We start from the raw sequence: 57671 nt of genomic DNA, 5'->3' as shown, positions 1-57671 counted from the left end.
AGGGGATGCGCGCCTTCGGGCTGCAGGTGCATCCACAGCGCCGCCGCCGCGGTGGCGTTGCTGAAATCGACCATGGCGTCGGCATCGCCATGCAGCAGCAACAGCGGCGGCGGGCGCCGGCCGGCAAGGCCCAGGCGCAGCGCGCGGACGGCCTGCGCATCAGGCCCGCGCTGGCCGCGCATCGCGCGTGTTGCCTGGGCCGCGTTGGTGGCGCTCCACGGCACTGCACCGGAATGCGAGCCGACCGCCGCGAAGCGCGCGGGATAGCGCAGGCCGAGCGTCAATGCCATCGCCCCACCCGCTGACAGGCCGAGCACACTGACGCGATTCGCCGCCACCGGATGCATGCGGCATGCCTGCTCGATCATCGCCATCAGCAGGCCGGCTTCCACTGCGCCCTGCCCGGCGGGCTTGAACCAGTTCCAGCAGCGCTGCGCATTCGCCTGCGAACTCTGCTCGGGCAGCAGCACCACCCAGCCGGCTTCGCGCGCCACGGCGGCGGCACGCGTGACCGCGGCGAAGCTGGCGGTGTCCTGCCCGCAGCCATGCAGCAACACCAGCATCGGTGCGCGGCGCCTGCCATTGGCGCCTGCCGGCACGAAGATGCGATAGCGCCGCGGCGCGAGCGGCCCGGCGCCCCAGCTGCCCTCCTCCCAGCGCCCGCTGCCGCGGCTGCGCGGCGGCTCGGCCGGCGATACCACGCCGGACAGCGCGCGTTGCGTGGCCGCGGTGACTGCAGCGGATTGCTTCACCGCGTTGCGCACGATGGCCTCGGTCATCGGCCTGGTGATGTTGCGGTTGAGCTCGCGCTGCATGCGGCGGGCATTGCGCGTGGCGGCCTTGTTCAGCGTGGACCAGAGCTTTGCACCGGAAGAGCGGGGCATGCGGTGTCCTGTCGGCGTGGGTAACCCGTGCATCATATGCCGAGTCGCGTGCATGGCATGGCGCACAGCGTCCGCATTGCATGCAACGCGATCGCGATCACTGCCTACAATGCAAGGGTCGTGTCGCGCCGAGGCACGGACAGGAGGCGAGCATGATCGATGCAACGAGCCAGTTCAGGCCTTTGGATCCGGGCCGCGTTAACCTGATGGATCCGCTTGAAGTGCAGTACTGGTGCCGCGAGCTTCACTGCAGCGAGCAGGATCTCGAAGCGGCCGTCGATGCCGCCGGCGACCATATCGCCGCGGTGCGGGACCAGCTGGAGTCAGGCCAGCCGGGCACCCCGCCACACTGAAGCCAGGCACGGCCGGATCATGCCGGCCGTGCCTGTCATGATGTCTGCCATGTACCAGCAATAAGCGCAGTGCAGACCGGAATTCAGTAATGCTGTGTTCGCGTGGGGCGAGTTTTGCTGCATGATTTCGGGCCCGGGTCAGGCCTGGCATCAGACCGTGCCAACCCGGGAGATCCGGGTACAAGGGGGTCACCTACACGAGGACGCACCGATATGACCATCAAGCTGCCGGCCATCACCATTTGCGCAGCTCTGCTCGCCCCTGCCGCCTGGGCAGGCAACGACACCCACTGGAGCTACGCCGGACCGACCGGCGCCGGCCATTGGGGCGAGCTCGACGCCGGCTACAAGACCTGCACGCTGGGCAAGCACCAGTCGCCCATCGATATCCGTACCGACAAGGCCGTGAGCGCCGACCTGAAGCCGATCGGCTTTGGCTACACCGCGACGCAGGCAACCGTGGTCAACAACGGCCATACCATCCAGGTCAACTTGCCTGCGGGCGGGCAAGCCGAGTTCGACGGCACGGCGTACAAGCTGGTGCAGTTCCACTTCCATACGCCGAGCGAGGAGAAGATCAACGGCAAGGCGTACCCGCTGGTGGCGCACCTGGTGCACCAGAACGCAGAAGGCAAGCTGGCGGTGGTGGCGGTGCTGTTCAAGACCGGGCGCGAGAATGCGGCGTTGCAGCCGGTCTTTGCCAGGCTGCCGGCCAGGGCCGGTGAATCGCGCGAGCTGGGTGCGCCGATTGACGTGGCGGCGCTGCTGCCCGCGCAGCAATCCTACTGGGCGTTCACCGGCTCGCTGACCACGCCGCCTTGCAGCGAGGATGTGAAGTGGCAGGTGTTGAAAACGCCGGTGGAGATTTCGGCGGCGCAATTGGCGGCGTTCCGCAAGCTTTACCGGATGAATGCGCGGCCGGTGCAGCCGTTGAATGGGCGGGTCGTGCAGGCGGGGCGTTGAGGGCCGTGCGCGTACCCATGCCCCTTGCCTGACGCTTGTGTGCTCCCTCTCCCGCTTGCGGGAGAGGGTCGGGGTGAGGGCGGGGACGTCGACGAAGTCATGCATCGGCATAGCGACCGCCTGCCCTCACCCCTGCCCCTCTCCCGCAAGTGGGAGAGGGGAGCAAACCGGCGGTATAGCATCGACCTGCGGTCAGGAGAGACCGCGCATCGCCAGCTCGCCGCCCAGCACCAGCAGCCCGCAGAAAAACAGCTTGCGAAATCGCTCCGCACTGATGCGATGCCGCAGCCATTGCCCGATGAACATGCCGCCGAGCGCGGGCACCAGCGCCAGCAGTGAAGCCCCCAGCACCGGTGTGTGCAGCAGCGATCCGCCCAGCGCCAGGCTGACCGCCAGCGCAATGGTCGATATCGTGAAGGACAGACCCAGCGCCTGCACCAGGCTTTCCTTTTCGAGTCCCAACCCTTGCAGGTAAGGCACGGCGGGAATCACGAACACGCCGGTCACCGCAGTGATCGCGCCAGTCACCAGGCCGACCAATGGCCCGAGCCAGGCCTCCGCCGCCGGCTTGACGTGCAACTTTACCGCCGCCAGTCCAACCACCGCGTACAGCACCAACGCCACGCCCAGCGCCGAGGTGGCATGCGTCGTCAACCCTGTCGGCACCAGCGCGGTGCACAGCCACGTGCCGGCGCAGATCGCCGCGAGCATCGGCCACAGCCGAAGTACCAGTTGCCCGAAGCGGGGACCGCTGAACAGCTGCACCACGTTGGTCACCATCGACGGCGCCACCAGCAGCGCCGCGGCCTGCGCCGGCGGCATCAACAGCCCGAGCAGCCCCACCGCGACGGTGGGAAGGCCCAGGCCGACCACGCCTTTGACAAAGCCGGCCAGCAGGAAGGTCAGGCCGATAAAGGCGGCTTGCGTGCCGATGGCTTCCATCGTCATCGCTGGCTCCTTCAGCCGGGCTTGCGGTCGTGCACCGCGCGGCTGTCGGCGGGGGCTTCGTCGCGCGCGTGCATGCCGTAGTCGCGCAGCACCTGTGCCACACGCAGGCGGTAGTCGGCGAACACGCCGCCGCGGCCGGCGGCCTGCGCCTCGCGGTGCGCCACGGTATTGCGCCAGGCGATCACCGCGGCCTCGTCACGGAAGAACGATAGCGACAGGACCTTGCCCGGGTTGGTCAGGCTCTGGAAGCGTTCGACCGAGATAAAGCCGTCGATGGTCTCCAGCTCGCTGCGCAGCCTTGCGGCGATATCGAGGTAGGCATCGCGGCGGCCCGCTGCGGGCTCGACTTCAAAGATGACGGCGATCATGAGGGCTCCGTGCTTTTAGTAGGGGTCTCAGCAGAAATGCGGGATGCGTGCGTTCAACGAAGGACGATACCGGAACGCGCGCGCCAGTGCGGCCGGATCGGCGCCGCGCGCCAGCAACGCGCGGACCGTGGCGCCGGCGAGCGCCTGCGCCAGCCTGTCGCCGGGACACGCGTGGCGGCCGTGGCCGAAGGTCCATGGGCGTTTGCCATCCGCCATGCCAATGCAGGAAGCCGCGGCCAGCAGCACCAGCACCGCGTCGCCGGCCTTGATGTCGTGGCCGCACAGGCGAGCATCGGCGGCGAGGAATCGCCGCGTGTTCTGCACCGGCGGATCCAGCACCGCCACTTGCGCGGCCAGTACTTCCGGCGCGGTACCGGCCCGCACCGTGCCACGGCCGAGATGCAGCAGTGTATTGCCTGCCAGCGCGGCGGTGGCTTCGCAGGCCTGCACCAGCAAGCCGATGGTGTTGGCCGACACCGCTTGGGCATCGATGCCCGCAGCGCGCGCGGCCTGGTGCAACGACGGCAACGGGCCTGCTGCCGGTACGGCATCGGCGAGCCAGCTGCCGAGCCATTGCGCGGCGTCGGCGCCGGCTTGCACGGCGTTCGCATCGGCGAGCGGCGACTGTGCGGCGGCAAAGGCTGCCACATGGCCGGCCGCTGCCGCGGCGGTAGCGCGATCCACGGCGACCGGCAAGCCGAGCAGGTCGGCCAGCGTCACCACCGGCAGCGTGAACAGGAAGCCATTGATGCGCCCGGCGGACAATGCCGTGTCGGCGTCCAGCAGTTCAGCCAGCGCAGCCGCGCGATGGGCGGCGACGGACGCGTCGATGGTGGCCAGCATCGGCATCAGCAATCCCTTCAACGGCGCGTGCGCCGCGCCGTCGTTCATGCGGATCAGCCGGCCGAAGAGATCGCCGGCGGGCGAGCCGGCCAGTACGGGCGGCACCGGCTGCGCGGGCGGGCGCACGCGGCACTCGGGATGGGACAGCACCTCCGCCACTTCGCGCGCGCCGGCGGCCACCCACAAGCCGAGCCGCTGGTCGCGGAAGAACGGCCGGTGCGTCGCCAGTTCGCGGTAGTACGGGTAGGGATCGGGGTGCGTGACGGCGCTAAGCGGGTCGATGGCGGCGTCGGTATCGGACACGGCGGCAGGCAGCATGGCGGCACATGAGGACTGAATGTGCCGCCAGTTTGCCGCGTGCGCCGGGGAAACGCTTCACGGCGACGTGAAAGATGGATTGCTCGCGTGGCGGTTCGCAGCCACCGGGTCATCATCCCTGTGCGCCAGCCGGTACAACACCGGCAACACCAGCAACGTCAGCGCCGTCGACGACAGGATGCCGCCAATCACCACCGTGGCCAGCGGACGCTGCACTTCTGCGCCCGTGCCGGTGGCCAGCGCCATCGGCACGAAGCCCAGCGAAGCCACCAGCGCGGTCATCAGCACCGGCCGCAGCCGCGTCAGCGCACCGTCGCGGATGGCCTGGTCCAGCCCCAGGCCCTCTTCGCGCAGCGAGCGGATGAACGACAGCATCACCAGCCCGTTCAGCACCGCCACGCCGCACAGCGCGATAAAGCCCACCGCGGCCGAGATCGACAGCGGAATGCCACGCAGCCACAGCGCGAGGATGCCGCCGGTCAGCGCGAACGGGATGCCGGTGAAGACCAGCAGCCCGTCCTTGACGTTGCCGAACATCGCGAACAGCAGCACGAACACCAATCCCAATGCCAGCGGAACCACCACGCGCAGCCTTGCGGTAGCGGACTGGAGCTGCTCGAAGGTGCCGCCCCAGCTGGTCCAGTAGCCGGCAGGGATGCGCACGCGCTCGCGAATGGCGGCCTCCGCCTCGGGCACGAAGCTGCCGATATCGCGCCCGCGCACGTTCGCGCTGACCACTATTCGGCGCTTCCCGTTCTCGCGCGAGACCTGGTTAGGGCCAGGCGCGATCTCCACGGTGGCGACTTCGCTGAGCGGGATATAGCTGGTGCGCGCGCCGGCCACGGCGTCCTTCGGCAGCGCCACCGGCAGGCGCCGCAGCGCTTCCACGTCTTCGCGCACGGCATCGGGCAGGCGCACGACGATGTCGAAGCGCCGGTCGCCGCTGAAGAACGTGCCCGACACCTTGCCGCCGATGCCGATCGCCACGGCCTCCTGGATGTCGCTCAGGTTGAGCCCATAGCGCGCGGCCTTGTCGCGGTCGATATTGACGCTGAGCATCGGCAGCCCGGTGGTCTGCTCGACCTTGACCTCGGCCGCGCCCGCAATGCCCTGCAGCACCGCGGCGATGCGGTTGGCGGTGTCCTCCAGCACGGCGTTGTCGTCACCGAACACCTTGACCGCCACGTCCGAGCGCACGCCCGAGATCAGCTCGTTGAAGCGCAGCTGGATCGGCTGCGAGAACTCGTAGTTGTTGCCGGGGAGCTTGCCGACCTCTTCGCGGATCGCGGCGATCAGCTCGTCGCGCGTGCGGCGCGGCGCGGGCCATTCGGACTGCGGCTTGAGCATGATGTAGCCGTCCGAGATATTCGGCGGCATCGGGTCGGAGGCGATCTCGGCGGTGCCGGTGCGCGCGAACACGCGTTCGATCTCCGGGAATTTCGCCTTCAGCGTGGTCTCGACCTGCTGCTGCATCGCCACCGACTGCGTCAGGCTGGTGCCGGGAATGCGCAGCGCCTGGATGGCGAGGTCGCCCTCGTTGAGGCTGGGCACGAACTCGCTGCCCAGGCGCGTGGCGATCGCCAGGGACAGCGCCACCGCCACGCCGGCCAGCGCCAGCACCACCGGCGTCGCCGACAGCGTTCGGTCCAGCAGCACCGCGTAGCGCCGCCGCGCCCATGCCATCAGCCGGTTCTCGCGCTCGGCCACGCGATTGCCGATGGCCAGCGCCACCGCCGCGGGAACGAAGGTGACAGACAGCACCATCGCGCCCAGCAGCGCCAGCACCACGGTGATCGCCATCGGGTGGAACATCTTGCCCTCGACGCCGGTCAGCGCAAAGATCGGCAGGTACACCACCATGATGATGAGCTGGCCGTACAGCAACGGCCGGCGCGCCTCGCGCGCGGCGGCGAAGACCTCGTGCAGGCGTTCGGTGCGCGTCAGCGCGCGGCCATGGCGCTGCTGCGCATGCGCCAGGCGCCGCACGCAGTTCTCGACGATCACCACTGCGCCGTCGACGATGATGCCGAAGTCCAGCGCGCCCAGGCTCATCAGGTTGGCGCTGGTGCGGGTGTGGACCATGCCGGTGAAGGTGAACAGCATCGACAGCGGGATCACCAGCGCGGTGATCAGTGCCGCGCGCAGGTTGCCGAGGAACAGGAACAGGATGGCGATCACCAGCACCGCGCCTTCCAGCAGGTTCTTCTTCACCGTGGCGATGGCCTTGTCGACCAGCGTGGTGCGGTCGTACACGGTGATCGCCTTCACGCCGGCCGGCAGCGTGCGGTTGATCTCCGCCATCTTGCGGTCGACGGCCTGCGACACCGTGCGGCTGTTCTCGCCGATCAGCATGAAGACCGTGCCCAGCACCACCTCGCGGCCATCCTCGGTGGCGGCGCCGGTGCGCAGCTCGCCGCCGGTCTGCACGCTGGCCAGGTCGCGCACGCGGATCGGCTGGCCTTGCGCGGTGCCGACGATGACGTCGCGGATATCGTCGAGCGAGCGCACCTGGCCCGGCACGCGCACCAGGTATTGCTCGCCGCGCCGCTCGATATAGCCGGCGCCGACGTTGTCGTTGTTCTTCTCCAGCGCGGTCACCACGTCGGCGAGCGACAGGCCATACGATGCCATCCGTTCAAGGCTGGGCGCCACCATATAGGCGCGCGCATGGCCGCCGATGGCATTGACCTCGGTCACCCCCGGCACGTTGCGCAGCTGCGGGCGAATCACCCAGTCCTGGATTTCGCGCAGGTCGGACAGCGTGTACGGCGTGCCGTCCGGCTTGCGCGCGTTGGGCTCGGCTTCCACGGTCCACAGGTAGATCTCGCCAAGGCCGGTCGAGATCGGCCCCATCGCAGGCGTAATGCCGGTGGGAAGCTTGTCGCGCGCTTCCTGGATGCGCTGGTTGACCAGCTGCCGCGCGAAATGGATATCGGTGCCTTCGCGGAAGATCACCGTGACCTGCGACAGCCCGTAGCGGGACAGCGAGCGGGTCTGCTCCAGCCCAGGCAGGCCCGCCATCACGGTCTCGACCGGATAGGTGATGCGCTGCTCGGTCTCCAGCGGCGAATAGCCGGGCGCGGCGGTGTTGACCTGCACCTGGACATTGGTGATGTCAGGCACGGCGTCGATCGGCAGCCGGGTGTAGTTGTACAGTCCCAGCGCGGCCATGCCGAGCACGGCCAGCAGCACCAGCCAGCGCTGCTCGATGGCAAAGCGGATCAGGCGTTCGAACATGGCGCCTCCCGCTCAATGCTCATGCCCGGCGCTGGCCTTACCCAGCTCGGACTTGAGGATGAAGCTGTTGGCCGCGGCGTAGCGCGCACCGGCCTGCAGGCCTTCGGTGATCTCGACCAGCTTGCCGCCGCTGCGGCCGGTCTTGACCGGCTGCACGGCAAACCCGCCCGGCACCGCGACGAACACGGCGCTGCGCCCGTCGACCTGCTGCACGGCATCGGCTTCCACCGTCACCGGCACCTGCGTCGCGGCGCCGAGGACGCTGACGGTGACGAACAGGCCGGGCCGCCACGCCATGCCGGGATTGGCCAGCGTCACGCGTGCCTTGGCGGTGCGGGTCTGCTCGCCGAGCAGCGCGCCGACGTAGGAGACCTTGCCCTCCGCCTGCGTCTCGGAGGCGGTGGAGCGGATCCTGACGGTCTCGCCCACGCGCACCTGGTCGAGGTCGCGCGCCGACACCACGAACTCGGCCCATACCGAACTCAGGTCCGAGATGGTGAAGACGCTGGCGTCTTCCTTGACGGCCTCGCCCAGCGACAGGTGCTTCTCCACGATGATGCCGTCGAACGGGGCGCGCAGCGCGAACTGGTTCAGGCTGCCTCCCTTGCCATCCTTAGCGGCGCTCTCCGACGCGCCGATCGCAACCAGCTTCTGCCTAGCGTTCTGCACCGCGATCTGCGCCTCTTCCAGCGCGGTGCGGGCCTGCTGGTAGTCCTGCTCGGCGGAGATCTTTTCCTGCCACAGCGTCTTCTCGCGCGCGTAGGTGGCGCGCGCCAGCGCCTCGCGCCGCTGCGCCGCGAGCAGTTCGCTGCGTTGCTCGGCCAGTGCCGTGCTGGCGATCACGGCCAGCACCTGGCCTTTGGCGACCTGCTCGCCCAGGTTGGCCGGCACCGCCTGGGCCACGCCCGCGACGCGCGGCACCACGTGCGCGGTGCGGTCGTCGTTGAAGCGGATCTCGCCGGGGAAATCGACACTGCCGCGCAGCGGCGCGGGGCCTGCCGTGGCGATGCCGATGCCGGCCTGCTGCACCTGCTCCGGCGTCAGCCTGATGACGTGGGGCTGGTCGGCGGCCTGCGCGGGCGCAGCGGCGGCAGCGGGGGCGCTGGCCGGCGAACTTGCCGGCTGGTCGTGCGCGTGGCCGTCGCCATGGTCGGCATGCTCGCCTTGTTCAGCGTGTTCGCCATGCTCATGCCCGGCCTCGCCTGAACTACCGCCCTTGCCCGTGAACAGGATCGCCGCGCCGCCCAGCAGCCCCGCGACCAGGATGGCCACCACCGCGGCCCGTTGTTGCTTGCTTATTGCCATGCTTGGAGCCTTCCGTATCAGTGTCCGAGGATGCGGTCGATGCTGGCGGCCGCGTCATAGGTGCGGGCCAGCACGTCCAGGTAGCGGATGCGCGCCTGGAACAGGGTGCGCTGGGCATCCAGCACATCGAGGAAATTGAACTTGCCGGCCTCGAACCCGCGCGAAGCGGCGGCATACGCCTGCTCCGCCGCGGGCAGCACCGAGCCCTGCAGCGTCTGCGCCGCGGCGCGCGACACCGACAGCTGCGTCGACGCCTGCTGCAGTTCATTGGCCAGCCGGATGCGGTTGGCGGCATGCACATCCTGCGCGCGGTCGGCGCGGCGCAGCGCCGCGTACAGGTTGCCCTGGTTGCGGTCGAACAGCGGCAGCGGGATCGCCACGCCCAGCACGGCCATGTTGCGGTTGGCCTCGTTGTCGCGCTTGGCGCCGAGGCTGACGGTGACGTCGGGGTACTGGCGGCTGCGCGCCACCGCCACTTCGGCGCGGCTGCGTTCGGCGGAGAGCCGGCTGGCGGCCAGCAGCGGCGAATCTTCCAGCGCGGTCTCCAGCGCGGCGGGCGCGGGGCGCGACGGCAGCGCGTCGAGGTCGCCCTGTGCCTGCGCGAAGCGCGGCGCGGCATTGCCCCACAGCGCGGCCAGCGACTGCCGTGCCGACTGCAGCGCGCCAGTGGCCTCGGCCAGCTCCAGCTCGGCGTTGGCCTGCTCGACCTGCGCGCGCGTTGCTTCCAGCGGCGCGACCTTGCCGGCGGCGACACGGCGCGAGGCGGCCTGCGCCGCACGGCTGGCGATGCCGACCGAGCCCTCGGCCAGCTTGACGCGCTCCTGCGCGACCAGCACGCCGAAGAAGCGCGCGATCACCGCCGCGCGCAGTTCGGCGCGCACGCCGCCCAGCTCGGCCTGCGCCAGTTCGCGGCCACGCTCGGCCACGCCGATGCGGGCAGCGCGCTTGCCGCCCAGCTCGATTGGCACGTTGAACTGCCCGGTGGTCGAGCGCGTGGCGCGGCGCGTGTCTTCCATCGACACCGCCAGCTCGGGGTTGGGAATCACGCGCGCCTGCGTCAGGTCGCCCTCGGTGGCGTCGAGCTCCTTGCCGGCGGCGGACAGCGCGAAGCTGCCGGCTTCGGCCAGCGCCAGCGCGGCGTCCAGCGTCAGCGTGCCGGATGGCTCGGATACGCCCGCAGCGCCCGCACCGGTGGCGTACGGCGAGGGTTGGATGGCGGATGGTGGCGTCTGGGCGACGCCGGCAAGCGGGCTGGTCAGGACGGCCGCCAGCCCCAGCGGCAGCAAAAGTCTTCGCATCGAATTGCACCAGGAAAGAAACCGGGAATTCGGCGAGACGCCTGAGTTCAGCGAATCAGGAAGAAGTCAGGGAAGCGGGTAGCGTCGTCTCGCCGGCTAAGCGAGACGGGGCCACTGCGGGCGGTCGGGGGCCCTGGCGCTGTGGGAGGAGAAACCGGACTGCGGCGGGGCCTGCGCCAGTGCAACGCGCTGGCTGGCCTGCACGCGTGGCCCGTCGGCGCGTGCGAACGGCACCGAGGCGATATGGCAGACGCCGCAGTCGGGATCGGCAACGCCCAGCTTGTCGACATCGGCGCCGGCCTTGGTTGCATGCTGGCCGGCATCGGCCTTGTGCTGGTGCTCGTGATGCCCCAGGTGCGCCTTGGCCGCCGTTGCCACCTCATGCCGGCAATACGCGGCCGCTCCCGCCCAGGCGAACTGGAGCGGCAGGATCAGCGCGAGGACGATGAGGAGCAGGCGTTGCATGTCGGGAATGGCGGCGAGCCGCAAGTTTAACCGAGGCTGGCCGGGGTTCACGCGATGAGCCGATTACATTTGCGTCATGCCATAACGGGTGAAGGATGGTAAATCTTATTTCAAATTTTTTGAATAACCTATCCACACCGATCCCCGTTTTCGCTCGGCAAAGGCTCCTATAGTTCGTTACATGAACGGCACGTACTCAATGCCAAACGTTCTGCCAGATTCAACGAACAATACTGGAGAAATCTCATGACCAAGACCGCCCGCTTCGCTTCCGCCCTGTTCCTGTCGCTGGCCGCCCTCGGCGCCGCGCACGCCGCTACTGCCGCCGAACGGCTGCCCGGCGACAAGTATGGCTACGAGTTCCGCTCGCACGATGCCTTCACCGATGGCGCCCGCGCCGGCAAGCCCGATCCGTATGTGGACGGCGCCCGCACGGTGGCCGGACTGGACCGTCGCGGCGTGTCGGCGGCCCCGGCGCGCAGCTTCGACCCGTACAGCGAAGGCAGCCGCGTGGGTGGTTTCGACCCCTACGGCGAGGGTGCGCGTGCGTAATTGCCGTGGGTTTGCTCCCCTCTCCCGCCTGCGGGAGAGGGGAGCCTTTGCCAGTGCCGTCAGCTTACGTTCAGCGCATCCAGGCGCGACCCCTGGCTACGGACAGCGGCCTCAATCCTCCCGCCCCATTCGCCGCATCGCCTCCCGCATGGTCCGCATCTGCGCGCTGAACACGGTGCAGGCTTCGCAGATCGCCAGGTGGCCGCGCACGCGCAGCCGTTCCACCCACGACAAAGGCTGGTCCAGCCCCTTCATGGTCAGGTGGTGGACTTCTTTGCAGTCCGGCAGCAGGCGGCGGGCGGGGCGGTCGGGCATGGTCGTTGCCGAGGGTTAAGTGGACGAGATCGTTCGCAAGGGCCGATCAGCCCTCGCCGGCAGCGCCACGCTGCCCGAACCAGCGCAGTTCCAGGCACTCGCGCAGCCGCATGCGGGCCCGGTACAGCATGGCCCATGCATTGGTCGCGCTGATCTGCAAGACCTGACAGATTTCTTCGGTATCGAGCTCCAGCCATTCGCGCATCATGAAGAGCCGGCCCAGCCGCGGCGGCAGCCGGTCGACGCATAGCTGCAGGATTTCAAAGAACTCGCGGCGCTCGAAGGCGCGCTCGGGATCGCCCCAGTCGGAAGGCGGATCCTGGTAGTGGCCGTTGCGCGTGAACAGCGCATCCAGCGCCTCCTGCTCCGACGGGGCCTCGCCGTCCTCCGGCGCCACCAGCGCCAGCCGCACCTCGCGCCGGCCGCTGCGCAGGCTGTCGATCAGCTTGTGCTTGAGGATGCCGACCAGGTAGGTGCGCAGCGACGAGTGGCCGGCAAAGCGCTCCGGGTGCTCCAGCGCGGCCAGCAGCGTTTCCGAGACCGCGTCTTCCGCCAGCACCTCATCGCGCAGTTGCAGGCGCGCAAAGCGCAGCAGGTAGGGCCGTACAGCCTGCAGTTCGGCAGGATCGAGGCTCATGGAGGCGCGTCAGCGGCGTTGGGAGATGCGCCATGATACCGCTGGCGCACGCTTCAGGGCGCGCTTCAGTTCAGTCCCCGGAATTGCCCGCACAGCCTGAACACGTCTTCAGTCAGCGGCACCTCCCGCGCGCGGGCATAGCGCGTGGCCCGCTTGAGCAGCTCCTTGATATCGCGTCCGCTGGCCTTGGGGTAGGCCCGCAGCAGCGCCTCGACCAGCCCGTCGCCCAGCTCGGCGCCCAGCTCGGCGCCGGACTGCGCCGCCTGCAGCCGCCACAGGCGCCGCGCATCGTCCTTGCCCGGCGTCTCGTAGTGGATGGTGGCGATGCAGCGCGACAGGATGGCATCGTCGACATCGCCGATGCGGTTGGTGGTCATGAACAGCAGGCCGTTGAAGTACTCCAGCGTGCGCAGGAACTCGGCGACGATGGCGCGAGGACTTCGGCATAGACCTCGGCGGTCAGCGTCTTGCCCAGCCCCGGCGCGCCCTGGCACAGGATGGTGGTGCCGCCCGACTTGCCGGGCACGAAGTCCTGCACCAGCACGTCCATGTGCGAGGTCAGGATATCGATCAGGTCGCGGTGGTGGTCCGGCAGCACCAGCTTGTCGCGCAGCTCGGGCTGGTAGCGGTACTCGGTCAGGTGCTGCACATGCACCCAGAGATTGCGGTGCCACTCCAGGTGGAAGAGATGCACATAGCCGTGCAGCGGCACCGACTCGAAGCCCGCTTCCACGCCGGCCTCGCGCCAGTGTTGTCGGGCGCCAGCATCTGGAACATCAGCGCGCGCTGGTTCTGGCTCTTGCTCAGCGTGTAGAGCGAATTCCGCCATCACCCATGACAGCATGCCTGAAGCAGCACTTGATCATCCGCATCACGCCGGGCGTTGTTATCCCGACTGCCGCCGTTCATGGCTGGGGGCATGCCCAAACTGCGCGCGGTACGCCTTGCTGAAATGACATGGCGACTGGAACCCGCAGGCCGTCGTCACACTGGCAATCGAGGCGTTGCTGGTGCGCAGCATCTCGCGCGCGCGCTTCAGGCGCAGGGTGAGGTAGTAGTGGGTCGGCGACACGTTCAGATAGAACTTGAACATTCGCTGCAGATGCCGCTGCGACAGCCGCACCAGCCGCGCGAGTTCGTCAAGCGACAGCGGCTCCTCGATATTCGCCTCCATCAGCCGGACCACCTCGATCAACTCCGCCCGCGACAGGCCAACGCGCGCATAGACCGGAATCGGCTGGGAATCGGTCGCACTACGTATGCGTTCGAGGATGAACTGCTCGGATACCTGCGTGGCAAGCTTCTGGCCGAAGCGCAGCCCGACCAGATAGAGCATCATGTCGATCGGCGCCGTGCCACCCGTGCAGGTAAGCCGGTCGCCATCGACGACAAACAGTTCGTCCGCGAACTGCACCAGCGGAAACTCTTCGTGGAGCGTGGACCGGTTTTCCCAATGCACGGCGCAGCGGTAGCCGTCCAGCAGCTTGCTGGACATCAAGGCATAGGCGCCTGTGCAGATCCCGCCGAGCGGCATGCCCCGCCCGGCGAGTCCGGCAAGCATCGTGCGCGTGCCGTCGTCGACGGCGTCGCGGATGTCAATGCCTCCGCAGACGATCATCACGTCCGGCAAAGCCGAGGCATCGAGGGCGCGGGTCGGACGCACTGCGATGCCGTTGCTGGCATACGCCGGCGCGCCGTTGGTTGAATAGATCGACCAGCTGTAGTGGTCGGCGCGCCCGAGATAGTTTGCCATGCGCAGCACCTCGACCGCGCTCGAGAACGCAATCATCGAGAAGTCCGGCAAGGTCAGAAAGCCGAAATGTGCGAGCGCCGACATCGGAGGTGAAGCGCTACCAGCTGGCACGGCCGCAACAGTTACCTCATCGATCTCGTCGTGCATGGCTGGTCGGGATCAGGCTTGCGCCGTGCTTGCCTTGGTGCTGAACAATTGCCTGAGTCCCGAGAACAGTGGTGCCTTCACGGACCCCGGCGCGCGGCCAAAGCTTTCGGTGATGCGGTCCAGGATGATTGCCAGCAGCACGACCGACAGGCCGCTTTCAAAGCCCAGGCCGATATCCAGGCGCTGGATGCTCGCCAGCACCTCGTTGCCCAGGCCGCCGGCGCCCACCATCGACGCGATGATCACCATCGACAGCGCCATCATGATCGTCTGGTTCACCCCCTGCATGATCGAGGGCAGCGCATTCGGGAACTGCACCTTGTACAACAGTTGCCACGGCGTACAGCCGAAGGCGTGGCCGGCTTCGACGATCTCCATGTTCACCTGGCGGATGCCAAGGCAGGTCAGCCGGACCGCTGGCGGCATGGCGAAGATCACCGTGGCAAGGATGCCCGGCACGCGGCCCAGGCCGAAGAGCATCGCCGCGGGTATCAGGTAGACGAACGCGGGCATGGTCTGCATCAGGTCGAGCACCGGACGGACGGTGGCCGCCACCACCCTGCTCCTTGCCGCCCAGATGCCGAGCGGAACGCCGAGCAGCAGGCTGATGACGGTCGAGGACAGCGTAAGGCCCAGCGTGAGGATGGTCTGGTCCCAGAAGCCGGTTGCGAAGATCACGAACAGCGACGCGGCGGTGAAGACCGCGAAGCGCCAGCCTACGCGCCACAGCCCGATGCCGATGAAGATCGCCATCATCAGCCACATCGGCACGGCTTGCAGCCCGCGCTCGATCAGTTCAGCGAGGCCCCCGATGGCGCGGCCGATGGCGTCGAACGTCGCCGCGTCGTGATCGAGGAGGTAATGGACGGATTGGTCGACCCAGCGGCCGAGGGGCAGGAGTTCAGACATGGTTACCTCGCGAGCGCGTGATGGCTTTCAGGATGACGGCGCGGCTGACCGAGCCGCAATAGCAGCCGTCGTCGTCGACGACCGGCAGCGCATTCGGGTTCGCGACCACGCGCTCGACGACATGGTCGAGCGAAGCGTTGCGCCGGATGCTTTCCACCGGCCGCACGCCCTGCGTGGCGTCGCGCGTGACGAAGCCGCGGAGCTTGCGCTGCGCATCGAGCACGAAGGCATAGTCTTCGCCGCCGTTCAGCGTCGCGGCGACGTTGGCCGCGTCGAGTTTCGACAGCGTCGGCACGGCGTTGGTCTGCATCAGGTCGCCGGCGGTCAGGTAGCGGCTCGTATCGATGCCGTCGAAGAACGTACGCACGTAGTTGTCGGCAGGGTTGGCAATGATCTCCTGCGGCGTGCCGACCTGGACGAGCCGGCCGCCCTCCATGATCGCGATCCGGCTGCCGATGCGCAGCGCCTCCTCCAGGTCATGCGATACGAACATGATGGTGCGGCGGTGCTCCTTCTGCAGCTGCAGCAGCACATTCTGCATCTCCTTGCGCTTGAGCGGATCGAGGGCCGAGAACGCCTCGTCCATGATCATCAGCGACGGATTGACCGCCAGCGCGCGCGCCAGGCCCACGCGCTGCTGCATGCCGCCCGACAGCTCGCGCGGCAGCTTCTGCGCGAACGTGGCCAGGCCGACCTGCTCCAGCACTTCCATGGCGCGGCGCTCGCGCTCCTTCCTGCCGACCCCAGCCACCTCCAGGCCGAATGCGGCATTGGACAGCACGGTGCGCTGCGGCATCAGCGCGAACGACTGGAACACCATGCTCATGTCCTTGCGGCGCAGCGCGATCAGCTCGCCGCGGCTCACGGCTGCCACATCGCGCCCGCCGATCAGCACCTTGCCGGCGGTCGGTTCGACCAGCCGGTTCACGAGGCGGATCAGCGTCGACTTGCCGGATCCCGACAGGCCCATCAGCACGAATATTTCGCCTTCCCTGACGTCGAACGACACGTTGTGCACACCGACCACGTGGCCGGTGCGCCGGAATACCTCATCCTTCGTCGAACCGGCGGCGAGCATGTCGAGTGCCTGCTTGGGATTGCTGCCAAATACCTTGCACAGACCTTCGACCACGACCTTTGGACTATCCATCGAAACCTCTCCTGGCCCTGCGGGGACTCACTCGTCATATGGCATGCCAACGCTTTCTCCACTCGTCCGGGAAGCGCTGGCGGCGCGTTACTACCTTCCTCCCTGGAATGCCTGAGCAAACCTTGTCGTCGCTTTGCAACCTGCGTTGCGCGATTCCCTACATGGTTGCCAAGAAACGCCCTCCCCTGCCGACTAATTCCGACAAGTGCTTGCGCAAATGCGACAACGGCAATCCGGCAAGGCGAATTTGACGGCGACTGTCCACAAACGGCGCCAACCATCCGACATGGGCGGGACGGCGCTACGTGCGGCGTGGCGCGTCGATACCAGCCACGCGGCGCTTCGGTTCTATCCGGTGCCCGCATGGCCTGATCTACTTGGCGCATGGCATGTGCGCGCACGAGGCGTCCGCGGCCAGTCAACCCAGAGAGGAATCGCATGAACGCGCAGTCTCCTTCACAACAGCACATCCTGACGCTGTCGTGCCCGAGCGCCCCCGGCCAGGTCGCCGCCACCGTCGGGCTGCTCGAGCGCCATCGCTGCTACATCGACGAACTGACCGTCTTCGACGACGACCTGAGCAACCGCTTCTTCCTGCGTTGCGTGTTCCACCCGACGGACGCGCGGGCGCTGGATGTCGGCCGGCTGCGGCAGGAATTCACGCCGATCGCGCAGGGCTACGGCATGCAGTGGGCCATCCACGATGCGCACGCCCGTCCCCGGGTGCTGATCATGGTGTCGAAGCTCGAGCATTGCCTGGCGGACCTGCTGTTCCGCTGGCGCATGGGCGAGCTGAAGATGGATATCGTGGGGGTCGCCTCGAACCATGCCGACCTGGAGCCGCTGGCGCGCCAGCATGACCTGCCGTTCCGGCACTTCCCGATCACGCCCGAGACCAAGGGCGAGCAGGAAGCGCGCTGGCTGGACCTGCTCGAGTCGAGCGGCGCGGAGCTGGTGATCCTCGCCCGCTACATGCAGGTTCTCTCGGCCGCGACCAGCGCGAAACTGGCCAACCGCGCGATCAACATCCACCATTCATTCCTGCCTGGCTTCAAGGGTGCCAGGCCCTATCACCAGGCGCATGCGCGCGGCGTCAAGCTGATCGGCGCGACCGCCCACTTCGTCACCGACGACCTCGACGAAGGCCCGATCATCGAGCAGGCCGTCGAGCGCGTCGATCATTCGTACCGGCCGGAGCAGCTGCTTGCGGTCGGCCGCGACGTGGAATGCATCACGCTGGCGCGCGCGGTGAAGGCGTTCATCGAGCGGCGGGTGTTCCTGAACGGGGACCGGACGGTGGTATTCCAGTAAGCGCAAGAAAGCGGGCCACGATCGCAAAACGATCGTGGCCCGCGTTGTTGCGAGTGTCGTGGCTTGACGGATTTACTGCGTGTTCTCGAGCCACGCACTGACGCGGTCCCCATGCGCGGCAATCCAGGCGTCGGCGGCTGCATCCGGCTTAGTGCCGTTCTGGATCGCCAGCATCACGCTATCGATCTCGCCCGGCTTCCACTGGAACTTCTTCAGGAAGGCCACGACCGGCTTCGCCTTGTTCTCCAGGCCCGGGTTCACGACGTTGTCGACGTGCTCGGACTCCCCGAACACCTTCTTGGGATCGTCGAGGAAGCGCAGCTTCCACTTGGCGAACATCCAGTGAGGCGCCCAGCCGGTCACGACCACCGGCTTGTTCGCGCTCATCGAGCGCGCCAGCTCGACCGTCATCGCGCTGCCCGAGCTGGGCATCAGCGAATAGCTCAGGCCATAGCTCTTGATCGCCTCGGACGCCTTGCGCATCACGCCGGCGCCGGCATCGATGCCGACGATGCGGCCCTCGAACGAGGCCTTCCGCGCGTTGAGCTCGTCGATGCTTTTCGCGCTGACGGAAGCCGGAACGATCAGGCCGATCCGCGCTTCGGTAAAGTTGGGCCCGAGGTTGACCACCTTGGTCTTGAACTGCTCCCAGTAGGCGCCCTGCGTGACCGGCAGCCATGCCGACAGCGTCGCGTCGAGGTCGCCGCGCGCGACGCCCTGCCACATCACGCCCGCCGCCACCGGCACGAGCTGCACCGGATACCCCAGCTTCTTCTCGATGATGCGCGCGGCCACGTTGGTGGTGGCAACGCTGTCATCCCAACCCTCGACGTAGCCGATCTTCAACGTTGGCTTGGTGTCCCCGAGCGCGAGCGCGCTCCATGTCAGCATGACCGATGCAGCGCCAGTGCAGAATAGTTTTCCGAGAAGTTTCATGTCTACCCTCCTTTAATCGGCGCCGAGGCGCTCACCTTCTGAATACGAACCGTCGGCCGCTGTGCGTGCCAGGCCTCACTTGTCGATCACGAGGTCCGACAGCGGCTTGCTGCAGCACAGCAGCACCATGCCCTGGTCGATCTCGCGCTGGCGGATGCCGCCGTTGTGCTTCATGTCGACCTGCCCGCTGACCAGCTTGACCTTGCACGTCCCGCACATGCCCTGCGTGCATGACGCAGGCAGCCGCACGCCCGACTGGCGCGCCGCGTCCAGCACGTTCTGCCCCGCGCCGCAGGCAATGTCCCGTGCGCTTCTGGCGAAGCTGATGTTGAACCGCGCCATGTCGGCATGGCCGTTGGCTGCTGGTGTGCCCCCCTTGCCCTCCCCGGCAGCCTCGGCCGCTTCGCCGGGGGCGGGCTCAGCGTTCAAGGTCTCGAAGGAGAAGCTCTCCTCGTGGTAGCGCCTGCGATCGAAGCCGGCTTCGTCAAGCAGCTCGCGCACCGCCTTCATGTAGGGGGCCGGGCCGCACGTGAAGATCTCGCGCTCCATGAAATCCGGCGCGATCAGCTTCAGCAGCGGCAGCGACAGGAATCCGGTGACGCCCGGCCAGTTGGTCCGCGCGCCGACACGCTCGCAAACGAACGCGGTGCGGAAGTTCGCCTGGTTTGCCGCGATCAGGTCCAGCTCGCGGGCAAAGATGATGTCGTCCGGCGTGCGCGCGCTGTGCAGGAAGACGATGTCGCGGTCCTCGGCGAGATCGTGGTGCGCACGGCTCATCGACATCAGCGGCGTGATGCCCGAGCCCGCGGACAGGAACAGGTACTTGTGCGCCGGGTGCCGCGCGCAGGTGAACTCGCCGCCAGGCCCGAGCATGCGGATCGGCATGCCCGGCGTCACCGTGTCGTGCAGCCAGTTCGACACCTTGCCACCCGGCACCCGCTTGACCGTGATCGAGACCGTGTGCGGCTGCGCCGGCGAAGACGAGATCGTGTAGCAGCGATTGATCGTCTCGCCGTCGATGTCGAGTTCCAGCGTGATGAACTGCCCCGGCTCGAACACAAAGGCGCGCCCCTGGGGCGAACGGAAGAAGAAGCTCTTCACGTCGTGCGTTTCCTGCCGCACGTGGCAGCACACCAGCGTTTCCTCCACGTCGCTCGTCCAGCGCTCGGGAAGCGCGTTCCAGAACGCCGGGCGCGTCACCCGGCTGTCCGCTGATTCGAAATGCACCGCATCGCGCATCATGTCAACCTCCGCTCCTTGCGCTCAGGCGCCGATCTGCTCGGCGAGCCGGCGGACATACCATGCCGAGAATTTCTCGACCAGGCCTTCGGTGAACGGCGAGTACGGGCCGGGCTCGTACGCGCTGCTCGCCGCGCCGCGCTGCGAGTACTCGACCAGCGCGCGGTCCTGGTCATTGGTCGCGTTCCAGACCGCGGTCAGGTTCTTCACGTCGTAGTCGACGCCCTCGCGCGCATCCTTGTGTACCAGCCATTTGGTGCGGACCAGGGTCTCGCCGGCCGACAGCGGGATCACCGAGAACGTCACGATGTGGTCGCTCATGAAGTGATGCCACGAGTTAGGCTGGGTCCAGAAGGAAAGCCCGCCGAGGTCTGCCTGCTCGAAGTTCCCAAGCAGTTTCTTCGAGGCCACCTTCGCGTCCAGCGTCTGCGATTCGCCGCTGCGGTCCAGCGGCAGGCGCTGCGTGCGGAAACCCGTGGTCTCCAGCAGCCGCTCGATTTCCGCCGATGGCAGCTTCATCGCTTCCCATTGCGCGGCGCGCGTGTCGCAGGTGCGCTCGAACGCTTCCATGCCCTCCGCGTTGGCCGGCGAGCGCTGGTAGCCGAAGCCGTACTCGTACAGCGAAATGGTCAGCTCCGGATGGTTGGCCACGCAGTGGTAGCACTCGCGGTTGTTCTCCATCGTGAGCTTCCAGTTGCCCTGTTCGATGATGTCGACCTGCGCGGCGACCTTGGTGTTCGGCAGGTCGTGCGGCAGCAGGTACGGTTCCATCGCAGTGCGCATCGGCGCGAAGTCCGGCGGCTCCTTGGCCAGGCAGACAAAGATCAGCCCGGCAAGGTTCTCCACGTGTACCGACTTCAGGCTGTGCTTGCAGCGGTCGAACTTCTCGCCCATGTGCTCGGCGAACATCAGCTCGCCACTCAGGTTGTAGGTCCAGCTGTGGTATGGGCACACGATGTTGCCAACCGTGCCCTTGTCCTCGTTGCACAGCCGTGCGCCGCGATGGCGGCACACGTTGTGGTATGCGCGGACCTGCATGTCGTCGTCGCGCACGATCAGGATCGAGTCCTGGCCAAGCTCGACGGTCACGTAGTCTCCCGGCTCCGGCACGTCGGGCTCGACCGCCACCTGGATCCAGTGCTGGCGGAAGATTGCCTCCATGTCGAGCGCGAAGATTTCCTCGCTCAGGTAAAAAGGCGCCTCGAGGCTGTGGCCCGCCTTGCGCCGCTCCACCAGCGCGCGAATGTCTGCCGATACGTTCATCGTTTGCTCCGGATTCCCTGCGTCCCTGGTTGTTTGCCGACAGACCGGCAATGTCAGTAGTCGATGAGTTGATGCTCGCGTAAATACGCGAGGATGACTTGTGCTTTTTCGACCGAAGTCCCACCGTTTACGACGTTCCCGCCGCGGCTCTCGGTGGTCGTCGCCGACAGCATGCGGGCGTGGCCCGAGCGCTTTTCGGCGGCCGCCAGCTTGACCGGCTTGCGCTCGACGGCGCCGAGCGACCACGCCGCCGCATCGCTGTCCGCGCAGCGTGCGGCCGGCGCGGTGCGGATGGCGCCGCCGCGCAGGCGCGCATGGGCATAGCGCGGCTGCGCGTTGGCGAGCGGGTGCACCGCGACCACCGCGGGCAGCGCCGCATCGACGCGCCGGCGCAGGCCCTTGGGCAGGAACTGCCGCACGGCAACGCGCCCGCCCTCGATGTCGACGTCCACGGCGGCGCCAACCAGCGGCCGGCCAAGCACCGCGGCGAGGCGGTACGGCAGCATGCCGGTGTCGTAAGCGCCCTCCGCGCGGGTGCCTGTCAACACCAGGTCGCAGTGCTCCAGTTGCGCGGCCAGCACGCGCGCCCCGTCGTCGCCAGCCCCGCACGGCAGTACCTCAACCTCGCTTGCGCCGAGCGCCAGGTAGTCAGCGAGTGCCGGATCGGCGGCATCGCCCGCGTGCAGCACGGCGAGCTGCGCGCCGTGCTTGCCGGCCAGGCCGCGCCCGAGCTCCAGCGCGGCGGCGTCGTTGCGGCTGTAGCGCGGTGCGCCGCTGACCGGATGACGGCCAACGGATACCAGCACCGCGATGCGCTTCACTTGTCGGGGGGCGTTCATGCTGCGACTCCTGCGAGTTCCCTTGGCCCTGCCGGAGCCGGTTTTCCACGCGCCGGGCGTGCGGCCTGCACCAGCGCCATCAGCGCGGCAATGGTCTCGTGCGCGTCGCCGACAATGGTCAGGTTCGCGCGCTTGGCGATCGGCGCGCTGCCGTCGACATTGACGGCGATCACGTGGCGGCAGTCCTTGATGCCTTGCAGGTGCTGCACCGCGCCGGAGATGCCGAACGCGATGTAGACGCTCGCCTCGACCGTCTTGCCAGTGGCGCCGACCTGCTTGTCGCGGGTGAAATGCCCGTTGTCCACGGCGACCCGGCTGGCGGCGATGGCCGCGCCGAACGCGCCCGCCAGACGCTCGAACGCGCCGATGTCGGTCACCCCGTTGCCGGCCGCGACGATGAAGTCCGCCTCCTCGAGCGCCACCCGGGCGGCATCGATCTCCTCGATGCCTAGATCGCGGTACGGGTGCGTGCTGCTCCCCTTCGCGCACAGGAAGTCGGGCGAAAGCCGCTCGCCTGCGCCGGTGAACGGCAGCTTCGCGTCGACCGCGCCCGGCGCCAGCAGGATCACGTCGGGCAGCGCGCGGGTCGCGAACGATCGCCTGGCGTGCGCATACGTGCCGACGTGGCGTGCATCGATCTCGACCACATGCGTCGCGACGCTCGCTCCGGCCTCGGCCGCCGCTGCCGCATAGCGCCGGCCGAGATCGCCGTCGCCCGCGGCGTTGTCCGGAATGAAGACATGCCTGGCCGAAAGGGCGGTGGCGCATGCCTGTAGCGCCCGCAGTTCCGCCTCGGGGGCGAACGTGCGGCGGTCGAACTCCGGCAGGGCGATCAGCTTGTCCGCGCCCAGTTCCGCCGCATCGTCCTTCATCTCGCCGAACACCAGCAGCACTACCTCGGTCTGCGCGTCGGCCAGCAGCGCCGCCGCGGCTAGCGCCTGGCGCGCATGGTCGTCGAGCGCGCCACGCTCGCTGTGCGCGGCAACCAGCATCACATAGCGCGGGTCGCCAACCGCCCGCCGCGGCTTTGCCGCCGCGCCGTGCCCGTGCGCGGGCCAGTGCGCCGCGCCAGCGTCCGCGCTGCCGGCCTCGCCCAGCGTGATGCGCCTGAGGCCCGCCGCCGTGATGATGAACGGCCGGCGCGGATCGATTCGTTTGATCGTGTCCATCAGTTCACTCCAGCGAAGCGGCAACCAGTTCAGCCACGTCGAGCACGTCCGGCCGCGGGCCGACGACGCCCTCGAGCATCGCGGTGCAGTTGGGACATCCGACCGCGACCACTTCCGCGCCCACCGCGCGCGCATCGGCGATGCGGATATCTGGGATGCGCTGCTTGCCGGGGATGTCGGTCAGCGGTGCGCCGCCGCCACCTCCGCAGCACCGGCCGCGCATGCCGTGGCGTTCCATTTCGATCACCTGGATGCCGATGGTCTTGAGCAGCTTGCGCGGCGCCTCGGTTTCGCCGTTGTAGCGGCCGAGGTAGCACGGGTCGTGGTAGGTGGTGCGCTTCTCGCGCAGCGCCTCCACCGCCTTGGGCGCGATCAGTCCGGTCGACGCAAGTTCGGCAAGATACGTGGTGTGGTGCTTCACCGTCACGCGCAGGCCCAGCGCGCGGTATTCGTTGCGCAGGCTGTGCATCACGTGCGGGTCGGCCGTCACGATCTGCTTGAACGAGAGCGCGTCCAGCGTGCCGATCAGGTGCCTGGCCAACTGCTGGAAGGTGGCCTCGTCGCCGAGGCGGCGCGCGACGTCGCCCGTGTCGGTTTCGGCCTCGCCCAGCACCGCATAGTCGACGCCGGCCTTGTTCAGCACCTTGACCAGCGCGCGCAGCGTGCGCTGGTACCGCATGTCGAAGCCCCCTTCTCCAGCCACGACCAGCACGTCGACCGCCTTGTCCGGCCGCGCAATGGGTGCGTTCAGGTCCACCGACCAGTCGTAGCGCGCCGCCTTGTCGAAGCCGCCCATGGTGCCGGTCTCGCGCAGGTTCGCCAGCACTTCGGCGCCCTTGCCGGGCACGGTGCCATGCACCAGCGTCTGGTTGCGGCGCATGTCGACGATCGCATCGACGTGCTCGATCAGCATCGGGCATTCCTGCACGCAGGCGCGGCAGGTGGTGCACGACCACAGCGTCTGCGCCTCGATCAGGCCGGACACGATCGGCCCGTTGGGTTCGCCCCGATGCCGGCCGACGGGAATCCCCGGCGTGGGGCTGCCGGCGTAGGCGGCATCGCTGCCGCCCGCCATGCCGACGACCAGGTCCTGGATCAGCTTTTTCGGGTTGAGCGGCTGGCCGGAGGCGAACGCCGGACACGCCGCCTCGCACTTGCCGCATTGCACGCAGGCGTCGAAGCTCAGCAACTGGTTCCAGCGGAACTCGACCGGTTTCGCGACACCGTATTCCCTTTGCTCAATGTCGGGCATCTTGAGCGCCGTCGGCGGCGTGGCGGTGCCGCTGCCGGTGTACGACTCGGGTGTCGCCGCGAAGCGCTCCTGGCGCGGGTGGAAGGCCAGGTGCAGCAGGCCAGCCATCGCATGCTTCATCGGTCCGCCGGTGGCGGCGCCGACTGTCATCGCGAATGCGCCGACGCCGATCAGCACCGCGCACAGCACGGCGAATGCGCCCGACATCACCTCGGCCGGCACCACGGTGTACAGCGCCAGGCCCAGCGCGAACGAGCCGAGCAGCCAGGGCAGCGTATTCCACGGGCCCTTCGACAGGCGCGCCGGCACATCCTTCGCCTTGCGGCGGCGCCACACGAACACCGCGCCGACCAGCATCGCGAGCGCAGCGACCAGGATGAGCTTGTCGAGCCACGGCGAGTAGATCGCGAGGCCGTAGTTGACGAACACCAGCGCCAGCGCGGCGATCGCGCCGCCCGCCGTGGCCACGTGCGTCTTCGCGATGTACGGATCGCGCGCCACCACGTGGTGCAGGTCGACGAAATAGCGCTTGGGGATTGCGAACAGGTTGGCGATGCCGAACGAGCCGGGCGCGGCGGCCCGGCCGAGCCGCCAGTACGACGCGCGCCGCAGCACCGCGAAGGCAAGGCCGGCCACCGACAGCCACAGCAGGGCGGTAATCAGCAAGGACGGATTCATGGTCAGAAATCCTTGACGAGCCGCAGCGCGTCGTAGATCGCGCCGTGGATGTTATGCATCGAGATGCAGTCGCCAACGCGGAACAGCAGGAAGCGGCCGTTGCCGAGCGTCTCCGACAGGCACGGCTGCGGCTCGGCGGCAAACAGCTTGTGCACGTCGACCTGGCCGCGGTTGACCGATTCCGGCTTGAGCTTCCAGTAGAGCGCGTCGTTCGGCGTCGAACCGTTCTCGATCACGACCTGGTCGACCGCGCGCTCCTCGAGTTCTTCCGTGTACTCGTTGCGCAGCACCGCGATCTTCTTGCCGTCTTCCTCGTAGACACGGTCGAGCCAGTAGTTGGGCGTATGGATCACGCCCTGCGCATACAGGCGGCGATAGAAGATCGGGAAGGTCGTGCCGCCGCAGTCGTCGGCGACCTTCACGTCGGGCGTGACGATCTCGACTTTTGCGCCGCGGCTTGCCAGGTAGTCGGCGACTCCCGCTCCTGCATGCGTGCTGACGCCGTCATAGACCAGTACGTTCTGCTTCGCTTCGACACGCCCGGACAGCACCTCCCACGAACTGACGGCCAGCCCTTCGGCAACGCCCCACGCGGGGATCTGGTCGGAGAAGGCGCGGCCACCCGTGGCCAGCACGATGATGTCCGGCTTCTCGGCCATGATCATCCTTGCGTCGGCCTCCACGCCGAGCCGGCGGTCAACGCCGAGGCGCTTGGTCTCCATGTCGAACCAGCGCACGATGCCGGCCATCTGCTCGCGTTGCGGTGCCTTCGAGGCCAGCATGATCTGCCCCCCGACTTCGGCATTCTTCTCGAACAGCACCACGTCATGGCCGCGTGACCGCGCAACGCGCGCCGCCTCCAGGCCCGCCGGGCCCGCGCCGACCACCACGATCTTGCGCTTCGGTCCACGCGATTTCTCGATCACGTGGGGCATCGTCGCTTCGCGCGACGTGGCCGCATTCTGCACGCACAGCACGTCGAGGCCGTTGTACTGGCGGTCGATGCAGTAGTTCGCGCCAACGCATTGCTTGATCTCGTCCTCGCGGCCGTCGCGGATCTTGATGACCATGTGCGGGTCGGCCATCTGCGCGCGCGTCATGCCGACCAGGTCGACCATGCCGCTTGCCAGCAGCCGTTCGGCCTGCCCGGCGTCGCGGATGCTCTGCGCGTGCATCACCGGGATCCTGACCACCGACTTGATCCCCGCCGCCAGGTGCACGAAGGGCTCGGGCGGCAGCGCCATCGGCGGCATGCAGTTGGCCAGCGTGTTGTGCGTATCCGCGCCCGATCCGATCACGCCGAGGTAGTCGATCAGCCCCGACTCGGACATGGCCTGCGCGATCTCCTTGAGCTGCTGCTGATCGAGCCCATCCTCGTGGAACTCGTCGCCGCACATGCGCAGGCCGACGCAGAAGTCCTTGCCGACCGCCTCGCGCACCGCCTGCAGCACCTCCACGCCGAAGCGCAGGCGGTTCTGCAGGCTGCCGCCCCACTCGTCGGTGCGGAAGTTGGTGCGCGGGCTCCAGAACTGGTCGATCAGGTGCTGGTGCGCGGCCGAGATCTCGATGCCGTCCATCCCGGCGTCCTTGACGCGCTTTGCCGCGGTGGCGAAGTCGGCGATGATCCGGCGGATTTCCTCTACCTCGATGATCTTGGCGTTGCCGCGGTGCACCGGCTCGCGCACGCCCGACGGCGACATCAGGTGCGGCCAGTGCTCGCCGTGGAACGCCGAGCGGCGGCCCATATGGGTGGCCTGGATCATGATCTTCGCGCCGTGGCGATGCATCGTCTCCGCCAGCCGGGAGAGGGGCTCGACGATCCTGTCCGTGGCAAGATTCACCGACTTCCACCAGCCCTGGGGGCTGTCGATCGATACCGGGCTGGAGCCGCCGCAGATCGCCAGGCCGACACCGCCCTTCGCCTTTTCTTCGTAATAGCGGATGTAGCGGTCGCCCGGCAGGCCGTCCGGTTCGGCATACACCTCGGCGTGCGCGGTGCTGACGATCCGGTTGCGCAGCGTCAGCTGGTTGAGCTGCAAGGGTTTAAACAGGTGGGGATAGCGCATCGCAGGCGACCTCTGGCGTTCGTATGTCTTTCGTGTTGCGGATGAAATCTGGCTCGGGGGACGCTCAGTGGCCGATTGCCGACACCTCGAACACGCAATGCTCGTGGCCTTCGGCCGCGCACTGCGCTTCCTTCGATTGCGCGCGCGGCCCGCCCGTGCCAGCCGGCGCCGTGTCGTTGACCCAGTCCATCGCGCCGGCGAACCAGCCGGCGAACATGTAGCAGAGCTTGCCTTCCTTGCCCGGCTGCGCGAGCACGAACGACGAGTGGTGCAGCGCGATACGCGCATGCGCCGTGGCCGGATCGGCCTCGAGCAGGGAGAAGAGACCCCAGCCGCGCTGCGACAGCCGCTTCAGGTAGTGCTCATAGACGGCCATGCCGGTGAGCCCGTGCAGCTGGGCCTCCTTGTCGCACCAGTGGTACGCGGACTTGTACCCCGCCTTGTAGAGGATCTCGGCGTATGCATCGGCGCCGAGCGTCTCTTCGACCGCGACGTGGTTGTTCGTGAAGAAATGGCGCGGGACATACAGCATCGGCAGCGCATCGGTAGTCCAGACGCCGGTGTCGGGATTGACGTCGATCGGCAGTTGCGGTTGCATCGTGGTGGCTCCGTGAGGATGATTTCGCCGCTTGCGTCGTGGCGCAGGCGCGGCATTGCCCGCGTGCCCGCGCGGCGCGAGGGCACGTCCCGTTTTGTAGTAAATCGCTGAAGGGTTCTACGACCGGCGCTGGCGCCGGCTCAGGCGCCCCAGACTTCCTTGAACACCCGTACCCAGTTCTCGCCCATGATCTTGCGGATGCGCGAGGGCTTCCAGCCCGCGCGCTCCATCGCCGCGGTCAGGTTCGGGAACTCCCCGATGGTGCGGATGCCCTCGGGATTGATCACCTTGCCGAAGTTGGTCAGGCGGCGATAGCGGCCTTTGTCGTGCGTCAGCATGTCGAAGAATTCCGTGCTGTAGCCCTGCGTGAAGTCCGTGCCGATGCCGACTGCATCCTCGCCGACCAGGTTCACGACGTAATCGATCGCTTCGATGTAGTCGTCAACCGTCGCCTCGATCCCGCGCTTCAGGAACGGCGCAAACATGGTCACGCCAACGAAGCCGCCGGCGTCGGCGATTTCCTTGAGCTGCTCATCGCTCTTGTTGCGCGGATGCTCCTTCAGGCCGGACGGCAGGCAGTGCGAGTAGCAGACCGGCTTCTTCGAGAAGGCAATCGCTTCGGACGAGGTCTTGCCGCCGACATGCGACAGGTCGACCATGATCCCGACACGGTTCATCTCGGTGATCACTTCACGGCCGAAGTCGGACAGCCCGCCGTCACGCTCGTAGCAGCCGGTGCCGACCAGGTTCTGCGTGTTGTAGCACAGCTGCACGACGCGCACGCCCATGTCGGCGAACGCTTCGATGTAGCCGAGGTTGTCCTCGAACGCATGCGCGTTCTGGAAGCCGAGTATCACGCCGGTCTTGCCATCCCGCTTCGCGCGGCGGATGTCGTCGGTGGTGCGCACCAGTGTCAGCAGTTCGCCGTGCTCGCGGATCTGCTGCTTCATCAGCGCGATGTTGTCGACGGTCTTGGTGAAGTTTTCCCAGACCGAAACGGTGCAGTTCGCGGCGGTGACGCCGCCCTTGCGCATGTCTTCGAACACGGACCGCTCGAACTTCGAGATGTTCAGGCCGTCGATGATGATGCTGTCTTCGTGCAGCGGGCTCATGGGTTGCTCCACTCCTTGGCTCGGGTCATGTCGGTGTTCAGTAGATCGGGAAGCGGTCGCACAGCGCGAAGATCTCGCTCCGCACGCGCTGCTCCGTGGCCGGGTCCCCTTCCGGGTTCGCGCGCAGCGCCTCGAACACCTCCAGGATCAACCGGCCGATCTCGCGGAACTCCGCGACGCCGAAGCCGCGCGTCGTGGCAGCCGGGGCGCCAAGGCGGATGCCCGATGTGATCGTCGGCTTCTCGGTGTCGAAGGGAATACCGTTCTTGTTGCAGGTGATGCCGGCGCGCTCGAGCGCCTGTTCGACCTGCGTGCCCTTGAGTCCCTTCGGGCGCAGGTCGACCAGCAGCAGGTGGTTGTCGGTGCCGCCTGTCACCAGGTCGACGCCGCCCTCCTTCAGGACTTCGCCGAGCGCCTGCGCGTTCGCCAGCACGTTGTCGATGTAGGTCTTGAACTCCGGCTGCAGCGCCTCGCCAAAAGCGACCGCCTTGCCCGCGATCACGTGCATCAGCGGGCCGCCCTGCAGGCCGGGGAACACGGCCGAATTGATCTTCCTGGCGATCTCTTCGTCGTTGGTCAGCACGAAGCCGCCGCGCGGCCCGCGCAAGGTCTTGTGCGTGGTCGAGGTGACGACGTGGGCATGCTCGACCGGGTTCGGATGGCGGCCCGCGGCGATCACGCCGGCGATGTGCGCCATGTCGACCATCAGCTTCGCGCCGACGCTGTCGGCAATCGCGCGGAAGCGGGCGAAATCCAGCTTGCGCGGGTAGGCCGAGAAGCCGGCGATGATCAGGCTCGGCTTGTGCTCATGCGCGAGCGCTTCGACCTGGTCGTAGTCGATCAGCATGGTGTCGCGGTTCACCCCGTACTGCACGGCGTTGAACCACTTGCCGGACAGGGCTGGCTTGGCGCCATGGGTCAGGTGGCCACCGGCATCGAGCGACATGCCCAGCACGGTGTCGCCCGGCTTGGCCAGCGCCAGCATCACCGCGCCGTTGGCCTGCGCTCCGGAGTGCGGCTGCACGTTGGCGAAGCCGGCATTGAAGAGCTCCTTCACGCGATCGATGGCAAGCGCTTCGACTTCATCCGCGAACTCGCAGCCACCGTAGTAGCGCTTGCCCGGGTATCCCTCGGCGTACTTGTTGGTCAGCACCGAGCCTTGCGCCTCGAGCACCGCGCGCGACACGATGTTTTCCGAAGCGATCATTTCGACCTGCGACTGCTGCCGCTCGAGTTCCTTGAGGAGTGCGCCGCGCACCCGCGAGTCGCGCTCGGCCAGGGACTGCGAGAAGAAAGACTTGGTGTTCGACATAGGGTATCCGTGACTGATTGAAATGGCTGCTGACGGGGCGAGACGCCCGCTGCGCCTGGGGCGATTTGCCCTGTTCAACGCAGCGTTGCCGACGGATCTATTCTTGTCGTTCGCGTTTTTGGCCGGTTGGTGAATTCAGACGCGTTCTTTTCCATTTCCGCCATTCGCGTCCGATTTGAACAAGTAGGGCTCTGGACGCAAGCGAAGCGGCGCGCATGCGGTGGCGCGCGTGGCACCTCCCGAGGTATTCCCCGCGCCGCACTGGCATGGTGCATCCTGGCGCGCCGCGCGCTGGCGCACGTGTCGCGCATACGGTGCATTGCGGCGCTTGCGGCTGTTGTCGCCCCCATTGCTAGGGTTTCGCCGTATGGCACGTTTGTTGCGCCCGCATTATCAATAGCCCATAGACAACGGCACCATGGCTCCCCAGGCCAGCAAGTCGCCGACAAAGCACCAAGGAACGCCCCCATGTCCTCCGACCGAACCGCGTCGCTGTCCCACTTCGCGTTCATGCCACTGCCAAACTTCACGATGATCGCGTTTACCAACGCCATCGAAGTGCTGCGCATGGCGAACTACCTGAGCGGGCAGGAGCTGTACCGCTGGTCTGTCGTCAGTCCGGAAGGCGGCCCCGTGACCGCCAGCAACGGCCTGACGATCGATACCCGTCCGGTGGACAGCATCGGGCGACCGGACATCGTGTTCGTCTGCGGCGGGATCGACGTCCAGCGCTCCACCGATGCTGCCCACCTGTCGACGCTGCGCCGCGCGGCGCGCGACGGCCTGATGCTCGGCAGCCTTTGCACCGGCACCTACGCGCTGGCCAAGTCGGGGCTGCTGGCCGGCTATGCCTGCGCCATTCACTGGGAGAACATGTCGGCGCTGAAGGAGGAGTTTCCCGACACCCGCTTTCTGAAGGAACTGTTCGTGATCGACCGCGACCGGGTGACCTGCACCGGCGGCGTCGCGCCGCTCGACATGATGCTGTACCTGATCGCCAGGCGCGTCGGCACGGGCCGCGTCACACAGATCGCCGAGCAGTTCATCGTCGAACACGTGCGGGACACAAGCGCGCAGCAGAAGATGCCGCTGGTGGCGCGGCTGGGCTCGGCGAACAAGTCGCTGTTCGAGGTGATTTCGCTGATGGAGAACAACATCGAGGAACCACTGTCGCGAGAGGAGCTTGCGCGCCTTGCAAGCATGTCGCAGCGCCAACTGCAGCGCCTGTTCCGCGACCATCTCGGCATGACGCCGACACACTATTACCTGACGCTGCGCCTGCGCCGCGCGCGCGAACTGCTGCTGCAGACCGACATGTCGATCATGCACATCACCATGGCGTGCGGCTTCCAGTCCGCATGCCATTTCAGCAAGAGCTACCGCGAGGCGTTCGGGGTCGCACCGACGCGGGAGCGCCGGCAGCAGGCCGCGCCGCTGGCGAAGCCGGCGGGCCATGGCAAGGCGCAGGCGTATGCGCCGGTGTTGCACGCATGAATGGACGGCAGGCGCCAGCATTGCGCTGTTTCGGCGCGAACGAGTGGCAATGGAAAGGGGCGGCCCACGGGCCGCCCCTTCTTTGTGCCGGCTACCTTCGCGCGGCGCACGACCGCTCAGGCGGCCGCCAGCATCCCATGCGGATCGATGACGAATTTGCGCGGTGCGCCACCGTCGAACTGCTGGTAGCCTTCCGGCGCCTGGTCCAGTGAAATCACGGACACATTGACGATTTCCGCAATGGGCAGGCGATTGTGAAGGATGGCCTGCATCAGGTTGCGGTTGTACTTCAGCACGGGTGTCTGGCCTGTGTGGAAGGAATGCGACTTGGCCCAGCCGAGGCCGAAGCGGATGCTCAGGCTGCCGCGTTGCGCCGCAGCGTCCTTCGCACCCGGGTCATCGGTCACGTAAAGGCCTGGGATGCCGATCGCACCGGCCGGCCGGGTGATCTCCATCAGCGAGTTCAGCACTGTCGCGGGCGCCTCTTCCACGTGGCCCGACGCGCCGTGGCCGTGCGCCTCGAAGCCGACGCAGTCGACCGCGCAATCGATCTCCGGCGTGCCGAGGATGGCGGCGATCTGCTCGCCCAGCGTCGCGTCCCGCGACAGGTCTACGACCTCGAATCCCATCGCCTTTGCGTGGGCAAGGCGCGCCGGGTTCATGTCGCCGACGATGGTGCACGCCGCGCCCAGCAGCCGCGCGGATGCCGCCGCCGCCATGCCGACCGGTCCTGCGCCGGCGATGTAAACGGTTGAGCCCGGCTTCACGCCTGCGGTCACGGCGCCGTGGTAGCCGGTTGGCAGAATGTCCGACAGGCAGGTGAGGTCGCGGATCTTCGCCATCGCCTGGTCCCGGTCGGGGAACTTCAGCAGGTTGAAGTCGGCGTACGGCACCATCACGTACTCGGCCTGCCCGCCGATCCACCCACCCATGTCGACGTAGCCATACGCACCGCCGGCACGCGACGGATTGACGCTGAGGCAAACGCCGGTGTGTTGCTCCTTGCACATCGCGCAGCGGCCGCAGGCAACGTTGAACGGCACCGACACCAGGTCGCCGAGCTTCAGCGTCTCGACGTCGCGGCCGATCTCGATCACCTCGCCGGTGATCTCGTGGCCGAGCACGAGGCCCACCTCTGCGGTCGTGCGGCCGCGCACCATGTGCTGGTCCGAGCCGCAGATATTCGTGCTCACGACCTTGAGGATCACGCCGTGCCCGATCACGCGCCCGGTCGGATCGACCATTTTCGGATAGTCGATGTTCTGCACCTCGACCTTGCCCGGTCCAAGATAAACGACACCCCGGTTGTTGCTCATCGCCTTGTCTCCATGTCTCGTTAAGGCCTGCCGCCCCCGCGCCAGTCGACGCGGCATGCACGGCATGCGTGTTCGAGAGTAGTGCGGAGAGCCGTGGCGCTTCGTGCAAAATCCGACGTCCGTTTGAGCAGGCCCGACATCGCCCGCTAACGGCTCAGAACTTGTGGCGAATTGCCGCGCGCACCAGCACCTGGCTCGACGACGACGACGAGTCGGCCGCGCCGGGGATGTAGGCCCGGTCCAATGCCGTGCCAGTCTTGTCGCCGCTCACGCGCTGATAGACGCCCTGCAGATAGACGTCGGTCCTCTTCGAGAAGTTGTAGTCCGCCATCAGGCCGATGCTGTGGACCTTGGGCCTGGCCTCGCCCGACGACGCCTGGAACTTCTCCGTGGTCAGGGTGTAAACCGCGCCGGCATAGAACGCCGGCGTGAACTGGTACTTGAAATTGAACTCGAAGTTCTGGAACTTGAGCGCATCCAGCGTGCCGGTGGCGGGCAGGATCGATCCGGAGATGTACGAGGTCGACAGCGGCTGCGTCAGGTTCGTGTTGGAGTAGGCGAAGCCAGCGGTCGCGGCACCGAATGTGTAGTTGACGCCGGCCCCGAAGATGCGCAGGCGCCGGGCCAGGAAGTTCTGGTCGCCGCCGCTGCTGATCGCACCGTTGGCCGTTGCCGACGGGTTGTCGGCCTGCAGGTAGGCAGCCGCCAGCAACAAGCCGCCATTCGCGTACTGCATGCCCGCGCCGTACTGGCGGTTGTTGGCAAAGTTGGTGTCGTTGCTGAAGCTGTACGTGCCCCCGAACTGGAACCCGCCAAGCGTGGGGCTGGTGTACTTGACCGTATTATTGACACGGAACGAGTAGACCATGTTGTCGTTGTCGTAAGGGTGGCCGAACAGGTAGCCGCCCCAGTTGCCGACCACGGTCGTCTGTGCCAGGTAGTCGATCACGGAATCGTACTGGCGCCCGAGCGTGATGGTCCCGAGCCGGTCGTCGGCCAGGCCGACATAGGCCTGCCGGCCAAACAGCACGCCGCCTTGCGCCGCCCTGCCAGTGCTGGCGTTGAAGCCGTTCTCGAGCTGGAACAGGGCCTTGACGCCCCCTCCCAGGTCTTCCGAGCCCTTCAGGCCCCAGCGGCTGCCTTGCGCGAAGCCGCTTTGCATCTCAACCAGCCGGTCTCCGCCGACATTGTTGGTGTAGTTGATGCCTTCGTCGATGATGCCGTACAGCGTCACGCTGCCCTGGGCGAAGGCGGACGTGGAAAACAGCAGGGCGATAGTCGAGCCTAGCGTGGCTTTTTTAATTGGATTTTCCTCCTCGTATGGTGGCGCGCGCCGCCACGCCGATCGGCACGGCAGCGGCGCGCCTACGAGAGTAGTCTCCATGGCCGTGCCGGCTGCATGCTAAACCCGACGCGCGCTTGGCCGGCGCCGCCATCTCGCCGGCACGGTGCCGCTCTCCCCCGCTCAGCGGGGCTTGCCGCCGCGGCGCAGGTAGTCGGCGCGCGTCCATTCCAGTTCGACGCCCACGCGCTGCGTGCCAGGCCAGATCTTCGGCTTGTGCACCGCGAGGGTCAGGGTGTCGAGCGCCGGCCATTCGCGGAACGACAGCTCCGCGATATCGGCCACCAGCGTCTCGAGCAGCCGCGTATGCGGCTTGCGCGCCAGAAACGCGGCGACGCGCGTGCAATAGCCCTCGTAGTCGATCCACTCGGACTCTTCGCTCGGCTCGCGCCGGTAGCCCAGGCGCGCGTCGATCACGACCGGCTGCGGAGCGTCATGTTCGTGCGGATGGATGCCGATGCGCACCGGCACCGTCAATGCATCGACGAACACGCTCCAGCCCCGCCCGGGCAGCAGCGGGGCGTTCAGGCCATCGAATGCCTTGAGCCCCGCCTGTGGATCGCTGAACGCCTCCTCGACCGGCTTCATGACAGCAGCGGCGTCGCCGCGTCAAGCAGGATGCGGCAGAAGTAGTCCGCGAAGCTGCGCCGCACCACGATCTCGAAACGGTCGTCGCCGGTCGGCACCAGTATGATCGGCGCCTTGAAGTAATGGCTCTGGGCGCACTGCCCGGTCCGGAACACGCGCGGATGCAGGTCGAGGGGGCAGCCCCGCGCCAGCACATCGCGCACACGATCCCCACTGATTTCGATCACGGTGTAGCCGCTGCCGACGTCGACCGCGGCCGAATACGAGCCGGCAATGGCCGGCGCCAGCTTGTCCTCCAGCACGCCGGCCGGCACCGGCCCGTTCGATCGCACCAGCCATTCGTCCGGGCCCAGCCACAGCACGTCGTACGCGGCGCCACGCGCAACCGTGTTGGGGGCGGCCGGCGGACAACAGCCCACCACGCCCTCGAACGCATCGACGAACGCGGGATCGGCCAGTTCGCCCCGCACGATGACCAGGTCGAGGAACTGCCGCTCGCGCAACGTGAAGTACATCGACCCGCGCAGGTGCGGAGCTTCCAGCAGGCTGGCCGCGCCGACCAGCGGCGACTCCAGGCGCACGTCACGCGTGCGGGCGTTCGGCGCCGGCGCGTCGGCCAATGCCGTAGCAATACCTTGTTCATTCCACATTCTGGCGCACTCCTTCGGTATCGTAAAAAACCGGGCTCGAGATCTTCGCGCTCACGCGGCGGCCATCGGCCAGCGGGATCGCGACGCTCTCGCCCATCTTGCCCAGGCCGCCCTTCACTACGGCGAGAGCGATCGAGCGCTGCAGGATCGGGCTGTAATAGCTCGACGTCACGTGGCCGATCATGGGCGTCGGCTCGGTCGTCGACACCCTCGTGCCCGGCGCGATGATCTGGGCTCCCTCGGGCAGCACGAACTGCGCGTCGTCGGTCAGCAGGCCGACGAACTGCTTGCGGCCTTCCTTCGCCGTGTCCGAGCGCGTCAGCGAGCGCTTGCCGAGGAAATCCTTCGATTTCGCCACCAGCCCGCCCATGCCGAGGTCGTACGGGGTGATCGAGCCGTCGGTGTCCTGGCCGACGATGATGTAGCCCTTCTCGGCGCGCAGCACGTGCATGGTCTCGGTGCCGTACGGCGTGATGTCGAACTCGGCGCCCGCGGCCATCAGCGCTTCCCACACCGCACGCCCGGCGTTGGCGGGCACGTTGACCTCGTATGCCAGCTCGCCCGAGAAGCTGATGCGCATCACACGCGCCTTGGCGCCGGCCACGGTGCCGTTGCGGTAGCTCATGAACGGGAAGGCCGCGTTGGCAAAGTCAATGTCGGCGCAGACCTTCTGCAGCACCTTGCGGCTCTTCGGCCCGACCACCGCGAACGTCGCCCAGTGATCGGTCACCGAGGACAGGCGGACCTTCATGTCGGGCCACTCGGTCTGCAGCCAGCGCTCGAGCCACGTCAGAACGCGCGCGGCGCCGCCGGTGGTCGTGGTCATCATGAAATGCTGCTCGCCGAGCCGCACCGTCACGCCGTCGTCGAACACCATGCCGTTCTCGTCCAGCATCAGCCCGTAGCGGCACTTGCCGACTTCGAGCTTGCCCCACGGGTTGGTGTACATCCAGTTGAGCAGCGTGACCGCGTCCGGGCCCTGGATGTCGATCTTGCCCAGGGTCGACGCATCGAGGATGCCGACGCTGTTGCGCACCGCCAGGCATTCGCGCTTCACCGCGGCGTGCAGGTCCTCGCCCCGCCTGGGGAAATACCAGGGGCGCTTCCAGTTGCCGACGTCCTCGAACAGCGCGCCGTTCGCGACATGCCATTCGTGCACGCAGGTCTTGCGCACCGGGTCGAGGAAATCGCCGACCTCGCGTCCGGCGAAGGTGCCGAACGTGACCGGCGTGTAGTTGGGCCGGAACGTGGTCGTGCCGGTCTCGGGAATCGACTTGCCCAGCGCCTGCGCCAGGATCGCCATGCCGTTGATGTTGCCGAGCTTGCCCTGGTCGGTGCCGAAGCCCATCGCGGTGTAGCGCTTCACGTGCTCGACCGACTCGAAGCCTTCGCGCGCCGCCAGCAGGATGTCCGAGGCCGCGACGTCGTTCTGGAAGTCGACGAACTGCTTGGGCCCGCGCGCGGCGGCCTCGCGGCTGCCGACCAGCCACAGCGGCAGCAGCGGACCTTCGGCGACGGCGCTGACCTTCGGCGCCGCCAGCCGCTTCGCCGTTGCAAAGCCGGCGGCCTTCGCCGCCTCGGCGCCCGCTTCCAGCGCCACCGGCAGCGCCAACGCGAGGTTGAATTCGCCCGCGGCCGCGCCGATGCTGCACTGGGCCTGCATCGACTTGCCCGGCACGAAGCAGGTCTTCTCGTCGCTCCACTGCGCCTTGCCGCCCGATTGTGCGAACAGGTGCAGCACCGGGCTCAGGCCACCCGACATCGCGACGAGGTCGCAGGCGATCCTCGACACCTTGCCGCCGGCCTTGCCGTTGGCATAGGACGCGACGCTGACCGACGTGACGTGCTGCTTGCCGGCGGCAGCCACCACGACCGCGCCGTTCATCACGTTCACGCCCTGCCGCTTCGCCGCCGCGGGCAGCGCGCCGCTGGTGGTGGCACGCGGATCGACGACCGTCACCCTGGCGCCGCACGCCTTCAGGTCAAGCGCCGCCTGGTAGCCGCGGTCATTGTTGGTGAACACCACCGTGTCGCGTCCCGGCAGCACGCTGTAGCGGTGGATGTAGGTCGACACCGCCGACGCCATCATCACACCCGGCAGGTCGTTGTTGCCGAAGACGATCGGGCGCTCGTGCGCACCGGTCGCGAGGATCACGCGCTTTGCGCGGATCTTCCACAGCAGCTCGCGCGAGCCGTGGCGCATCGAGACCGACAGGTGGTCGGTCAGGCGCTGCGTGACGGTAACCAGATTATGGTCCTGGTAGCCGAAGGCGTTGCTGCGCGACAGGATGGTCACGTCCGGCAGCTTGCGCAGCTTGCCTTCGATCTCGGCGACCCACTGCAGCGCGGGCTTGCCGTTGATGTCGGCGCGTCCGGACAGCAGGCTGCCGCCGAGCTCGCACTGGTCATCGACCAGGATCACGCGCGCACCGGTCACCGCCGCCGCGTGCGCCGCGGCCAGGCCGGTCGGCCCTCCGCCGACGACGAGCACGTCGCAGTGCGCGTAGCATTTGTCGTAGCGATCGGCATCCAGCGTCGTGGGCGCCTTGCCGAGCCCGGCCGCCTCGCGGATCTTCTCCTCGTACCTGGGCCACATCTTGCGCGGCCACATGAAAGTCTTGTAGTAAAAGCCGGCGGGCATGAAGCGCGCAAACTTCTGGTTGACCGCCATGCGGTCGCGCTCCAGATCCGGCTCCGCGTTCACGCTTGCCGCGACCAGACCCTGGTACAGCTCGATCTCCGTGGCCCGCGCATTGGGCACCGTATAGGCACCGCGCTCCAGCTGCACCACGGCATTCGGCTCCGCCACGTCCGCGGTCATGATGCCGCGCGGCCGGTGGTACTTGAAGCTGCGTGCGACGAAGCGCACGCCGTTGGCGAGCAGCGCCGAGGCCAGCGTGTCGCCCTGGAAGCCCTGGTACACGCGGCCGTTGAAGGTGAAGGACAGGGGCTTGCCGCGATTGATGCGGCCGCCCGTGCCGAGTCGGTCTTTCTGGCTCATTGCTTGCCCCTTCCTTGCTGTGCGTTGGCGGCGGGCTGGCCGAAAGTCTCGTAGCCCTTGATGTCATAGCTGACGGTGTCGCGCTCGACCTTGAACCAGCGGCGGCAGCCCTGCGCGTGGATCCACTGTTCGCGGTGCGTGCCGCGGGTGTTGGTGCGCATGAACAGGTAATCGCCCCATTCGCGGTCGGACAGCTTGTCGGTCTCGAGCGGACGCGCGATGTCGGCTTCGCCGCCGCACGAGAATTCGGATTCGGCGCGCGGGCCGCACCATGGACAATGGATCAGCAACATGTCTATCTCCTGCTTGGGTTCAGTGCGCGACAGCGGCGGCGCCGTGCTCGTCGATCAGGTGGCCGGTATAGAAGCGGTCCAGCGAGAAGGGTGCGTTCAGCGCATGCGGCTGGTCGCGCGCGATGGTGTGCGCATAAGCCCAGCCCGAGCCAGGCGTCGCCTTGAACCCGCCCGTGCCCCAGCCGCAGTTGAAGTAGAGGCCCTTCACGTCGGTCTTGCTGATGATCGGGCACGCGTCCGGCGAGGTGTCGACGATGCCGCCCCATTGGCGGTTCATGCGCACGCGCGAGAACACGGGGAACATCTCGACGATGGCCTGCAGCGTGCCTTCGATGACCTGGAAGCTGCCGCGCTGGCCGAAGCCGGTGTACTGGTCGATGCCCGCGCCGATCACCAGGTCGCCCTTGTCGGACTGGCTGATGTAGGCGTGCACCGCGTTGGACATGATCACCGAGTTGACCACCGGCTTGATCGGCTCGGACACCAGCGCCTGCAGCGGGTGGCTTTCCAGCGGCAGCCGGATGCCCGCCATGTCAGCCAGCGTGGTGGTGTTGCCGGCGGCAACGACCGCTACCTTCTTGGCCCTGATGAAGCCCTTCACCGTCTCGACGCCGACCACCGCGCCGCCGTTGCGGCGGATGCCGGTGACCTGGCAGTTCTGGATGATGTCGACGCCGGCGCGGTCGGCGCCGCGCGCGAAGCCCCAGGCCACGGCATCGTGCCGGGCCACCCCCGCGCGCCGCTGGATCGATGCGCCCAGCACCGGATAGCGGCTGTTCAGGTTGATGGTGGGCTCGATCTCCTTGACCTGCGCGGGCGTCAGGAATTCGGCGTCGACGCCATTCAGGCGGTTCGCGTTCACGCGCCGCTCGGTGTCGCGCACGTCCTGCAACGTGTGCGCCAGGTTGAGCACGCCGCGCTGGCTGAACATGACGTTGTAGTTCAGGTCCTGCGACAGGCCCTCCCACAGCTTCATTGCCTTCTCGTAGAGCGCCGCGGACTCGTCCCACAGGTAGTTGGAACGCACGATGGTGGTGTTGCGCGCGGTGTTGCCGCCGCCGATCCATCCCTTCTCCAGCACCGCCACATTGGTGATGCCGTGCTCCTTCGCCAGGTAGTACGCGGTCGCGAGGCCGTGGCCGCCGCCGCCGACGATGACCACGTCATACTCGCGCCTGGGCTCGGGACTCCTCCACTGCTTTTCCCAGTTCTCGTGGTAGGACAGCCCGTTGCGGAACAGACTGAATATCGAATAGCGGCTCATCTGATGCACCCCCTTAGCATTCAATGACGTTCACGGCCAGTCCGCCGCGCGACGTCTCCTTGTACTTCGTCTTCATGTCGGCGCCGGTCTCGCGCATGGTCTTGATCACCGAGTCGAGCGACACGTAATGCTGGCCATCGCCCTTGAGGGCCATGCGCGAGGCGTTGAGCGCCTTGATCGCGCCCATTGCGTTGCGCTCGATGCAGGGAATCTGCACCAGCCCGCCAACCGGGTCGCAGGTCATGCCGAGGTTGTGCTCCATGCCGATTTCCGCGGCGTTCTCGACCTGGTCGGGCGTGCCGCCCATCACCGCCGCGAGCGCGGCCGCGGCCATCGAGCACGCCACGCCGACCTCGCCCTGGCAGCCGACCTCGGCGCCGGAGATCGACGCAGTCTCCTTGTAGATCATGCCGATCGCGGCCGCCGTCAGCAGGAAGTCGACGATGCCATCGTCGTTCGAGCCGGGCACGAACTTCACGTAGTAGTGGAGCACCGCGGGGATCACGCCGGCCGCGCCGTTGGTCGGCGCGGTGACGACGCGGCCGCCCGCCGCGTTCTCTTCATTGACCGCCATCGCGTACAGGTTGACCCAGTCGAGCATCGACAGCGGATCGCGCAGCGATTCCTCGGAACGCGTGCGCAGCCGGTAATTGAGCTCCGCCGCGCGGCGCCTCACGCGCATCGGGCCGGGCAGCTCGCCCTCGACCTTGCAGCCGCGCTCGACGCAGGCGGCCATGGCGTGCCAGATCGCCAGCAGCCCGGCGCGCACGTCTTCGGCCGGCCGCAGCGCGCATTCATTGCGGAAGACCAGCTCGGCGATCGACAGCCCGCTGCCGCGGCACGCCTGCATCAGCTCAGCGCCGGTGCGGAACGGGTATGGCACCTCCGCCGCCGCGCGCACGCCGTTCACGCGCTCGCCATCGCGGTTGACCACGAAGCCGCCGCCGATCGAGTAATACTCCTTCTCGACCAGCAACTGCCCCTGCTCGTCGAACGCCTGGAAGCGCATGCCGTTCGGGTGCACGACACTGCCCGTGCCGCTCATCAGGCGACGGTAGAAGCCGAGGTGCTCCTTTTCCTCGAAGCCGATCTCATGCTTGCCGAGCAGCAGCACGCGCTTGTCCTTGCGGATCTGCGCGAGGCGCGGCTCGATCAGGTCCGGGTCGATCCGGTCGGGCAGGCTCCCTTCCAGGCCGAGCAGCACCGCCTTGTCGGTGCCATGGCCCTTGCCGGTGGCACCGAGCGAGCCATACAATTCCGCCCGGACGCGGCGTACGAAGCCGAGCAGGTTCGCATCCTCGAGGTGGGATACGAAGCGGCACGCGGCGATCATCGGGCCGACCGTATGCGAACTCGAGGGTCCGATGCCGATCTTGAACAGGTCGAATACGCTGACATTCATCTGACTGCCTCACTGCGGGTGCTGGGTTGCTGTCGTTGGAAGCCAGTACAGCAGAGCGCAGGATTTGCAGATAGAACAAAACCGGCATCGGCGTGGGATACCACCGCCAGTCACCGCGCCGTACGGGCCCGGATTTCGCTTTGGCGATGATTCACGTCGGAATTGTGCAAGTCCGCGGCGGGTGGATCGGCGACTCTGGCTGGGACGGAATGCGTCGTGCGAGCGGGCGCAAGACGGGGGCGGGCGCAGCGGTGGCGGGCTGAACGGATGCAGTGCGCATCACCAGTTTCCCCGGGCCAGCGCACCCTCCCCCGCCAGTCGACTTCCGGGGTAAACCGGATGCGCCCGCCCGTGCGAGCCTGTCAAGATGGATGCCGCCATGACACCAGACGTTCCTGTTTCTCCTGTTGCCGAGCCGGCCCCACGGCGCATCCGCTTTGGCATCGTGCTGCTGCCGAACTTCACGCTGACCGCGTTTTCGGGCTTCGTCGACATGCTGCGGCTGTCGGCGGACGATGGCGACTACAGCAAGCCGGTGCGCTGCGTGTGGAGCGTGATCGGCAACACACTCGCGCCGGTGCGCGCGAGCTGCGGGATCCAGGTCGCGCCCTGGGAGACCTTTGACGAAGCAGAGCCGTTCGACTATGTGGTGGTGGTCGGCGGGCTGCTCCATTCGGGGCCGCAGGCCGGTCCCGAGACGCTCGACTTCATCCGCCGCGCGGCGGGCGGCGGCGCGACCATCGTCGGCATCTGCACCGGGGTGTTTTCCCTGATGCGCGCCGGCGTGCTCGATGGCCACCGGGCTTGCGTCAGCTGGTTCCACTACTGGGATTTCATCGAGCGCTTCCCGTCGGTCGATCCGGATCTGCTGGTCGCCGACCGGCTGTTCGTGATCGACCGCCGGCGCATCACCTGTTCGGGCGGGCGCGCGTCGATCGACGTCGCCGCCGCGATCCTGCTGCGCCACTTCGACCATGCCACCGTGCAGAAGGCGCTGCGGATCCTGCTGGTGGGCGAGATGCAGAAGGGCAATGCGCCGCAGCCACATCCGCCAGGCCTCGAACCGGCGACGCACCCGAAGGTCAAGCGCGCGATCCTGCTGATGGAGCAGCACGTCGGGCGCGCGCTGCCGCTGGAGGCGCTTGCGTGCAAGCTCGACCTGTCGGCGCGGCAGCTGGAGCGCCTGTTCAAGGCCGAGACTGGCAAGAGCCCGCAGGCATTCGCCAAGCAGGTGCGGCTGCGCACCGCCGCGTGGCTGCTGACCAGTTCGGACCGCGCCGTCGCCGACATCGCGCTGAGCTGCGGCTTTGCCGATGCCTCGCATCTCGGCCGCGAATTCCGCAAGCAGTATGGCGTGCCGCCCGCGGCCTACCGCGACAAGGGCGCGACTCCCGCCGAATCCGCGCTGGCCGGCAATGATGGCGACGCGCTGTGCGCGCTCGGTGAAGGAGAAAGCGAAAGCGCAAGCCAGCCATGATTGCGGCCATCGGCCAACTTAGCGCAGTCTTCGGACAGATGCATGCCTGCCCGGCCCGTCACCATCGCCCATCCTCTCAGCAAAGGCTTCGATACCGCGGACCTCCGGGACGCCAGCGCGTTGCTTGAATTGCTCGCCAAGCCGTAAGCCCATCCCGCTGATCGCCGCGCCTGGATCATCACCAGGCCGAAAGCCTCAGATGCCGCCCCGCACGAATGGAGGGCGCACCACTTTCGCGGCAATCCTGTTCTTGTAGACCTCCACATTGACCTGCGAGCCGATCCTGATGTCGGGCGCCACGCGCGCCAACGCAATGGCGATGCCCAGCGTCGGGCTATAGGTTCCGCTGGTGACCTTGCCGATCACCGCGCCCTTCCCGCTGGTCACTGTGCTGTGCGCCGCCGGGACAGCGGCGCTGCCTTCCAGGGCGAGCCCAACGAACTGCTGCGTCTGGCGGCGGGCGCACACGGCCGACTTACCGAAGAAATCACGGTCTGAATCCAGCTCGACACTCCAGCCCAGACCGGCATCGAGCGGCGAGGTATGGAGATCCATGTCCTTCCCGATCCGGTGCATCCCTGCCTCGAGCCGAAGCGTATCCCATGCTTCATGGCCCACCGCGCTGATGCCTGCCGACCGCAGCATGTCCCAGACACGACCAGCGTGGCTGGCGAGCAGCAGCAATTCGAAGCCGTCCTCGCCGGTTTTGCCGGTTCTCGCCACCATCAACTCCCCAATTGCCGAATCATGGACGATAGTGGAATTAAACGGCTTCAGCCTTTCGGCATGGCGGGAAGCCGGAACCGCCCGGAATACTTTTTCCCGAGCCTTCGGTCCTTGCACGGCGATGACCGCTAATGGTTCAACATCGTCCGCCACGCAATCCTGGCGTCGCGGGATCACGGTCACATCCGCTTTCGCCTCGCTGACCTTTGCCCGGATCCACTCGAGGTCGCTGGCGGCCGTGTGCGCGTTCAGGACGGCACGGAAATGCTGCTCCCCCAGGTAGTAAATGACCAGGTCATCGATCACGCCGCCGGACTGGTCAAGCATGCAGCTATACAGTGCCTTTCCAGCTGTCTTCAGCTTTCCGACGTCGTTCGACAAGAGCTTGCCGAGAAACATTCGCGCATCCGGGCCGTGCAGGTCAACCACGCACAGATGCGACATGTCGAACATGCCGGCATCTTCGCGCACTGTGTGGTGCTCTTCGATCTGGGATCCGTAGGCGGCAGGAAGCTTCCAGCCATCGACGTCGCCTATGCGAGCATGAAGGAGACGGTGGCGATCATACAGTGGCGTGTGCTGCCAATGCGGGGGACCTTTAGTCATCGCTTTGGGTCAGTGGGCAATCAGGGTTGCGGGCACGGAATCGGCCATGGTCCGTCGATCAACGGCGACGTTGCGTGCCAGTACATCAAATCGCTGGAATCGCCGATAGAACGAAAGCGGCATTCACATGGGACACTCACGCCAGGCGTGGTAACCACCTGCAGAGCAGCACAACGACTGCCACTGCTCGCGTTCAGTCCTATACTCCGCATTGGACCCTTCACCCCGAGCCAAACCATGGATTACACCCCCGGCATCAGCCAGCTGGCTGGCCTGCTCGCCGACCCCGGCCGCGCCGCCATGCTATGGGCCCTGATGGACGGCAGCGCCCGCCCCGCCGGTGAACTGGCACTGATCGCCGGCCTGTCGGCGTCGTCCGCCAGCGGGCACCTGGCGCGGCTGACCGAGGGCGGGCTGCTGGCGGTGGAGACGCGCGGGCGCAACCGGTATTACCGGCTGGCCGCGCCGGAGATCGGCGTGGCGATCGAGGCGCTGGCGTCGGCGTCGCTGGCCAGCCGGCCGCCGCGGCTGCGCGACGTGCCGGTGTCGCGCGCCGCGCCGCCGGCGCTGCGGCAGGCGCGTACGTGCTACGACCACCTGGCCGGCGAACTGGCCGTGGGACTGTTCGAACGGATGACGCATAGCGGCTGGCTGGTGCTCGATGCGCGGCGCGTGGAGCTGAGCGGCGACGGCGCGCAGGCGCTGGCGGGACTGGGCATCGACATTGCTGCAGCGCGGCGCAAGCGGCGCCAGTTTGCCTGCACCTGCCCGGACTGGAGCGAGCGCAAACCCCACCTCGGCGGCGCGCTGGGCGCGGCGCTGCTGGGCAGCCTGCTGGAGCGCGGCTGGGTCGAGACCACGCGCACATCGCGCGCGTTGCGCGTGACACCGGCGGGCCAACGCGAGATCATGCGCATCGCGGCATGAATCGCGGCATAAGTCGCGGCACGATTGAGCCGCACGGCACCACAGGAGATCCCGCATGGCCACATCACTGGACGACGACACGCAGGACGCGATCGCGCGTTTCTTCGCCCTGATCAACCTCGACGACAGCGCGCAGACGGCGGCGCAGCTGTCGATGTTCGAAGACGCGCTGCTTGACGCGGAGGACGACGACACCGACGGCGGCGAGCTGCTGTGGGTGGTGCGCGAAGTCATCGACTGGCAATCCGGCTTCTTCGTCGACTGGAAGGACTGCCAGTCCTTTATCGGCTGCCTGAACCAGCTGTGCGAGCGCATCGACCTGGAAATCGACTGGGGCACGGACGAACCCGAGGACGAGGCGTTCCTGGAGAACACCAGCGTGCCCGAGCTGATGGAGCTGGCCCACAACCAGCTGCGCGTGGCCGGCTATACCCTGTGGAACTGGGATACCGGCGGCGATGCCTACGCCGGCTGGATCACGCGCAGCGAGGATGACGAAGAGATGCTCGACCTGGCCGAGCAATTGCGCTTCGAGATCCGGCCCGCGGACCAGCCTTACTGAGCCGGCCGCAGCGGCGGCTGCCTAAGGCGCCAGCGTTCCGCGCTTGCGCGCCGGCGGGCGCCCCGTCTCCGGCACGCCGACGGTCTGCTCAAGCACGTCAAGGAATACGCGCACGCTGGCCGGCATCAGCTTGCGCGCCGGCATCAGCACGTAGACCTTGAGCGGCGACGAGGCATAGGCTGGCAGCACCCGCACCAGTTGCCCCAGCTCCAGCTGCTCCTGCACGAAGCGCGGCGACAGCCGCGTCACCCCCAGCCCGTCGATGGCAGCCTTCAGCCGCAGCTCCGCGTTGTGGGTACCGATGCGCGGCTCCACGTCCACGCGCGCGATCTCGACGCCGTCGCGCAGGAATTCCCAATGCTTGTCATCGGCGTTGCCCAGCGTGGGCCAGCCCTGCAGGTCCTGCGGCGTGCGCGGCAGCCCGCGCGCGCGGATCAGCGCCGGCGCGGCGTAGAAGGCGCGCTCGATCAGCACCACGCGCTTGCTGGCGAACGAGGTGTCATTCAGCCCGGTGTTGGTCATGACGAAGGCCAGATCGTAGCCATGGCGAACCAGGTCGGGCTGGTCCCAGCTGACATCGACCTGCACGCGCAGGCCCGGGTGGGCGCGCAACACCCGCGTCAGCGTTTCCGACAGGTGCTGCGAGCCGACTTCATACGGGGTGGAGATGCGCAGCACGCCGCTGACCTCGGCGCTGCCCGAGGCGGCTTCGGCGCTGATCTCGTGCAGCTCGGCAAACAGCGGCGCGATCCGGTCATACAGTTGCTGACCGCGCTCGGTGACACGCACGCGGCGCGTGGTGCGCTCGAACAGCCGCGTGCCGAGCTGGCCTTCCAGCCGCGCCACGGCGGCGCTGGCGGAGGATTTGGGCACCTGCGCCAGTTCGGCGCCCTGGGTAAAGCCGCCGCCTTCCACCACGCGGCAGAAGATTTCCCAGTCTTTCCAATCGATTGTCCTCATGCGTGGGATGCGGCGGGTAGGGATGGGGCGGCTGCCATTGGAGAGCGCCATTGTCCCACAGTGTGGACAATGGCGCAGATCCATGCAAACAGCCCCTCTACGCTGACTCGAACAGGATCACCGAACGCGCCAGCTCGCCGCGGCGCAGTTCGTCGAAGGCATCGTTGATGCGCTCCAGCGGCAGGCGCTGTGCGATCAGCTCGTCCAGGTGCAGCCTGCCGCCCATGTAGAAATCGACCATGCGCGGCATGTCGACCGGAAAGCGGTTCGAGCCCATCAGCGAGCCCTGGATGCGCTTTTCACTCAGGAAGTCGCTGCCCTTCAGTTCGATCCTGACGCCCGGCGCGATCATGCCGATCACGGTGGCGGTGCCGCCGCGGCGCAGCATGGCAAAGGCCTGCTCGGTGGTCTGCTTCAGGCCGATGGCCTCGAAGGCGTGATGCACGCCGCCGCCGGTCAGCTCGCGCACGGCATCGGGCACGTCGGCATTGCCGGCATCGATCACGTCGGTGGCGCCGAACTTGCGCGCCAGTTCCAGCTTGGCCGGCACGCGGTCGATGGCGATGATGCGGCCGGCGCCGGCAATCGCGGCACTGTTGACCGTGGCCAGGCCAATGCCGCCGCAGCCGATCACGGCCACGGTCTCGCCCGGCTGCACCCTGGCGGTATGGATGACCGCGCCCATGCCCGTGGTGACGGCGCAGCCGATCAGCGCGGCGCGGTCCAGCGGCATGTCGCGGCGGATCGCCACCAGTGCGTGTTCGTGGATCAGCATCTGCTCGGCAAAGGCCGACAGGTTCAGGAACTGGTTCATGGGTCCGCCCTGTCGCGCCATCAGGCGCGGCTCCTCGCCTTCGCGGCGGCGGGTATCGGGCTCGGTGCACAGGGACAGGTGCCCCGTCAGGCAATGCTCGCAATGGCCGCAGTACGCCGACAGGCAGGTGATGACGTGGTCGCCGGGCCTGACCGTGCGCACCTCGGCGCCAACCTGCTCGACCACGCCGGCGGCCTCGTGTCCCAGTATGGCCGGCATCGGATACGGATAGGCGCCGTCCAGGAAATGCAGGTCAGAATGGCAGACGCCCACGGCAGCGGTGCGCACCAGCACCTCGCGCGGGCCGGGCTTGCCGATGGCAACGTCTTCGATCACGAGCGGGGTCTTGGGTTGATGCAGGACGGCGGCTTTCATAACGCTCCTTGCGGCGGGCGTGCCGGGACGGCACAGTGCAATGAAGCCAAAAACCATAACCGCAAACGATGGTTCAGGAAAGGCGCGTCGCCGCAGCGCAGCGATGTTTACAACTCTTCCTTGATCGGCAGCACACGCAGCACGCCGATGCCCAGATGCTGCAGCGCGCCCATGCCGGGCTCGCTGTCGTAGGTGGTGAGCTGCCCCTTCTCGCGCGTGGTCCACGTCAGGCGCGCATTGTTGCCGTCGGCATCGGTGCGCACGCCGACGCGGTAGGCCATGTCGAGCAGGCCATCCTCGGTGGTCTTGATCATGCGCTCGGCCAGTGCCGGGCTGTCGAGCACGATGCCCATCTCGGTGTTCAGCCTGGCCGAGCGCGGATCCATGTTGAGCGAGCCGATGAACACCAGGCGCCGGTCGACGATGTAGTTCTTGGCGTGCAGGCTGGCGCGGCTCGATGACAGCCAGGAGCGCGAGCGCGAACCCTTGGCGGCTTTGCCGCGCTGCGCCAGCTCGGCATAGGCGCTGGGCTTGAGCTCGTACAGCTCGATGCCGGCGGCCACCAGTGCCTTGCGGTGCGGGGCATAGCCCGCATGCACCGCGCTGACGTCGGTGGCGGCGAAGGAATTGGTCAGGATGCGCACACGGATGCCGCGCCTTGCGATCGCGATCAGCCAGGCCTCGCCGTCGTCGTCGGGGACGAAGTATGGGGAAATCAGCAAGACCTCCTTTTGCGCGCTGCTGATCATCTTTTCCAGCCGGGCGGTGGCATGGCCGGGATCGTCATGGATCTGGTGGGTAATCTTGGCGGCCTTGTCGGAGACTACCGTGGCCTTGCCGGTGTAGGCCGGCATATGGCCGCTTTCGATGCCCTTGGCCAGGCCCGAGTCGAGCAGTTCCTGCACGTACTGGCTGGCCTTTGCCTGGTCACCGCGCGCTTCCAGGCGCTTGCGCAGGCTGCGCATTTCCACCGGCGCCTCCTTGCCCTCCGGAATCAGCGCCACCACCGGGTAGGACGACTTGTCATTCCAGTATTCGTCGAAGACCGCCGATACCTGCGGCACCGCCGGGCCGGCAATCAGCACGTCGAGGTCGCTGAAGTCCATGTCGGTACGGGCGGAGAAGTAGGCATCGCCGATATTGCGCCCGCCCACCACCGACATCTGGTTGTCCACCGTCATCGACTTGTTATGCATGCGCCGGTCCAGCCGGCTGAAATCCGCCAGCATTTCCAGCCAGCGCAGGCTGCGGTTGGCAACCGGGTTGAACAGGCGCACTTCGATATTGGGATGCGAATCGATCGCCGACAGGACCTTGTCCAGCTCGGCGCCGGTACGCAGGTCGTCGAGCAGCATGCGCACGCGCACGCCGCGGTCGGCGGCGTCGATGATATCGCCCAGCACCGCGGCGCCGGTGCCGGTCGGCTCCAGGATGTAGGTCTGCAGGTCAAGGCTGCGCTGGGCGGCGCGCGCCATCGCCAGGCGTGCGGCCAGCGCATCGGGGCCCGACGAGAGCGGGTAGAACAGGGACTCGCCGGGGCGCTGTGCCAGGCGCGGGGCCAGCGCCTTGCCCAGCGGCGTATCCGCGGTGGTGGCGGTGGCGGCGGGCGCGCTGGACGGCGGGCGCTGGGCCGATGCCGGCAGGCTGGCGCAACCGGCCAGCCCGATGGCCAGCGCCAGCGCCAGCGTGATTGCCAGCGGCAGCGCGGCCAGCGGTTGTGAGCGCTGGCGGCAGGTAGCGAACGGATAGTGGCAGAAAAATGTCTGGAACATCCATGGATCTCCCTGCGCCACGAAGGCGCCGGCCCGGACACGTCGTGCACGCAACTGCACTCTGACTGCATGTGGCGTGCCATCCGCTATCACGACAATACACCCCGGCAGGAGGTGACGGCACCGGTGCCATTCCTTTCCGCGCGGGGTCTTTGTCCTACATGGCTGACGCGCTGCGGCATGGACTGCATCAAGGTTGCGGCTTTTCCTGCACTGCGTTTTCTCTTATGATCCCGCCGCCAGGCTGTATATACCGGCCTGCAGCCGGCCCAGCGGCAGGCCCGGGCGGCACCTCCGGCCCGCGTTGCCTCCGCAGGCGATCCCCGGCATAGTTGCGCGCTTTTGCGCGTCCCGACCCGAGTCCCGATGTCCAGCCAACCTTCCACTTCAGGCGCGCCCGCGCCCACGCTGCGCCGCACGCTGCGCGCCCGCCATCTCACCATGATCGCCATCGGCGGCTCGATCGGCACGGGGCTGTTCGTGGCGTCCGGCGCCACCATCGCGCAGGCCGGGCCCGGCGGCGCGCTGGCCGCCTACATCCTGATCGGCGCGATGGTGTATTTCCTGATGACCAGCCTGGGCGAACTGGCCGCGTACATGCCGGTATCGGGCTCGTTCGCCACCTACGGCGCGCGCTATGTCGACGAAGGTTTCGGCTTCGCGCTGGGGTGGAACTACTGGTACAACTGGGCGGTGACCATCGCGGTTGAACTGGCCGCGGCGCAGCTGGTGATGCTGTACTGGTTCCCCGACACGCCAGGCGTGCTGTGGAGCGCGCTGTTCCTCGGGCTGATGTTCGCGCTCAATGCGATCTCGGTGCGCGGCTTCGGCGAGGCCGAGTACTGGTGCGCGCTGGTCAAGGTAGTGACGGTGATCGCCTTTATCGGCATCGGCACGCTGATGATCTTCGGCATCCTGCGGGGCGACATGCCGGCCTCGCACGGGCTGGGCAACCTGACCCTCGGCGATGCGCCGTTTGTCGGCGGGCTGCCGGCGCTGATCGGCGTGGCCATGATCGCCGGCTTCTCGTTCCAGGGCACCGAACTGATCGGCGTGGCCGCCGGCGAATCGGCCGACCCGGCGAAGAACATCCCGCGCGCGGTGCGGCAGGTGTTCTGGCGCATCCTGCTGTTCTATGTGCTGGCGATCCTGATCATCGGCATCCTGATCCCCTACACCGACCCCAGCCTGCTCAAGAGCGACGTGCAGACCGTGGGCGTGAGCCCGTTCACGCTGGTGTTCCGCCATGCCGGCCTGGCCTTCGCCGCCGGCGTGATGAACGCGGTGATCCTGACCGCGGTGCTGTCGGCAGGCAATTCCGGCATGTACGCATCGACCCGCATGCTCTACAACCTGGCCACCGAAGGGCGCGCGCCGCGCATTTTCGCGCGGCTGACGCGCAACGGCGTGCCACGGGTGGCGCTGCTGGCGACCACCGCGGTGGGCACGCTGTGTTTTCTCACCTCGCTGTTCGAAAGCAAGGCCGTGTACCTGTGGCTGCTGAACCTGTCAGGCATGACCGGCTTCATCGCGTGGCTGGGCATCGCGATCAGCCACTACCGCTTCCGCAAGGGCTTTGTCGCGCAGGGCCATGACCTGTCGCGCCTGCCCTACCGTTCGCCGTTCTTTCCCTACGGGCCGATCTTCGCCTTCGCGCTATGCCTGATCGTCACGCTGGGCCAGAACTACCAGGCCTTCGCCAGCGGCAAGATCGACTGGGTCGGCGTGGCCGCCACCTACATCGGCATCCCGATCTTCCTGGCGATCTGGGCGGGCTACCGGATCGTGCGCAAGACCCGCTTCGTGCGCTATGCCGAGATGGAATTCCCCGCGCTGCCGGCCGGCGGCGGCGGGGGCGACGGCGTCACCGCGCGCGGCGCCGCTCCAGTGACGGCCGAATAGGCGCCTATCCCCTGGCGCTTCCATACCAGGCAGGGCGTTCCGCGCATTCACGCTGGACGCCGCCTATCCGGGCACCGGGAGAAGACGCCGGGGTTCGATCGAGCCGTGCAAGCGGCCGGCTGGAGGCGCTGGTCAAGGTTTATGAGGGGATCCAGAAGCCGTTGTAGGCCGCTGATGACGGATCGCTTGCCCGTCCATTTTCATCACGACTCATCTCCGTCCACTTTTCAGATCCTTCAGGACTGAGCGAACGCCACATCACATGCAACGGTAACCTCCGTTGCTTTCTACGCAACACCCTCCGCGCCGTCCTTGACGCCGCATGTCCGCGTGCCCATCATTCCGACTTTTCGTAAATGCGAATTATTCGCATTTGTATCTACATTTACATACAGGCCTGCCTGTCTTACCGCCAAGCATGAACCACGCCGACATCCGCGCCGCCCGCGTGCGCGCACCCAAGCCTCGCCATCTCGCCATCTCGCCATACTGGCGCACCTGGCCGTCCTCACCGGCTTCCCGGCGGCGGCCGCGCTGGCGCAGGAGGCAGCCGCGGGCGCCGGGCCGCAATCGCTGCCCGCCGTGACGGTCAGCGCCACCGCCGTCGATGACGCAGGCCTGCAGCTCCAGAAGAAGGCCAGCACCGGCGCACTGGGCTCGCGCACGCAGCTCGACACGCCGTATTCCACGACCATCGTCACCGGCGAGGACCTGGCCGACCGCCAGGTCAGCAAGCTAGGCGACGTGTTTGCCATGGATGCCTCGGTCACCGACAACAGCAACGCCTACAACAGCTGGTCCAGCTACCTGACCGTGCGCGGCCTGCAGGTCGACTGGCAGAACGGCTTCAAGATCAACGGGCTGCCGTTCGTCGCATACGGCATCACGCTGCCATACGAGCATATGGACCAGGTGGAACTGCTCAAGGGCCTGCCGGGCTTCATGTACGGCTTTGGCACCCCGGGCGGCATCGTCAACTACGTCACCAAGAAGCCGACCGATACCTTTACCGCTTCGTTCGAGCTGGGCTACCGCGCCGCCAACGTGTGGAGCGAGCACATCGACCTCGGCGGCCGCGCGGGCCCGGACAACATGTTCGGCTACCGGCTCAACTACACGCACGAGGAAGGCACGCCGTACAACGCGCGCAATGTCAACCGCGACACCGTATCGCTGGGCCTGGACGCGCGCCTGACCAAAGACCTGACCTGGACCTTCGACTCGATCTACCAGGACCGGCGCACCACCGGGCAGATGCCCTCGTTCAGCTTCTGGACCTACACCGACCAGGCACTGCCCGCCGCGGTCTCCGGCCGCATCCGGAACTTCGCCGGCAGCGACCAGCACCTGAACACCAACCTGCAGCTCTACACCACGGGCCTGCGCTACCAGGTCAACCCGGACTGGGCGCTCAGCACCAATTACAGCTTCAGCAAGGTCAACCGCAGCCGCAACGAGAGCCTGTATGGCGTGTTGAACCAGGCCGGCGACTACGTCGACACGCGCTACGACACCGCGCAGAACCAGCAGGTGGGCTATTGGCAGGCGATGCTCGAGGGCAAGTTCCGCACCGGCCCGTTCGGCCACCAGCTGGTGGCCGGCCTGTCGTGGCAGAAGCAGATCGACCGCTATGACAACAACGGCTTTGCCGGCACGATCGGCACCGGCAATATCTTCGAGCCCAATACCAACACGTACTTCAGCTCGACCGCGTTCAACAAGGTGCGCAACAGCGACATCACGCAGAAGTCGATTTTTGCCAGCGATACCGTGCAGCTGAGCGAGCGCTGGTCGGTGCTGGCCGGCCTGCGCGTCACCAATTTCGAGCAGAACGGCTACGTGCCGGCGGCCACCAACTACACCAAGAACGGCGTGGTCACGCCGACGCTCGCGCTGATGTTCAAGCCGGTGCCTGCAGCCACGGTCTACGCCAGCTACGTGGAAGCGCTGGAGCCCGGCTCGATCGTGCCGGATGGCTACACCAACGCGCGCCAGCTGCTCAGCCCGATCCGCAGCAAGCAGTATGAGATCGGCGTCAAGGCCGACCAGCAGAAGTGGAGCGCCACCGCCGCGCTGTTCCGCATCGAGCGCGGCGCGGAATATGACAGCGTCAGCAACGGCGTGCCGACGCGGGTGCAGGACGGCTCCTCGATCTACCAGGGCGTGGAGCTGGCGGGCGTCTATCGCCTCGGTTCGCAATGGGAATTCGGCGGCAGCGCGATGTACCTCGACTCCTACTACGACAAGGGCAATGCCAACATCGACAACCGCGTGGCCGGCGCGCCGGAACTGGTGCTGGCGGGCCGCATCAGCTACCGCGTGCCGTACGTGCCGGGCCTGCGGGTTGGCGTCGACGGAAAGTACACCAGCAATATCAAGCTCAATGCGTCCAATACGCTGGAGGCTGGCGGCTATACCGTGTTCAAACTCGGCGCCACCTACAACACGCGCGTGTATGGCAAGGACCTGACGCTGCGCGCGGCGCTGAACAACCTGACCAACAAGCGGTACTGGGGCTTCCAGTATGAGAACTATCTGCAGCCGGGTGATCCGCGCAGCGTGAGTCTGACGGCGAAGATTGCTTACTGAGTTCAGTCCTCCGGTCCGCCGGTTTTCTCCCTCCGGCCCTCTCCCCCGCCCCTCTCCCATAAATGGGAGAGCGGAGAACACAACGCGATTTTGAAATTGGCAGCAGCCTTGACCCCGCCTTTGCGCGGGGTCTTTTCATTTGTGCGCCGCCAGGCACGGCGAGAGCCGTCCCTTCTCCCCCTATAACCCCGCACCCCTCCCCCCTCTTTCGGGAAAACGAATGTTGACAATCACGAAACCGTGATCTACAACATCGTCTACAGCTTCAAATCATTTTGTAGACAATTTAGTAGACAGCACAACAAGCATCCCACGGCGCACAAAAGAGCCAAACGGCCGCACGTTCGCCTATCGTCAAGACAACCATCTGCCAGGAGACTCAGATGATGCAAACGACCGTAACGCCAGACGCGACCGCCGGCGCGCCACAGGCAGGGCATGCCGCACACGGCAATGCCCTGATCAAGCCCACCTACGACGAACGGCTGACCAATGAGGACCTGGCGCCGCTGCGCAAGCAGACCTGGGGCACTTACAACATCTTTGCCTTCTGGATGTCCGACGTGCACAGCGTGGGCGGCTACATCACCGCCGGCAGCCTGTTCGCCCTGGGGCTGACCAGCTGGCAGGTGCTGGTGTCGCTGCTGGTCGGGATTGTGATCGTGCAGTTCTTCTGCAACCTGGTGGCCAAACCCAGCCAGGTGACCGGCACGCCTTACCCGGTGATCTGCCGGGCCTCGTTCGGCGTGCTCGGCGCGAATATCCCGGCCATCATCCGCGGGCTGATCGCGGTGGCGTGGTACGGGATCCAGACCTACCTCGCATCGAGCGCCTTCCTGGTGCTGGCGCTTCACTTCTTCCCGTCACTGGCGCCGTATGCCGACGTCAAGCTGCACGGCTTTGCCGGGCTGTCGACGCTGGGCTGGGCCGCGTTCATGGTGCTTTGGGTGCTGCAGGCGCTGGTGTTCTGGACCGGCATGGAGACCATCCGCAAGTTCATCGACTGGGCCGGCCCGGCGGTGTACGTGGTGATGATCGCGCTGGCGATCTGGCTGGTGAACAAGGCCGGCTGGGAGAACGTCAACTTCACGCTGAGCTTCGTCAAGTACAGCGGCTGGGAAGCGGTGCCGGTGATGCTGAGCGCGATCGCGCTGGTGGTGTCGTACTTCTCCGGCCCGATGCTGAATTTCGGCGACTTCTCGCGCTATGCCAAGGATTTCAAGTCGGTCAAGCGCGGCAACTTCTGGGGCCTGCCGGTCAACTTCCTGGGCTTCTCGCTGCTGACCGTGATCACCACCTCGGCCACGCTGCCGGTGTTCGGCAAGCTGATCACCGACCCGGTGGAGACGGTAAGCCATATCGACAGCACCTTCGCCATGCTGCTGGGCGCCTTCACCTTCATGACCGCGACCATCGGCATCAACATCGTCGCCAACTTCGTGTCGCCGGCGTTCGACTTCTCCAACGTCTCGCCCAAGCACATCAGCTGGCGCACCGGCGGCATGATCGCCGCGGTGGCCTCGATCTTCATCACGCCCTGGAACCTGTACAACAACCCGGCCGTGATCCACTACACGCTGGACGTGCTGGGTGCCTTCATCGGCCCGCTGTTCGGCATCCTGATCGCCGACTACTACCTGGTGCGGCGCCAGCACGTGGAAGTCGATGACCTGTACACGCTGAACCCGCGCGGCCGCTACTGGTACCGCAATGGCTTCAACCCGGCGGCGGTGGCCACCATGATCCCCGCGGCCATCATCCCGATCCTGTGCGTGGTGGTGCCGGCCTGGCAGGCGGCGGCCAACTACAGCTGGTTCATCGGCATGGGCATCGCGCTGGTGCTGTACCGCCAGCTGGCGCCGCGCATGATGCCGGGCCATCTCGCCGCGCCCGCCGCGCCGGCCTCCGGCCAGGTTTGAACGACATCCCCCTTTCGACAGCATCCATCCCAGAGCCGCACCCATGAAGCTGAAGATCATCAACCCCAATACCACCGAGAGCATGACCGAGAAGATCGGCCAGTGCGCCCGCGCCGTGGCCGAGCAGGGCACGCGCATCAGCGCGGTCAGCCCGCGCATGGGCCCGGCCTCGATCGAGAGCCACTATGACGAGGCGCTGTCGGTGCCCGGCATCCTCGACGAGATCCTGGCCGGCGAGCAGGAAGGCGTGGACGGCTATGTCATCGCCTGCTTCGGCGACCCGGGCCTGTACGCGGCGCGCGAGGTGGCGCGCGGCCCCGTGATCGGCATCGCCGAGGCGGCGATGCACATGGCCAGCATGGTCGGCAGCAGCTTCAGCGTGGTGACCACGCTGGCGCGCACCTGCAATATCGCCTGGCACCTGGCCGAGCGCTATGGCATGAAGCGCTTCTGCAGCAATGTGCGCGCCTGCGACCTGCCGGTGCTCGACCTGGAGCGCCCCGGCTCGGACGCGCGCCGCATCATCACCGAGGCGTGCCGCCGCGCGCTGGTGGAAGACCGCAGCGAATGCATCGTGCTCGGCTGCGCCGGCATGACCGACCTGTGCGACGAGATCGCCGACGCCATCGGCGCGCCGGTGATCGACGGCGTCACGTGCGCGGTCAAGCTGGCCGAGGCGATGGTCTCGGTGCGGCTGGCCACCAGCAAGCGCGGCGACTGGGCGCGGCCGCTGCCCAAGGCGTATGCCGGCATGCTGGCGCCTTATGCGCTCAACTGAGGCGCTCAACTGAGGCGCTCAACTGAGGCGCTGAACTGAGGCTTCGAGAACAACTTACCTGATCCAGCAACATGCTCCAGACACGTTATCCCCGCGACCTGATCGGCTACGGCGCCCAACCTCCCCACGCGCGCTGGCCGGGCGGCGCGCGCGTCGCGCTGCAGTTCGTCCTCAACTACGAAGAAGGCGGCGAGAACTGCGTGCTGCACGGCGACGCCGCCTCCGAGCAGTTCCTCTCCGAGATTGTCGGCGCCGCGGCCTATCCCGACCGCCACATGAGCATGGAGGGCATCTATGAATACGGTTCGCGCGCCGGCGTCTGGCGCATCCTGCGCGAGTTCGAAAAGCGCGGCCTGCCGCTGACCATCTTCGGCGTGTCGATGGCGCTGCAGCGCCATCCCGAACTGACCCGCGCCTTCGTCGAGCTGGGCCACGAGATCGCCTGCCACGGCTGGCGCTGGATCCACTACCAGAACATCGACGAGGCCACCGAGCGCGAGCACATGCGCATCGGCATGCAGCTCATCAAGGACCTGACCGGCTCGATGCCGCTGGGCTGGTACACCGGGCGCGACAGCCCCAACACGCGCCGGCTGGTGGTCGAGCACGGCGGCTTCCTGTACGACTCCGACTACTACGGCGATGACCTGCCCTTCTGGACCGAAGTGGAAGTCACCGGCGGCGAGAAGAAGCC

At 67.1% G+C, this 57671-nt stretch carries 48 protein-coding genes and 1 pseudogene (1 of these 49 running past the window's edge); 13 read left to right on the top strand and 36 right to left on the bottom strand.

All coding sequences use genetic code 11. The annotated features are described in order from the left end of the window. Window positions 1-884 carry the 5' portion of an extracellular catalytic domain type 1 short-chain-length polyhydroxyalkanoate depolymerase gene (locus K309_RS0104230; protein WP_029045259.1) on the bottom strand. Its footprint begins 217 nt before the window's first position, so the window shows 884 of its 1101 coding nt (coding positions 1-884); it begins with the start codon at window positions 882-884; the stop codon falls past the left edge of the window. A gap of 152 nt (window positions 885-1036) precedes the next feature. On the opposite strand from K309_RS0104230, the gene K309_RS0104225 reads away from it, so the two are divergent. Together K309_RS0104225 and K309_RS0104220 are read left to right on the top strand one after the other, a co-directional pair. Further along, a complete protein-coding gene (locus K309_RS0104225) occupies window positions 1037-1237 on the top strand; it encodes a DUF3606 domain-containing protein (RefSeq protein WP_029045258.1) in 201 nt (66 codons plus the stop codon). Between the two features lie 213 nt (window positions 1238-1450). Beyond that, window positions 1451-2200 carry a carbonic anhydrase gene (locus tag K309_RS0104220; protein ID WP_029045257.1) on the top strand — a complete coding sequence of 250 codons (750 nt, stop codon included), beginning with the start codon at window positions 1451-1453 and terminating at the stop codon, window positions 2198-2200. Between the two features lie 192 nt (window positions 2201-2392). On the opposite strand, the gene K309_RS0104215 is transcribed toward K309_RS0104220, so the two are convergent. The 7 genes from K309_RS0104215 to czcI form a co-directional block, all read right to left on the bottom strand. Next, window positions 2393-3148 (bottom strand): sulfite exporter TauE/SafE family protein, encoded by a 756-nt coding sequence (locus K309_RS0104215; RefSeq protein ID WP_029045256.1) that lies wholly within the window; start codon window positions 3146-3148, stop codon window positions 2393-2395. 11 nt (window positions 3149-3159) lie between these two features. Next, a complete protein-coding gene (locus K309_RS0104210) occupies window positions 3160-3516 on the bottom strand; it encodes an antibiotic biosynthesis monooxygenase family protein (RefSeq protein WP_029045255.1) in 357 nt (118 codons plus the stop codon). Between the two features lie 27 nt (window positions 3517-3543). After that, window positions 3544-4677 carry a cytochrome P450 family protein gene (locus tag K309_RS0104205; protein ID WP_035876776.1) on the bottom strand — a complete coding sequence of 378 codons (1134 nt, stop codon included), beginning with the start codon at window positions 4675-4677 and terminating at the stop codon, window positions 3544-3546. 57 nt (window positions 4678-4734) lie between these two features. Then, window positions 4735-7914 (bottom strand): CusA/CzcA family heavy metal efflux RND transporter, encoded by a 3180-nt coding sequence (locus tag K309_RS0104200; RefSeq protein ID WP_029045253.1) that lies wholly within the window; start codon window positions 7912-7914, stop codon window positions 4735-4737. Window positions 7915-7926: 12 nt separating this feature from the next. After that, window positions 7927-9219, bottom strand: a complete 1293-nt coding sequence (locus K309_RS0104195; protein WP_029045252.1) for an efflux RND transporter periplasmic adaptor subunit — start codon at window positions 9217-9219, stop codon at window positions 7927-7929. A gap of 17 nt (window positions 9220-9236) precedes the next feature. Next, window positions 9237-10517 carry a TolC family protein gene (locus tag K309_RS0104190; protein ID WP_029045251.1) on the bottom strand — a complete coding sequence of 427 codons (1281 nt, stop codon included), beginning with the start codon at window positions 10515-10517 and terminating at the stop codon, window positions 9237-9239. Between the two features lie 96 nt (window positions 10518-10613). Next, window positions 10614-10982, bottom strand: a complete 369-nt coding sequence (czcI, locus tag K309_RS0104185; protein ID WP_029045250.1) for a cation efflux protein, CzcI family — start codon at window positions 10980-10982, stop codon at window positions 10614-10616. A 246-nt stretch (window positions 10983-11228) separates the two neighbouring features. Between czcI and K309_RS0104180 the strand changes: the two genes are divergently transcribed. After that, window positions 11229-11534, top strand: coding sequence for a hypothetical protein (locus K309_RS0104180; protein WP_029045249.1), 306 nt, complete (start codon window positions 11229-11231; stop codon window positions 11532-11534). A gap of 111 nt (window positions 11535-11645) precedes the next feature. Here K309_RS0104180 and K309_RS0104175 read toward each other — a convergent pair whose 3' ends face one another. The 6 genes and pseudogenes from K309_RS0104175 to K309_RS0104145 all read right to left on the bottom strand — a co-directional run bounded on the left by K309_RS0104175 (window position 11646) and on the right by K309_RS0104145 (window position 16445). Continuing rightward, entirely contained in the window at window positions 11646-11849 is a 204-nt protein-coding gene (locus tag K309_RS0104175; protein WP_029045248.1) for a zf-HC2 domain-containing protein, read from the bottom strand. A 46-nt stretch (window positions 11850-11895) separates the two neighbouring features. Continuing rightward, window positions 11896-12486 carry a sigma-70 family RNA polymerase sigma factor gene (locus K309_RS0104170; protein WP_029045247.1) on the bottom strand — a complete coding sequence of 197 codons (591 nt, stop codon included), beginning with the start codon at window positions 12484-12486 and terminating at the stop codon, window positions 11896-11898. A gap of 65 nt (window positions 12487-12551) precedes the next feature. Then, window positions 12552-13234: pseudogene (locus K309_RS39725) on the bottom strand (AAA family ATPase); the annotation flags it as partial. A gap of 138 nt (window positions 13235-13372) precedes the next feature. Next, complete coding sequence (locus K309_RS0104155; RefSeq protein ID WP_035876773.1) at window positions 13373-14386, bottom strand: GlxA family transcriptional regulator; 1014 nt, start codon at window positions 14384-14386, stop codon at window positions 13373-13375. 12 nt (window positions 14387-14398) lie between these two features. Then, entirely contained in the window at window positions 14399-15295 is an 897-nt protein-coding gene (gene choW, locus K309_RS0104150) for a choline ABC transporter permease subunit (protein WP_029045243.1), read from the bottom strand. Next, on the bottom strand, window positions 15288-16445 hold the full coding sequence (locus tag K309_RS0104145; protein ID WP_029045242.1) for a quaternary amine ABC transporter ATP-binding protein: 1158 nt from the start codon (window positions 16443-16445) through the stop codon (window positions 15288-15290). The genes choW and K309_RS0104145 overlap by 8 nt, the downstream gene beginning before the upstream one ends. A gap of 438 nt (window positions 16446-16883) precedes the next feature. Between K309_RS0104145 and purU the strand changes: the two genes are divergently transcribed. Further along, window positions 16884-17756, top strand: a complete 873-nt coding sequence (gene purU, locus K309_RS0104140) for a formyltetrahydrofolate deformylase (RefSeq protein WP_029045241.1) — start codon at window positions 16884-16886, stop codon at window positions 17754-17756. A 72-nt stretch (window positions 17757-17828) separates the two neighbouring features. Here purU and K309_RS0104135 read toward each other — a convergent pair whose 3' ends face one another. From K309_RS0104135 to K309_RS0104090, 10 genes are all read right to left on the bottom strand, one after another. After that, window positions 17829-18692: a glycine betaine ABC transporter substrate-binding protein gene (locus tag K309_RS0104135; RefSeq protein ID WP_029045240.1), complete on the bottom strand. Its 864-nt coding sequence runs from the start codon at window positions 18690-18692 to the stop codon at window positions 17829-17831. A gap of 75 nt (window positions 18693-18767) precedes the next feature. Further along, complete coding sequence (locus tag K309_RS0104130) at window positions 18768-19934, bottom strand: FAD-binding oxidoreductase (RefSeq protein ID WP_029045239.1); 1167 nt, start codon at window positions 19932-19934, stop codon at window positions 18768-18770. A 21-nt stretch (window positions 19935-19955) separates the two neighbouring features. Further along, window positions 19956-21194, bottom strand: coding sequence for an aromatic ring-hydroxylating oxygenase subunit alpha (locus K309_RS0104125; protein WP_029045238.1), 1239 nt, complete (start codon window positions 21192-21194; stop codon window positions 19956-19958). A 53-nt stretch (window positions 21195-21247) separates the two neighbouring features. Beyond that, window positions 21248-22033 (bottom strand): drug:proton antiporter, encoded by a 786-nt coding sequence (locus K309_RS0104120; protein ID WP_029045237.1) that lies wholly within the window; start codon window positions 22031-22033, stop codon window positions 21248-21250. Next, window positions 22030-23202 carry an electron transfer flavoprotein subunit alpha/FixB family protein gene (locus K309_RS0104115; RefSeq protein ID WP_029045236.1) on the bottom strand — a complete coding sequence of 391 codons (1173 nt, stop codon included), beginning with the start codon at window positions 23200-23202 and terminating at the stop codon, window positions 22030-22032. Before K309_RS0104115 ends, K309_RS0104120 begins: the two co-directional genes overlap by 4 nt. A gap of 4 nt (window positions 23203-23206) precedes the next feature. Then, window positions 23207-25132, bottom strand: coding sequence for a (Fe-S)-binding protein (locus tag K309_RS0104110; RefSeq protein ID WP_029045235.1), 1926 nt, complete (start codon window positions 25130-25132; stop codon window positions 23207-23209). Between the two features lie 2 nt (window positions 25133-25134). Then, complete coding sequence (locus K309_RS0104105; protein ID WP_029045234.1) at window positions 25135-27198, bottom strand: NADH:flavin oxidoreductase; 2064 nt, start codon at window positions 27196-27198, stop codon at window positions 25135-25137. Window positions 27199-27262: 64 nt separating this feature from the next. Then, complete coding sequence (locus tag K309_RS0104100) at window positions 27263-27796, bottom strand: DUF5943 domain-containing protein (RefSeq protein ID WP_029045233.1); 534 nt, start codon at window positions 27794-27796, stop codon at window positions 27263-27265. A gap of 140 nt (window positions 27797-27936) precedes the next feature. Next, entirely contained in the window at window positions 27937-28908 is a 972-nt protein-coding gene (locus tag K309_RS0104095; protein WP_029045232.1) for a dipeptidase, read from the bottom strand. 37 nt (window positions 28909-28945) lie between these two features. Next, entirely contained in the window at window positions 28946-30220 is a 1275-nt protein-coding gene (locus K309_RS0104090; RefSeq protein WP_029045231.1) for a serine hydroxymethyltransferase, read from the bottom strand. 468 nt (window positions 30221-30688) lie between these two features. Between K309_RS0104090 and K309_RS0104085 the strand changes: the two genes are divergently transcribed. Next, a complete protein-coding gene (locus K309_RS0104085) occupies window positions 30689-31714 on the top strand; it encodes a GlxA family transcriptional regulator (protein WP_029045230.1) in 1026 nt (341 codons plus the stop codon). Between the two features lie 116 nt (window positions 31715-31830). On the opposite strand, the gene fdhA is transcribed toward K309_RS0104085, so the two are convergent. From fdhA to K309_RS0104045, 8 genes are all read right to left on the bottom strand, one after another. Then, entirely contained in the window at window positions 31831-33030 is a 1200-nt protein-coding gene (gene fdhA / locus K309_RS0104080; protein WP_029045229.1) for a formaldehyde dehydrogenase, glutathione-independent, read from the bottom strand. Window positions 33031-33184: 154 nt separating this feature from the next. Beyond that, complete coding sequence (locus tag K309_RS0104075) at window positions 33185-34333, bottom strand: porin (protein WP_029045228.1); 1149 nt, start codon at window positions 34331-34333, stop codon at window positions 33185-33187. Between the two features lie 162 nt (window positions 34334-34495). Beyond that, window positions 34496-34960, bottom strand: a complete 465-nt coding sequence (locus tag K309_RS0104070; protein ID WP_029045227.1) for a dihydroneopterin aldolase — start codon at window positions 34958-34960, stop codon at window positions 34496-34498. Beyond that, window positions 34957-35610 (bottom strand): sarcosine oxidase subunit gamma, encoded by a 654-nt coding sequence (locus K309_RS0104065; protein ID WP_029045226.1) that lies wholly within the window; start codon window positions 35608-35610, stop codon window positions 34957-34959. The genes K309_RS0104070 and K309_RS0104065 overlap by 4 nt, the downstream gene beginning before the upstream one ends. Further along, the gene (locus K309_RS0104060) at window positions 35600-38611 is read right to left on the bottom strand and encodes a sarcosine oxidase subunit alpha family protein (protein ID WP_029045225.1); all 3012 of its coding nucleotides are present in this window, start codon (window positions 38609-38611) and stop codon (window positions 35600-35602) included. Before K309_RS0104060 ends, K309_RS0104065 begins: the two co-directional genes overlap by 11 nt. Next, window positions 38608-38904, bottom strand: coding sequence for a sarcosine oxidase subunit delta (locus tag K309_RS0104055; RefSeq protein WP_029045224.1), 297 nt, complete (start codon window positions 38902-38904; stop codon window positions 38608-38610). Before K309_RS0104055 ends, K309_RS0104060 begins: the two co-directional genes overlap by 4 nt. A gap of 19 nt (window positions 38905-38923) precedes the next feature. Further along, a complete protein-coding gene (locus tag K309_RS0104050) occupies window positions 38924-40168 on the bottom strand; it encodes a sarcosine oxidase subunit beta family protein (protein ID WP_029045223.1) in 1245 nt (414 codons plus the stop codon). A 13-nt stretch (window positions 40169-40181) separates the two neighbouring features. Then, entirely contained in the window at window positions 40182-41570 is a 1389-nt protein-coding gene (locus K309_RS0104045; protein ID WP_029045222.1) for an L-serine ammonia-lyase, read from the bottom strand. Between the two features lie 379 nt (window positions 41571-41949). Between K309_RS0104045 and K309_RS0104040 the strand changes: the two genes are divergently transcribed. Beyond that, a complete protein-coding gene (locus K309_RS0104040) occupies window positions 41950-43047 on the top strand; it encodes a GlxA family transcriptional regulator (protein ID WP_051320336.1) in 1098 nt (365 codons plus the stop codon). Window positions 43048-43242: 195 nt separating this feature from the next. On the opposite strand, the gene gcvT is transcribed toward K309_RS0104040, so the two are convergent. Beyond that, window positions 43243-44379 (bottom strand): glycine cleavage system aminomethyltransferase GcvT, encoded by a 1137-nt coding sequence (gcvT, locus tag K309_RS0104030; protein ID WP_029045220.1) that lies wholly within the window; start codon window positions 44377-44379, stop codon window positions 43243-43245. Window positions 44380-44616: 237 nt separating this feature from the next. Here gcvT and K309_RS0104025 point away from each other — a divergent pair, with 237 nt between their 5' ends. Together K309_RS0104025 and K309_RS0104020 are read left to right on the top strand one after the other, a co-directional pair. Beyond that, window positions 44617-45306 (top strand): ArsR/SmtB family transcription factor, encoded by a 690-nt coding sequence (locus K309_RS0104025; protein ID WP_029045219.1) that lies wholly within the window; start codon window positions 44617-44619, stop codon window positions 45304-45306. Between the two features lie 55 nt (window positions 45307-45361). Further along, entirely contained in the window at window positions 45362-45868 is a 507-nt protein-coding gene (locus tag K309_RS0104020) for a DUF6630 family protein (RefSeq protein WP_029045218.1), read from the top strand. A gap of 21 nt (window positions 45869-45889) precedes the next feature. Here K309_RS0104020 and K309_RS0104015 read toward each other — a convergent pair whose 3' ends face one another. From K309_RS0104015 to K309_RS0104005, 3 genes are all read right to left on the bottom strand, one after another. After that, complete coding sequence (locus tag K309_RS0104015) at window positions 45890-46828, bottom strand: LysR family transcriptional regulator (RefSeq protein ID WP_029045217.1); 939 nt, start codon at window positions 46826-46828, stop codon at window positions 45890-45892. 97 nt (window positions 46829-46925) lie between these two features. Next, window positions 46926-48017 (bottom strand): Zn-dependent alcohol dehydrogenase, encoded by a 1092-nt coding sequence (locus K309_RS0104010; RefSeq protein ID WP_029045216.1) that lies wholly within the window; start codon window positions 48015-48017, stop codon window positions 46926-46928. Window positions 48018-48124: 107 nt separating this feature from the next. Then, window positions 48125-49789 (bottom strand): phospholipase D family protein, encoded by a 1665-nt coding sequence (locus tag K309_RS0104005; protein WP_029045215.1) that lies wholly within the window; start codon window positions 49787-49789, stop codon window positions 48125-48127. Between the two features lie 366 nt (window positions 49790-50155). Here K309_RS0104005 and K309_RS0104000 point away from each other — a divergent pair, with 366 nt between their 5' ends. The 5 genes from K309_RS0104000 to K309_RS0103980 form a co-directional block, all read left to right on the top strand. Continuing rightward, window positions 50156-51691: an amino acid permease gene (locus K309_RS0104000; RefSeq protein ID WP_029045214.1), complete on the top strand. Its 1536-nt coding sequence runs from the start codon at window positions 50156-50158 to the stop codon at window positions 51689-51691. A 582-nt stretch (window positions 51692-52273) separates the two neighbouring features. Continuing rightward, on the top strand, window positions 52274-54280 hold the full coding sequence (locus K309_RS0103995) for a TonB-dependent siderophore receptor (RefSeq protein ID WP_232232306.1): 2007 nt from the start codon (window positions 52274-52276) through the stop codon (window positions 54278-54280). Between the two features lie 383 nt (window positions 54281-54663). Next, window positions 54664-56199, top strand: a complete 1536-nt coding sequence (locus K309_RS0103990; RefSeq protein ID WP_029045212.1) for an NCS1 family nucleobase:cation symporter-1 — start codon at window positions 54664-54666, stop codon at window positions 56197-56199. A gap of 43 nt (window positions 56200-56242) precedes the next feature. Continuing rightward, window positions 56243-56977 carry an aspartate/glutamate racemase family protein gene (locus tag K309_RS0103985; RefSeq protein WP_029045211.1) on the top strand — a complete coding sequence of 245 codons (735 nt, stop codon included), beginning with the start codon at window positions 56243-56245 and terminating at the stop codon, window positions 56975-56977. 71 nt (window positions 56978-57048) lie between these two features. After that, window positions 57049-57671 (top strand): polysaccharide deacetylase family protein (locus K309_RS0103980; protein WP_029045210.1); only part of this gene is annotated, 623 nt, incomplete at its 3' end.

This window comes from Cupriavidus phytohabitans (assembly GCF_000426345.1).
GTDB lineage: Bacteria > Pseudomonadota > Gammaproteobacteria > Burkholderiales > Burkholderiaceae > Cupriavidus.
This window is presented reverse-complemented; position numbering and strand designations above follow the sequence as displayed.

Bases quoted from the DNA above. Each gene is read 5' to 3' on its own strand.
- K309_RS0104225 (WP_029045258.1), top strand. From the start codon at position 1,037: ATGATCGATGCAACGAGCCAGTTCAGGCCTTTGGATCCGGGCCGCGTT.
- K309_RS0104220 (WP_029045257.1), top strand. From the start codon at position 1,451: ATGACCATCAAGCTGCCGGCCATCACCATTTGCGCAGCTCTGCTCGCC.
- K309_RS0104215 (WP_029045256.1), bottom strand. From the start codon at position 3,148: ATGACGATGGAAGCCATCGGCACGCAAGCCGCCTTTATCGGCCTGACC.
- K309_RS0104210 (WP_029045255.1), bottom strand. From the start codon at position 3,516: ATGATCGCCGTCATCTTTGAAGTCGAGCCCGCAGCGGGCCGCCGCGAT.
- K309_RS0104205 (WP_035876776.1), bottom strand. From the start codon at position 4,677: ATGCTGCCTGCCGCCGTGTCCGATACCGACGCCGCCATCGACCCGCTT.
- K309_RS0104200 (WP_029045253.1), bottom strand. From the start codon at position 7,914: ATGTTCGAACGCCTGATCCGCTTTGCCATCGAGCAGCGCTGGCTGGTG.
- K309_RS0104195 (WP_029045252.1), bottom strand. From the start codon at position 9,219: ATGGCAATAAGCAAGCAACAACGGGCCGCGGTGGTGGCCATCCTGGTC.
- K309_RS0104190 (WP_029045251.1), bottom strand. From the start codon at position 10,517: ATGCGAAGACTTTTGCTGCCGCTGGGGCTGGCGGCCGTCCTGACCAGC.
- czcI (WP_029045250.1), bottom strand. From the start codon at position 10,982: ATGCAACGCCTGCTCCTCATCGTCCTCGCGCTGATCCTGCCGCTCCAG.
- K309_RS0104180 (WP_029045249.1), top strand. From the start codon at position 11,229: ATGACCAAGACCGCCCGCTTCGCTTCCGCCCTGTTCCTGTCGCTGGCC.
- K309_RS0104175 (WP_029045248.1), bottom strand. From the start codon at position 11,849: ATGCCCGACCGCCCCGCCCGCCGCCTGCTGCCGGACTGCAAAGAAGTC.
- K309_RS0104170 (WP_029045247.1), bottom strand. From the start codon at position 12,486: ATGAGCCTCGATCCTGCCGAACTGCAGGCTGTACGGCCCTACCTGCTG.
- K309_RS0104155 (WP_035876773.1), bottom strand. From the start codon at position 14,386: ATGCACGACGAGATCGATGAGGTAACTGTTGCGGCCGTGCCAGCTGGT.
- choW (WP_029045243.1), bottom strand. From the start codon at position 15,295: ATGTCTGAACTCCTGCCCCTCGGCCGCTGGGTCGACCAATCCGTCCAT.
- K309_RS0104145 (WP_029045242.1), bottom strand. From the start codon at position 16,445: ATGGATAGTCCAAAGGTCGTGGTCGAAGGTCTGTGCAAGGTATTTGGC.
- purU (WP_029045241.1), top strand. From the start codon at position 16,884: ATGAACGCGCAGTCTCCTTCACAACAGCACATCCTGACGCTGTCGTGC.
- K309_RS0104135 (WP_029045240.1), bottom strand. From the start codon at position 18,692: ATGAAACTTCTCGGAAAACTATTCTGCACTGGCGCTGCATCGGTCATG.
- K309_RS0104130 (WP_029045239.1), bottom strand. From the start codon at position 19,934: ATGATGCGCGATGCGGTGCATTTCGAATCAGCGGACAGCCGGGTGACG.
- K309_RS0104125 (WP_029045238.1), bottom strand. From the start codon at position 21,194: ATGAACGTATCGGCAGACATTCGCGCGCTGGTGGAGCGGCGCAAGGCG.
- K309_RS0104120 (WP_029045237.1), bottom strand. From the start codon at position 22,033: ATGAACGCCCCCCGACAAGTGAAGCGCATCGCGGTGCTGGTATCCGTT.
- K309_RS0104115 (WP_029045236.1), bottom strand. From the start codon at position 23,202: ATGGACACGATCAAACGAATCGATCCGCGCCGGCCGTTCATCATCACG.
- K309_RS0104110 (WP_029045235.1), bottom strand. From the start codon at position 25,132: ATGAATCCGTCCTTGCTGATTACCGCCCTGCTGTGGCTGTCGGTGGCC.
- K309_RS0104105 (WP_029045234.1), bottom strand. From the start codon at position 27,198: ATGCGCTATCCCCACCTGTTTAAACCCTTGCAGCTCAACCAGCTGACG.
- K309_RS0104100 (WP_029045233.1), bottom strand. From the start codon at position 27,796: ATGCAACCGCAACTGCCGATCGACGTCAATCCCGACACCGGCGTCTGG.
- K309_RS0104095 (WP_029045232.1), bottom strand. From the start codon at position 28,908: ATGAGCCCGCTGCACGAAGACAGCATCATCATCGACGGCCTGAACATC.
- K309_RS0104090 (WP_029045231.1), bottom strand. From the start codon at position 30,220: ATGTCGAACACCAAGTCTTTCTTCTCGCAGTCCCTGGCCGAGCGCGAC.
- K309_RS0104085 (WP_029045230.1), top strand. From the start codon at position 30,689: ATGTCCTCCGACCGAACCGCGTCGCTGTCCCACTTCGCGTTCATGCCA.
- fdhA (WP_029045229.1), bottom strand. From the start codon at position 33,030: ATGAGCAACAACCGGGGTGTCGTTTATCTTGGACCGGGCAAGGTCGAG.
- K309_RS0104070 (WP_029045227.1), bottom strand. From the start codon at position 34,960: ATGAAGCCGGTCGAGGAGGCGTTCAGCGATCCACAGGCGGGGCTCAAG.
- K309_RS0104065 (WP_029045226.1), bottom strand. From the start codon at position 35,610: ATGTGGAATGAACAAGGTATTGCTACGGCATTGGCCGACGCGCCGGCG.
- K309_RS0104060 (WP_029045225.1), bottom strand. From the start codon at position 38,611: ATGAGCCAGAAAGACCGACTCGGCACGGGCGGCCGCATCAATCGCGGC.
- K309_RS0104055 (WP_029045224.1), bottom strand. From the start codon at position 38,904: ATGTTGCTGATCCATTGTCCATGGTGCGGCCCGCGCGCCGAATCCGAA.
- K309_RS0104050 (WP_029045223.1), bottom strand. From the start codon at position 40,168: ATGAGCCGCTATTCGATATTCAGTCTGTTCCGCAACGGGCTGTCCTAC.
- K309_RS0104045 (WP_029045222.1), bottom strand. From the start codon at position 41,570: ATGAATGTCAGCGTATTCGACCTGTTCAAGATCGGCATCGGACCCTCG.
- K309_RS0104040 (WP_051320336.1), top strand. From the start codon at position 41,950: ATGACACCAGACGTTCCTGTTTCTCCTGTTGCCGAGCCGGCCCCACGG.
- gcvT (WP_029045220.1), bottom strand. From the start codon at position 44,379: ATGACTAAAGGTCCCCCGCATTGGCAGCACACGCCACTGTATGATCGC.
- K309_RS0104025 (WP_029045219.1), top strand. From the start codon at position 44,617: ATGGATTACACCCCCGGCATCAGCCAGCTGGCTGGCCTGCTCGCCGAC.
- K309_RS0104020 (WP_029045218.1), top strand. From the start codon at position 45,362: ATGGCCACATCACTGGACGACGACACGCAGGACGCGATCGCGCGTTTC.
- K309_RS0104015 (WP_029045217.1), bottom strand. From the start codon at position 46,828: ATGAGGACAATCGATTGGAAAGACTGGGAAATCTTCTGCCGCGTGGTG.
- K309_RS0104010 (WP_029045216.1), bottom strand. From the start codon at position 48,017: ATGAAAGCCGCCGTCCTGCATCAACCCAAGACCCCGCTCGTGATCGAA.
- K309_RS0104005 (WP_029045215.1), bottom strand. From the start codon at position 49,789: ATGTTCCAGACATTTTTCTGCCACTATCCGTTCGCTACCTGCCGCCAG.
- K309_RS0104000 (WP_029045214.1), top strand. From the start codon at position 50,156: ATGTCCAGCCAACCTTCCACTTCAGGCGCGCCCGCGCCCACGCTGCGC.
- K309_RS0103990 (WP_029045212.1), top strand. From the start codon at position 54,664: ATGATGCAAACGACCGTAACGCCAGACGCGACCGCCGGCGCGCCACAG.
- K309_RS0103985 (WP_029045211.1), top strand. From the start codon at position 56,243: ATGAAGCTGAAGATCATCAACCCCAATACCACCGAGAGCATGACCGAG.